This window comes from Acinetobacter rudis, assembly GCF_000829675.1.
Lineage (GTDB): Bacteria > Pseudomonadota > Gammaproteobacteria > Pseudomonadales > Moraxellaceae > Acinetobacter > Acinetobacter rudis.
In genome coordinates this window covers 1-57,671 of the sequence record NZ_BBRX01000034.1, presented here as the reverse complement: position 1 = coordinate 57,671, position 57,671 = coordinate 1, and the positions used below count along the sequence as shown (strand labels likewise).

57 protein-coding genes (1 of these 57 running past the window's edge) are annotated in these 57,671 nt (G+C 39.4%); 30 read left to right on the top strand and 27 right to left on the bottom strand.

Annotation, left to right across the window (positions count from 1 at the left end):
• The 4 genes from purL to Aru01_RS10360 all read left to right on the top strand — a co-directional run.
• On the top strand, positions 1 to 236 hold the final stretch of the coding sequence (gene purL, locus Aru01_RS10375; RefSeq protein ID WP_016655400.1) for a phosphoribosylformylglycinamidine synthase. Its footprint begins 3,601 nt before the window's first position; the window shows 236 of its 3,837 coding nt (coding positions 3,602–3,837); its start codon lies off the left edge, out of view; its stop codon occupies positions 234 to 236.
• 206 nt (positions 237 to 442) lie between these two features.
• Entirely contained in the window at positions 443 to 583 is a 141-nt protein-coding gene (locus Aru01_RS10370; RefSeq protein WP_016655401.1) for a hypothetical protein, read from the top strand.
• A 133-nt stretch (positions 584 to 716) separates the two neighbouring features.
• Positions 717 to 1,196 carry a hypothetical protein gene (locus tag Aru01_RS10365; protein ID WP_051145759.1) on the top strand — a complete coding sequence of 160 codons (480 nt, stop codon included), beginning with the start codon at positions 717 to 719 and terminating at the stop codon, positions 1,194 to 1,196.
• Between the two features lie 4 nt (positions 1,197 to 1,200).
• Positions 1,201 to 1,512 carry a YqfO family protein gene (locus tag Aru01_RS10360; protein ID WP_040331086.1) on the top strand — a complete coding sequence of 104 codons (312 nt, stop codon included), beginning with the start codon at positions 1,201 to 1,203 and terminating at the stop codon, positions 1,510 to 1,512.
• 61 nt (positions 1,513 to 1,573) lie between these two features.
• Here the strand turns inward: Aru01_RS10360 and Aru01_RS10355 are convergent, their stop codons facing one another.
• Positions 1,574 to 2,374, bottom strand: a complete 801-nt coding sequence (locus Aru01_RS10355; RefSeq protein WP_016655404.1) for an enoyl-CoA hydratase-related protein — start codon at positions 2,372 to 2,374, stop codon at positions 1,574 to 1,576.
• 101 nt (positions 2,375 to 2,475) lie between these two features.
• Here Aru01_RS10355 and Aru01_RS10350 point away from each other — a divergent pair, with 101 nt between their 5' ends.
• A complete protein-coding gene (locus Aru01_RS10350) occupies positions 2,476 to 3,060 on the top strand; it encodes a nicotinate-nicotinamide nucleotide adenylyltransferase (protein ID WP_016655405.1) in 585 nt (194 codons plus the stop codon).
• Between the two features lie 319 nt (positions 3,061 to 3,379).
• On the opposite strand, the gene Aru01_RS10345 is transcribed toward Aru01_RS10350, so the two are convergent.
• The 4 genes from Aru01_RS10345 to Aru01_RS10330 form a co-directional block, all read right to left on the bottom strand.
• Complete coding sequence (locus Aru01_RS10345) at positions 3,380 to 5,503, bottom strand: peptidase domain-containing ABC transporter (protein ID WP_016655406.1); 2,124 nt, start codon at positions 5,501 to 5,503, stop codon at positions 3,380 to 3,382.
• Between the two features lie 3 nt (positions 5,504 to 5,506).
• Complete coding sequence (locus tag Aru01_RS10340) at positions 5,507 to 6,772, bottom strand: HlyD family secretion protein (RefSeq protein WP_016655407.1); 1,266 nt, start codon at positions 6,770 to 6,772, stop codon at positions 5,507 to 5,509.
• Positions 6,773 to 6,831: 59 nt separating this feature from the next.
• Positions 6,832 to 7,056, bottom strand: a complete 225-nt coding sequence (locus tag Aru01_RS10335; RefSeq protein WP_016655408.1) for a hypothetical protein — start codon at positions 7,054 to 7,056, stop codon at positions 6,832 to 6,834.
• A 707-nt stretch (positions 7,057 to 7,763) separates the two neighbouring features.
• Positions 7,764 to 8,657, bottom strand: a complete 894-nt coding sequence (locus Aru01_RS10330) for a LysR family transcriptional regulator ArgP (RefSeq protein WP_016655409.1) — start codon at positions 8,655 to 8,657, stop codon at positions 7,764 to 7,766.
• 119 nt (positions 8,658 to 8,776) lie between these two features.
• Here Aru01_RS10330 and Aru01_RS10325 point away from each other — a divergent pair, with 119 nt between their 5' ends.
• Positions 8,777 to 9,385 (top strand): LysE/ArgO family amino acid transporter, encoded by a 609-nt coding sequence (locus tag Aru01_RS10325; RefSeq protein ID WP_016655410.1) that lies wholly within the window; start codon positions 8,777 to 8,779, stop codon positions 9,383 to 9,385.
• Positions 9,386 to 9,416: 31 nt separating this feature from the next.
• On the opposite strand, the gene Aru01_RS10320 is transcribed toward Aru01_RS10325, so the two are convergent.
• The 5 genes from Aru01_RS10320 to dapD form a co-directional block, all read right to left on the bottom strand.
• Positions 9,417 to 9,884, bottom strand: coding sequence for a peroxiredoxin (locus Aru01_RS10320; RefSeq protein WP_016655411.1), 468 nt, complete (start codon positions 9,882 to 9,884; stop codon positions 9,417 to 9,419).
• Positions 9,885 to 9,993: 109 nt separating this feature from the next.
• Complete coding sequence (locus Aru01_RS10315) at positions 9,994 to 10,398, bottom strand: hypothetical protein (RefSeq protein WP_016655412.1); 405 nt, start codon at positions 10,396 to 10,398, stop codon at positions 9,994 to 9,996.
• Between the two features lie 14 nt (positions 10,399 to 10,412).
• Positions 10,413 to 11,084, bottom strand: coding sequence for a 7-cyano-7-deazaguanine synthase QueC (gene queC / locus Aru01_RS10310; RefSeq protein ID WP_016655413.1), 672 nt, complete (start codon positions 11,082 to 11,084; stop codon positions 10,413 to 10,415).
• Between the two features lie 41 nt (positions 11,085 to 11,125).
• The gene (queE, locus tag Aru01_RS10305; RefSeq protein WP_040331128.1) at positions 11,126 to 11,836 is read right to left on the bottom strand and encodes a 7-carboxy-7-deazaguanine synthase QueE; all 711 of its coding nucleotides are present in this window, start codon (positions 11,834 to 11,836) and stop codon (positions 11,126 to 11,128) included.
• A gap of 76 nt (positions 11,837 to 11,912) precedes the next feature.
• A complete protein-coding gene (gene dapD / locus Aru01_RS10300; protein ID WP_016655415.1) occupies positions 11,913 to 12,734 on the bottom strand; it encodes a 2,3,4,5-tetrahydropyridine-2,6-dicarboxylate N-succinyltransferase in 822 nt (273 codons plus the stop codon).
• A gap of 315 nt (positions 12,735 to 13,049) precedes the next feature.
• Here dapD and carO point away from each other — a divergent pair, with 315 nt between their 5' ends.
• Entirely contained in the window at positions 13,050 to 13,793 is a 744-nt protein-coding gene (carO, locus tag Aru01_RS10295; RefSeq protein ID WP_016655416.1) for an ornithine uptake porin CarO, read from the top strand.
• A 92-nt stretch (positions 13,794 to 13,885) separates the two neighbouring features.
• Here the strand turns inward: carO and Aru01_RS10290 are convergent, their stop codons facing one another.
• The 6 genes from Aru01_RS10290 to Aru01_RS10265 all read right to left on the bottom strand — a co-directional run bounded on the left by Aru01_RS10290 (position 13,886) and on the right by Aru01_RS10265 (position 19,423).
• The gene (locus Aru01_RS10290; protein WP_016655417.1) at positions 13,886 to 14,815 is read right to left on the bottom strand and encodes a CysB family HTH-type transcriptional regulator; all 930 of its coding nucleotides are present in this window, start codon (positions 14,813 to 14,815) and stop codon (positions 13,886 to 13,888) included.
• Between the two features lie 49 nt (positions 14,816 to 14,864).
• Positions 14,865 to 15,929: a sulfate/molybdate ABC transporter ATP-binding protein gene (locus Aru01_RS10285; protein ID WP_016655418.1), complete on the bottom strand. Its 1,065-nt coding sequence runs from the start codon at positions 15,927 to 15,929 to the stop codon at positions 14,865 to 14,867.
• Between the two features lie 15 nt (positions 15,930 to 15,944).
• Positions 15,945 to 16,835, bottom strand: a complete 891-nt coding sequence (gene cysW, locus Aru01_RS10280) for a sulfate ABC transporter permease subunit CysW (protein ID WP_016655419.1) — start codon at positions 16,833 to 16,835, stop codon at positions 15,945 to 15,947.
• Positions 16,832 to 17,665, bottom strand: a complete 834-nt coding sequence (gene cysT / locus Aru01_RS10275) for a sulfate ABC transporter permease subunit CysT (protein WP_016655420.1) — start codon at positions 17,663 to 17,665, stop codon at positions 16,832 to 16,834. Before cysT ends, cysW begins: the two co-directional genes overlap by 4 nt.
• Positions 17,666 to 17,744: 79 nt before the next feature.
• On the bottom strand, positions 17,745 to 18,374 hold the full coding sequence (locus Aru01_RS10270; protein ID WP_016655421.1) for an RBBP9/YdeN family alpha/beta hydrolase: 630 nt from the start codon (positions 18,372 to 18,374) through the stop codon (positions 17,745 to 17,747).
• Positions 18,375 to 18,412: 38 nt separating this feature from the next.
• Positions 18,413 to 19,423, bottom strand: coding sequence for a sulfate ABC transporter substrate-binding protein (locus Aru01_RS10265; protein ID WP_016655422.1), 1,011 nt, complete (start codon positions 19,421 to 19,423; stop codon positions 18,413 to 18,415).
• Positions 19,424 to 19,581: 158 nt separating this feature from the next.
• Here Aru01_RS10265 and pabC point away from each other — a divergent pair, with 158 nt between their 5' ends.
• From pabC to Aru01_RS10235, 6 genes are all read left to right on the top strand, one after another.
• Positions 19,582 to 20,406, top strand: coding sequence for an aminodeoxychorismate lyase (gene pabC, locus Aru01_RS10260; RefSeq protein ID WP_016655423.1), 825 nt, complete (start codon positions 19,582 to 19,584; stop codon positions 20,404 to 20,406).
• Positions 20,399 to 21,466 carry an endolytic transglycosylase MltG gene (gene mltG, locus Aru01_RS10255; protein ID WP_016655424.1) on the top strand — a complete coding sequence of 356 codons (1,068 nt, stop codon included), beginning with the start codon at positions 20,399 to 20,401 and terminating at the stop codon, positions 21,464 to 21,466. The genes pabC and mltG overlap by 8 nt, the downstream gene beginning before the upstream one ends.
• Positions 21,466 to 22,074 carry a dTMP kinase gene (tmk, locus tag Aru01_RS10250; RefSeq protein WP_016655425.1) on the top strand — a complete coding sequence of 203 codons (609 nt, stop codon included), beginning with the start codon at positions 21,466 to 21,468 and terminating at the stop codon, positions 22,072 to 22,074. Before mltG ends, tmk begins: the two co-directional genes overlap by 1 nt.
• A gap of 120 nt (positions 22,075 to 22,194) precedes the next feature.
• A complete protein-coding gene (locus Aru01_RS10245) occupies positions 22,195 to 22,608 on the top strand; it encodes a PaaI family thioesterase (RefSeq protein ID WP_016655426.1) in 414 nt (137 codons plus the stop codon).
• 139 nt (positions 22,609 to 22,747) lie between these two features.
• On the top strand, positions 22,748 to 23,131 hold the full coding sequence (locus Aru01_RS10240; RefSeq protein WP_016655427.1) for a hypothetical protein: 384 nt from the start codon (positions 22,748 to 22,750) through the stop codon (positions 23,129 to 23,131).
• A 31-nt stretch (positions 23,132 to 23,162) separates the two neighbouring features.
• Positions 23,163 to 23,969, top strand: a complete 807-nt coding sequence (locus Aru01_RS10235; protein WP_016655428.1) for a helix-turn-helix domain-containing protein — start codon at positions 23,163 to 23,165, stop codon at positions 23,967 to 23,969.
• A gap of 74 nt (positions 23,970 to 24,043) precedes the next feature.
• Here Aru01_RS10235 and nadB read toward each other — a convergent pair whose 3' ends face one another.
• Entirely contained in the window at positions 24,044 to 25,699 is a 1,656-nt protein-coding gene (nadB, locus tag Aru01_RS10230) for an L-aspartate oxidase (protein WP_016655429.1), read from the bottom strand.
• Positions 25,700 to 26,146: 447 nt separating this feature from the next.
• On the opposite strand from nadB, the gene Aru01_RS10225 reads away from it, so the two are divergent.
• Together Aru01_RS10225 and Aru01_RS10220 are read left to right on the top strand one after the other, a co-directional pair.
• Positions 26,147 to 27,535 carry a Do family serine endopeptidase gene (locus tag Aru01_RS10225; protein WP_016655430.1) on the top strand — a complete coding sequence of 463 codons (1,389 nt, stop codon included), beginning with the start codon at positions 26,147 to 26,149 and terminating at the stop codon, positions 27,533 to 27,535.
• 252 nt (positions 27,536 to 27,787) lie between these two features.
• On the top strand, positions 27,788 to 28,798 hold the full coding sequence (locus Aru01_RS10220) for a L,D-transpeptidase family protein (protein ID WP_016655431.1): 1,011 nt from the start codon (positions 27,788 to 27,790) through the stop codon (positions 28,796 to 28,798).
• Positions 28,799 to 28,888: 90 nt separating this feature from the next.
• Here the strand turns inward: Aru01_RS10220 and argG are convergent, their stop codons facing one another.
• A complete protein-coding gene (gene argG, locus Aru01_RS10215; RefSeq protein ID WP_171068161.1) occupies positions 28,889 to 30,244 on the bottom strand; it encodes an argininosuccinate synthase in 1,356 nt (451 codons plus the stop codon).
• 244 nt (positions 30,245 to 30,488) lie between these two features.
• Between argG and Aru01_RS10210 the strand changes: the two genes are divergently transcribed.
• Together Aru01_RS10210 and epmA are read left to right on the top strand one after the other, a co-directional pair.
• Positions 30,489 to 31,559: a 4-phosphoerythronate dehydrogenase gene (locus Aru01_RS10210; protein ID WP_016655433.1), complete on the top strand. Its 1,071-nt coding sequence runs from the start codon at positions 30,489 to 30,491 to the stop codon at positions 31,557 to 31,559.
• On the top strand, positions 31,552 to 32,535 hold the full coding sequence (gene epmA / locus Aru01_RS10205; RefSeq protein WP_016655434.1) for an EF-P lysine aminoacylase EpmA: 984 nt from the start codon (positions 31,552 to 31,554) through the stop codon (positions 32,533 to 32,535). Before Aru01_RS10210 ends, epmA begins: the two co-directional genes overlap by 8 nt.
• A gap of 66 nt (positions 32,536 to 32,601) precedes the next feature.
• Here epmA and Aru01_RS10200 read toward each other — a convergent pair whose 3' ends face one another.
• Entirely contained in the window at positions 32,602 to 34,026 is a 1,425-nt protein-coding gene (locus Aru01_RS10200; protein WP_016655435.1) for a transporter permease, read from the bottom strand.
• Between the two features lie 111 nt (positions 34,027 to 34,137).
• Here Aru01_RS10200 and Aru01_RS10195 point away from each other — a divergent pair, with 111 nt between their 5' ends.
• Genes Aru01_RS10195 through Aru01_RS10185 form a run of 3 tightly spaced genes read left to right on the top strand, consistent with a single transcriptional unit; the run spans position 34,138 to position 36,703 of the window.
• Positions 34,138 to 35,007, top strand: coding sequence for a LysR family transcriptional regulator (locus Aru01_RS10195; protein WP_040331129.1), 870 nt, complete (start codon positions 34,138 to 34,140; stop codon positions 35,005 to 35,007).
• Between the two features lie 39 nt (positions 35,008 to 35,046).
• Positions 35,047 to 36,342, top strand: a complete 1,296-nt coding sequence (locus Aru01_RS10190; protein ID WP_081407231.1) for a D-amino acid dehydrogenase — start codon at positions 35,047 to 35,049, stop codon at positions 36,340 to 36,342.
• Between the two features lies 1 nt (position 36,343).
• Positions 36,344 to 36,703: a RidA family protein gene (locus Aru01_RS10185; RefSeq protein ID WP_016655438.1), complete on the top strand. Its 360-nt coding sequence runs from the start codon at positions 36,344 to 36,346 to the stop codon at positions 36,701 to 36,703.
• A 177-nt stretch (positions 36,704 to 36,880) separates the two neighbouring features.
• Here the strand turns inward: Aru01_RS10185 and Aru01_RS10180 are convergent, their stop codons facing one another.
• The 7 genes from Aru01_RS10180 to ahcY all read right to left on the bottom strand — a co-directional run bounded on the left by Aru01_RS10180 (position 36,881) and on the right by ahcY (position 48,494).
• Positions 36,881 to 38,380: a CapA family protein gene (locus tag Aru01_RS10180; RefSeq protein ID WP_016655439.1), complete on the bottom strand. Its 1,500-nt coding sequence runs from the start codon at positions 38,378 to 38,380 to the stop codon at positions 36,881 to 36,883.
• A 469-nt stretch (positions 38,381 to 38,849) separates the two neighbouring features.
• Positions 38,850 to 40,079, bottom strand: a complete 1,230-nt coding sequence (locus Aru01_RS10175) for a multifunctional CCA addition/repair protein (RefSeq protein WP_016655440.1) — start codon at positions 40,077 to 40,079, stop codon at positions 38,850 to 38,852.
• A gap of 101 nt (positions 40,080 to 40,180) precedes the next feature.
• The gene (locus Aru01_RS10170; RefSeq protein WP_016655441.1) at positions 40,181 to 42,451 is read right to left on the bottom strand and encodes an NADP-dependent malic enzyme; all 2,271 of its coding nucleotides are present in this window, start codon (positions 42,449 to 42,451) and stop codon (positions 40,181 to 40,183) included.
• A 108-nt stretch (positions 42,452 to 42,559) separates the two neighbouring features.
• A complete protein-coding gene (locus Aru01_RS10165) occupies positions 42,560 to 45,334 on the bottom strand; it encodes a sensor domain-containing protein (protein ID WP_016655442.1) in 2,775 nt (924 codons plus the stop codon).
• Positions 45,335 to 45,445: 111 nt separating this feature from the next.
• Positions 45,446 to 46,168 carry a 16S rRNA (uracil(1498)-N(3))-methyltransferase gene (locus Aru01_RS10160; protein ID WP_016655443.1) on the bottom strand — a complete coding sequence of 241 codons (723 nt, stop codon included), beginning with the start codon at positions 46,166 to 46,168 and terminating at the stop codon, positions 45,446 to 45,448.
• Positions 46,169 to 46,190: 22 nt separating this feature from the next.
• Positions 46,191 to 47,027 carry a methylenetetrahydrofolate reductase [NAD(P)H] gene (gene metF, locus Aru01_RS10155; RefSeq protein WP_016655444.1) on the bottom strand — a complete coding sequence of 279 codons (837 nt, stop codon included), beginning with the start codon at positions 47,025 to 47,027 and terminating at the stop codon, positions 46,191 to 46,193.
• 84 nt (positions 47,028 to 47,111) lie between these two features.
• A complete protein-coding gene (gene ahcY / locus Aru01_RS10150) occupies positions 47,112 to 48,494 on the bottom strand; it encodes an adenosylhomocysteinase (protein ID WP_016655445.1) in 1,383 nt (460 codons plus the stop codon).
• A gap of 327 nt (positions 48,495 to 48,821) precedes the next feature.
• Here ahcY and Aru01_RS10145 point away from each other — a divergent pair, with 327 nt between their 5' ends.
• The 10 genes from Aru01_RS10145 (at position 48,822) to Aru01_RS10100 (ending at position 57,319) form a co-directional block, all read left to right on the top strand.
• The gene (locus Aru01_RS10145; RefSeq protein WP_016655446.1) at positions 48,822 to 49,277 is read left to right on the top strand and encodes an acyl-CoA thioesterase; all 456 of its coding nucleotides are present in this window, start codon (positions 48,822 to 48,824) and stop codon (positions 49,275 to 49,277) included.
• A 19-nt stretch (positions 49,278 to 49,296) separates the two neighbouring features.
• Complete coding sequence (locus Aru01_RS10140; RefSeq protein WP_016655447.1) at positions 49,297 to 50,055, top strand: class I SAM-dependent methyltransferase; 759 nt, start codon at positions 49,297 to 49,299, stop codon at positions 50,053 to 50,055.
• A 282-nt stretch (positions 50,056 to 50,337) separates the two neighbouring features.
• Positions 50,338 to 52,158, top strand: a complete 1,821-nt coding sequence (gene lepA / locus Aru01_RS10135) for a translation elongation factor 4 (protein ID WP_016655448.1) — start codon at positions 50,338 to 50,340, stop codon at positions 52,156 to 52,158.
• Between the two features lie 13 nt (positions 52,159 to 52,171).
• Entirely contained in the window at positions 52,172 to 53,026 is an 855-nt protein-coding gene (gene lepB / locus Aru01_RS10130) for a signal peptidase I (protein WP_016655449.1), read from the top strand.
• Positions 53,027 to 53,221: 195 nt separating this feature from the next.
• On the top strand, positions 53,222 to 53,914 hold the full coding sequence (gene rnc, locus Aru01_RS10125) for a ribonuclease III (protein ID WP_040331131.1): 693 nt from the start codon (positions 53,222 to 53,224) through the stop codon (positions 53,912 to 53,914).
• Positions 53,915 to 53,919: 5 nt separating this feature from the next.
• Positions 53,920 to 54,948 (top strand): GTPase Era, encoded by a 1,029-nt coding sequence (era, locus tag Aru01_RS10120; RefSeq protein WP_016655451.1) that lies wholly within the window; start codon positions 53,920 to 53,922, stop codon positions 54,946 to 54,948.
• Between the two features lie 32 nt (positions 54,949 to 54,980).
• Complete coding sequence (locus Aru01_RS10115; protein ID WP_016655452.1) at positions 54,981 to 55,175, top strand: NF038104 family lipoprotein; 195 nt, start codon at positions 54,981 to 54,983, stop codon at positions 55,173 to 55,175.
• A 21-nt stretch (positions 55,176 to 55,196) separates the two neighbouring features.
• Complete coding sequence (gene recO, locus Aru01_RS10110; RefSeq protein ID WP_081407229.1) at positions 55,197 to 55,910, top strand: DNA repair protein RecO; 714 nt, start codon at positions 55,197 to 55,199, stop codon at positions 55,908 to 55,910.
• A 12-nt stretch (positions 55,911 to 55,922) separates the two neighbouring features.
• Entirely contained in the window at positions 55,923 to 56,648 is a 726-nt protein-coding gene (gene pdxJ / locus Aru01_RS10105; RefSeq protein WP_016655454.1) for a pyridoxine 5'-phosphate synthase, read from the top strand.
• Positions 56,649 to 56,662: 14 nt separating this feature from the next.
• Entirely contained in the window at positions 56,663 to 57,319 is a 657-nt protein-coding gene (locus Aru01_RS10100; RefSeq protein ID WP_016655455.1) for a MiaE family protein, read from the top strand.
• 88 nt (positions 57,320 to 57,407) lie between these two features.
• On the opposite strand, the gene Aru01_RS10095 is transcribed toward Aru01_RS10100, so the two are convergent.
• Positions 57,408 to 57,671 (bottom strand): GNAT family N-acetyltransferase (locus Aru01_RS10095; protein WP_042111313.1); only part of this gene is annotated, 264 nt, incomplete at its 5' end.

Below are 57,671 nucleotides of genomic sequence, written 5' to 3'. Positions count from 1 at the left end.
TAGTATTACGCTATGTCGATAGCCAAGGTAAAGCAACTGAGAAATATCCACTCAATCCGAATGGTTCTCCTGATGCGATTACAGGCCTAACGTCGTTAGATGGTCGTGCAACGATTATGATGCCACATCCAGAACGTACATTCCGTGCGGTTCAACATTCATGGAAACCTGAAGAGTGGACTGAAGATGGTGCATGGTTACGTATGTTCCGTAATGCTCGTAAGTTCGTAGGTTAATTGGTTTTAAATTAACTTCAGTGTTAAAAAAGCCACCTTCGGGTGGCTTTTTTATATGTATTAAAGTGATTAATTAAAAAATATTACTACTGAGTTATGCAAGGAGTAGGGACATAAAGTGAGTAACAATTTAAGAGCAAGAATAATTGCTTTAAGTGTACAAATAGCTTAAACATGGGAGATGAAGACATGGGGAGGCAAAGGATATGTTAAAACCAGTTGTTCTACATCATTTAAATTTAGCACCTAAACAGCAGCTACGCCAAAGAGGGTGGCGCTATTTTATTTTGGTGCTTACGATACAGTTTTTCTTTATTGTCTGGGCTGCCTATATGCAGGCAGTATAATTTTTATGATATTTTAACGTACAAACTTTAGTGCGATGTATGCTGTAGTGCGCTAAAGTTTGTCAATTCTAGCTTCGACCGATGAGATTTGAGCGGCTGGCATGACTCAATTTAAACTTTCTTGATCTGTATGATGAAACTTTGTCTATATAAACCGTTGTTGCTTCTTTTTAGCCTTACATTTTTAACGGCTTGTTATCCAATCTATAAAACCTTACAACCTGAGATCAATGTTACGGTGCAAGATGAGCATGGCAAATCGCTTGATCAAGTTCCGGTCATGCTTATACGTGAACCCAATGTGGGCATGGGCTATCGTTATAGTTTACTCAATACCGAGCAAGGTCAGGTACACTTTAAGCGACTTGCTGAATGGCGAGTTGAGTTTCTCATGATGCATGGCGCAGTAAATTATCGTTGGTATTTGTGTGTTGCAGAGCCTGGTTATGAAACTCAATCAGAAATTGTGGTTGATCAAAAAGATATCAAAATTGTGTTGAAAAAACCAAGCCAGAAGGCCAAGAAGATCAATCCAGATATGCCTGATATCTCGATCAGCAACTGTGATCAAAGGCCATTTTTCGAAATTACTCCAGCAAATGAAAAAGAATGACATCATGTTGAAACTTGTCTATTACGTACCAGATTCACATTTAGAGCAAACCAAGACTGCCATTTTTAACGCAGGGGCAGGGACAATCGATCAATATGAGCACTGTGCTTGGCAGGTATTAGGGACGGGACAGTTTAAACCGATGAAGGGTGCTGAGCCTTTTATTGGTATAGTTGGCGCACTTGAAAAAGTTCCAGAATGGCGGGTTGAGCTGATTGTTGCTGAATCTTGTGCAAAGCAAGTTTTAGCTGCATTAAAAGCCAGTCATCCTTATGAAGTTCCTGCTTATGATTTCAGTCAGCTGATTGAAATATAATTTGATGAAATCATTTAAAGTGTACCTTCTCCTTGATCAGGAGAAGGTAAGCATGGGGCGCTTAATTAAATTGACTAAAATCAGGTTTACGTTTTTGCATAAATGCCTGTACAGCTTCCTGCATTTCAGGAGATTTCACACGACGCATAAAGATTTCAGCTTCATCATCAATACATTGAATAATTTCAGCAAGATCTGACTTCATCAAGGCTTTACTTTGTTTGAGTGAGGCTAACGGTAAGGCGGCAAGATGCTGCGCTTGTTGTTGTGCATGCGTATAGACGTCTTTTTCAATACTGGTAATTAGACCAGCACTCAGGGCTTTTTCACTATTAAATTTTTGTGCAGTAAACATAAGTTCAGCTGCTTTTAAATAACCTGCTTGTTTGCTCAGTATGCGGCTTGCTGCGCCTTCAGGAGAGAGGCCAAGACTAACAAAAGGGATTTGGAATAATGCAGTTTCATCACTATAGACCATATCTGCATGCAACAAAATTGTTACACCAATTCCAATGGCTACACCACGTACTGCAATAATTAATGGCTTAGCAAAGCGAGCTGCGGATTTTAATAATACAAATGGGGGAGCATCACCTGCTTTTTCAGGTAGGGGCATTTGAATGAAGCGCATAAAATCTTGCATATCATTGCCAGCAGTGAAGTCAGCATCCGCACCTCTAAGCACAACAACACGAACTTCATTGCTTTGATCGGCTTGGTCTAAAGCTTGAGCAATGCTTAAATATAAATCACCGTATAATGCATTTTTTGCTTCTGGGCGTTGGATGGCTAGGGTCAGTATGCCATGTTCAAGACTTGCATTTAAATGTTGCTGTGGCTGTTGAATACAATGCAGTGTCATCGTGCTATCCTTGTTATATATTTAACTGTATTAATCAGACTATTATGGCGCAAATGGGTGACAAAATCGTAACTCATGCGTTCATATTCGATGAATGAATTATGATTGAACGATTTGATGACTTGGTCTACATCGGCCGCTTTCAACCTTTTCACTTGGCGCACATGCAGACAGTTCAAATTGCACTGCAACAAAGTGATCGCGTAATTTTAGCGTTAGGTTCAGCTCAAAATCAGCGCAATATCAAAAATCCGTTTACTGCGGTTGAACGGGAGCAAATGATTTTGTCTAATTTCTCTTTTGCTGATCAACAGCGTATTCGTTTCGTACCCATCGTTGATGTGTATAACGATGTTAAATGGGTAAACTTAGTCAAAGATCAGGTAAAACAGCTGGCTGATCCACAAGCTAATGTTGGGCTGATTGGACATTTTAAAGATGACTCATCTTATTATCTTGAGTTATTTCCCGAATGGACTTTACTTGAACTGGATAGTTTAAAAGATGCTATTTCAGCGACCCCATTGCGTGAAGCCTATTATCGGGGGGAAATATCTCAGTCCGAGTTTCCAGCAGGAACCATTGCTTTTTTAGAAAAATTTAAGCAAAACCCCATTTATCAACAATTACAGCAAAAATATGAAAATCATGATCGTAGTGATTTAAACCTGCTTAAGCTTGAGTAAATGTGTAAACTTATAATGAGTTTTTAGTGGTGTGTCGCGAATAGCGATAGATCATATATGAATTGATATCCCGTGCTGTATTTTGTTTTCGCTTGATTTAAGCGAAGATGCGGATACTGATGATTCTGCGTACATGTTGGTTCACTTTAGTTTGGTCTAAACTTGTTGTGCATTGCCGTGTTTGTTTCTTGGCACTTATGAAGTGAATAGAAAGCAAATATAAACTTTTTAAGCCTGCTTGCTCATTGATTTCTCATACCTATGGATGAGCTCTAAAGAATAAATGACGTTAGAAACATAAATCACATAATGGATACAACTAAGTCCGAATGATTTTGTCGCTGACCATACGTCCTTTATTTAAAACGATAATACGGTCAGCAGATGAAATCGTCTCTGGACGATGAGCGATAATGATTCGGGTTATTTTTATTAACTTAATCATATCATTAATCTCTTTTTCTTTAATGATATCTAAATGGCTTGTTGCTTCATCTAAAAATAGAATTTTAGGTTTTTTATATAATGCTCTTGCCAACAAGATTCTTTGTTTTTGGCCTCCAGACAAAATATTTCCCATATCACCCACCAGTGTTTGATATCCCATAGGCATTGCTATAATTTCATCATGTATCGAGGCCATTTTGGAACATTCTTCTACCCATTTTTGTTCAGCTTGATGATCAAAAAAACTGATATTATCTTGAATTGAACCTACGAATAAAACATCATCTTGAGCAACATAAGCAATAAAGTTTCTAAGCCGATTCATACCAAGATTTTTTATATTTTGCCCACCAATATTAACTTCGCCCTGATCTGGTACTAAGTTACCCATAAGTAAATTCATCAATGTGGTTTTACCACAACCACTGGGGCCAACGATGGCTACAGATTGTCCCTCAGGGATACTAAAGTTAATATGATCAATAATCCAAGGTTCATCTTCTGAATATCTATAGCTTAAGGATTTAACCTCAATTTCCGTTTTTTGATGTTCTGATGAATCTTCACTAAGCGAGTAATTATGAGTTTCTTCTTGATTGCTCAGGACGATATCTGCCAAACGTTCTCCATGCAGGCTGAGCATTCTTACTTCGACATATTTATCAATAAGTGAACTAACTCGACTACCGAATTGATTTTTATAAGCAATAAATGCCATTAATATACCAACAGTAAATTCACCTTCAATGACCAACGATGCTCCGAGCCATATGATAATAATGTTCTGTAAGCCAAATAGAAGTTTATTGAGGAACTCAAACATCATGTTGAGTTTTTGAGTTGTTAATCCTGCATTAATTTGATTTACAAGTAATGTTAACCATACTGCTTGACGATAATCCTGCTTTTCAAATTGTTTGATGGTTTTAATGCCACGCATTGTTTCCATGAAATATGTATTTTGTTTTGCAGCATGAACAATTTGATCTTCTGTCGCTCGTTTTAAAGGGGAATACCAGATCCAACGTATAACAGCATAAAGTAACATGCTTATTAAAGCGATCCATGCTAACTTAATGCTATATACAAACATTAAAGCTAAAGTAAAGACAGTCATTAAGCCATCAAGGATCGCTGTAATAAATGATGTTGTTAAGGTCTTTTGAATAGCATCAACAGAGCCAAATCTGGAAATGATATCGCCAAGATGGCGTTTTTGAAAAAAAAAGGTCGGTAAGCTAAGCAGATGATGAAACACATTTGCTTTCCATTGTACGTTCAGTGTGGTTGCCATATACATGACAATCCACGATTGTAATAAGCTAATGAGGCTACTCAAGATTACTAATAAACCAAAACCAATGGCCAAAGTGGTTAATAAGTTTAAATCAGCAGAAACAATAGCGTGGTCAATTACCCACTGCATAAAAAAAGGGCTAACTAAAGAAAATACTTCTAGAACCAAAGCAATAATCAGGATTTGCCCTAAGGAACTCCAAAGCCCTCTGACTTCACCAAGTAATCGAAAAAGTTGAATACGAGTTTTTTCTTTTTTAACTTCAAAATTAGAGTCTGGCCATACTTCTAAGGCAATACCTGTAAAATGTGATGATGCCTGATCAAAGGTAAATACTTTCTCTCCATAGGCGGGATCAATAATTGTGATCTTGTTAAAAAATACACTTTTTAAAACCACAAAATGATTTAAGTCCCAATGTAAAATACAGGGTAACCTTAGTCTATCTAATTCATTCAGCTCTAACTTTAATGGGCGGGTGCTAAGATGCAGTTTATTGGCTATTTTAATTAAGGCTGAGAGTATCGCTCCTTTTTGAGAGATAGGATATTTTTTCCTTAAAGTTAATAAATCTGAATCATAACCATAATAGCTGGCAATCATTGCAAGGCATGCTAAACCACATTCTGATGATTCTGTTTGTAACATTACAGGTATGTTTCGACCAAAACCCAACGATAAACGTTTAAGATAAGGCATAGCTTATAGTTTTCCTGTTATGCTAAATAAGGGTTCTAATACCCATTCATATAATTTTCGTTTTTCATGCATAATATCGCCTTCAAGAGTCATACCTACTTGTAAAGGCATATCTTTACCGTATGCTTTCATTATTTGTTTTTCAGGTTTTACTCTAACTAAATAAACAGGTTCATTATTAAATTGTTCTTGTGGTGAAATAACGCCTATCGTTTGTAAGTTTTGACTTGCCAGCGCCGTTTTAGCTACGGATAAAACCCGTGCTTTTGCATTACCAAATTTTTGGTAAGGATATGCTTGATAACGTAATAGAACTTGATCGCCTTCTTTAATAAATCCAATTGCTCGACTAGGCACATAAAGCTGTGCGATTAAAGGTACATTTTCTGGAAGAATCGTTAATAAAGGCTTAGATGAGTCAACAAACTGACCAACTTCTGCATTAATCGTGCTGATAACACCAGATGAGCTTGCTTGAATAGCAATGTGCTCTCTAGATTGCATTTCGATTAATTCCTGAGTGTTTTTGGATAACAATCGCTCTAGCTGTTCGATTTCATTATTTTGTTTATCTCCCAATCCAGATAAGTTGATTTTCTGTTCTGCCAATTGTTTTTCTAGTAATATTTTTTCACGTTGTAATGATTCATACTGAGATAATTGAGCTAAATGTTCTATTTTTTTTGATTCAAACTCCTCACGTGAAATTGCATTTTCATTGAGTATATTGCTATATCTTTGCTGGTTTTTTTGAGCTAAGTGAATACGTTCTTGTTGGTTAATCATTAAATTTTTTACTTTAGCTAGCGTTTCATTTAATGAGCTAATTTGATTAAGAATAGTCTTCTTTTGATCTAGATGAATATAGTGCATTCGGGTGATTTCATTTCTTATGGATTGTTCTTTCACTTTGGTTTGTAATACTAAAGCCGCAGCTATACTACCTTGTTCACCATAATTTTCTGTTGATATATTAAATAGGGTTTCTCCCTTTTTTACAGTTTTTCCTTCATAGACATTGTTAGTTAAAATAGTTCCCGATTGTATTGTATAAACTTGTATGAGACCTGTTTGCGGAATTAATTGGCCACGAACAGTACTTCGTTTGGTGTAACTTCCCCATATTGTAAAAGCAATAATAATCAGCGCAATACATAAGGCAAATAGGGTTAAAAGAGTGAAGCTAAATGGGCGAGTTAAAATAATATTTCCTGTCCATTTATACTGCTTAGAATCAAGAGCTTCTTTTCTAAATAAATTTGAGCTCATTTATTAAAAACCTTATAAAGAACCCCATAAGCCTTATAACTTATGGGGTTCAGTTTTTTTTAGAATAATCCACCAATTGTTTCTATGCCTTTGTTAATACTAAATTCAAAGCCTTTTTCAACTGCATTAGCAACTCCAGTTAATCCAGCGCCAAACCCTAATGAATCTGTCGCATTAAAAGAAAATTCTGGATGAAGCTCTAGGGTTATACCGCCTAAATCGATAACACTAGCACCTGCAGCACCTGATACTTTTTCAACTTCATTAATTGATAATTCGTACATTATTTATTTTTCCTGAGGTTGTTTTTTGCACAACCAATACTATTTTTTTTATAAATAAAATTCAACTCGTTTATTCAATAAAAATGTTTCAATAAATATAAATAAATATCGGGTTTAAATGAATATTCTTATCGGTTTTAAATAAACTTTAATTAAAATATAAAAGGTTATGTTTTTTCATTTTTTAATTCATATAATTACTGGATTAATCACATTATTTATATAGTGGTTTAATGAATTGTTTAAGCTTTAAGTGTCTGTAATATAAGTTTAAGTTTAAATTAGTTGTATGCGATATTAAGTTGAAATTTATACATTATTTTTAATGCTGAAAATGTATAAAATATTATTGGCTTTTTCTTTACTTATAGTTATATGTCAAAATTATGCAGAGAATATATTTTATATTTATATCTGTTTAAAGGGGAGGGTGTCTAAAATACCCACCAATCTGTATCCGCTGATTGGGTTTTAATTATCAGCTATAGAATAATCCTCTTTTAAAAAATCGGAGTAAGCTTTGATTTAATGATCATTCAGCACTGAATAATCACGTCAATCTTTCGACTAGATTTGCTTAAGAAACACAATACTACGTTCAATCTAAACTCAATTAGGATTGGTACTCAACTCATAGTGAAGCAGCTATTTCTTTATGTGTTATAAAAAAATTATCTATTTCTATATTGATGCTCTGTTGTGATGGGTTAAATGGCCAATGCTTTGGCAGCGTTAGGCACTAGCTGTTGCATTAATCGTTTAAGGGGGAGGCTCTGCTGATTCCAATGATGCCAATACAGTGGAACATCCATTGCGAATTCAGCAGAGAGTTCAACTAAGCCACCTTGTAGCAAATCATCTTGCATTTGAATAGATGGTACCAAACCATATCCGAGTCCTGCTTTGATCCAGTCTAAGAACGCATTGGATGACGGTATAAAGTGGTGTGGGTATTGTTTTAACTGGAGGCCGTAATGCTGAAAAAGCAATTCTTGATGCATAAGATCATCATGATTAAAAATTACAGCTGGGGCACTTAAAAAACTATTGCGATTGAGTTCATATTTAAAATATTTTTCAATGAAATTGGGGCTCGCAACTAAAAGATAACGCATTTTACCCAGCAATAACACTTGGCAACCAGCCATAGCTTTAGCAGAGGTTGAGATACAGGCATTTACAAGACCTGTTTCAAGGAGATGGTGTGTCTGTGTCTGATCTGCAAGGCGTAACTCAAGTACAATCCGTTCGTGTACAAGGCAATCTTGAACACTCGATAGCAACCAAGTTGCTAAGCTATCGGCATTAGTGCCAATACGAATTTTATAAAAATCTTGTGAATGGGTTTGGTGATTAAGGTCTTGTAGAAAACCTTGTTGTAATAATCGGCTATGTTGCAGGTGTTGTAAGAGCATTTGACCCGTTTGAGTCGTTCGGCAAGGGCGTTCGCGGATCACGAGTGCATGACCCAGATGTTTTTCGAGGGCTTGGACTCTAAGACTGACTGCGGCAGCAGTAATATTTAGTACTTGAGCAGCAGCTTCAAAACTTCCAGATTCTATTACAGCTAAAAATGCTTCGCTTTGTTTACTTTGCAGCATATCCTTTTCTTTAATATTAAGAAAATTTTAGTTTATCTTATATTTTCTTAATTTTATTTAATTTTTTTTACTTTTAATGATAATAGCCATTTCGTGAATAAACTCTGTGTTGCTTTGTCATGTTCTGGATTTTTTTAAAAGGTTTTTCAGTCAGTCTAGGTCTGATCGTTGCCATTGGTGCTCAAAATGCATTTGTGCTAAAGCAGGGGGTGAAACGTCAACACGTATTTTGGCTTTGTCTGGTTTGTGCTTTATCAGATTCAATTCTAATTGCTTTAGGTATTTATGGTTTTGCTACGATCATTACTTTATATCCCCAAGCACTTCGTTTTGCACAGTATTTTGGTGCTGCATTTTTATTGTGGTATGCATTCATACATTTACGTCAGGCATTGCAAACTCAGAAAATTCAACCTCTAGAGTTACAATCTACCCCAGCATTGACCCAGTCGATTCTGATCTGTTTGGGACTTACTTGGTTAAATCCGCATGTTTATCTAGATACAGTTGTGTTAATTGGTTCTATTTCAGCACAGTTTAGTCAAGGGAAATTATATTTCGCCTTGGGGGCAATGACAGCCTCATGGTTATTCTTTTTTAGTTTGGGCTACGCAGCGCGCTTAATGGCACCGTGGTTTCAAAGTGCAAAGGCTTGGCGGATTCTAGATGTGCTGATTGCGATAATTATGACGCTGATTGCAATTTCTTTACTACGTATACAGTTTTAAAAGATCAACAATCAGCGTGGGGCTTTAAGTGTTATCCATTACTTTGTAATGCTTTGAGATCTGCCAAAATTTGCTCTGCATGACCTGCTGCTTTGACTTTACGATAGCTTTTTACTAGCGTTGAGTGATGGAAGATGAAGCTTGAACGTTCAACTCCCATGACTTGTTTACCATACATATTTTTTTCTTTAATGACATCAAACAGATTGCAAAGATCTTGCTCTTTATCACTGATGAGATTAATCGTGAGTGATTGCTTTGCTGTAAAGTTCTGATGTGCTTTGACAGAATCACGAGAAACACCAATAACAGTACAATCAAGTGCATTGAATTGGTCTTTTAGGCTTGAAAAATCAGTTGCTTGGGTCGTGCAACCCGGAGTTGAATCTTTAGGATAAAAATAAATAATCAGCCAAGGTGTGGTGACTTGAGTTAAGTTGATTTCACCTGTGGTTGTTGGAAACACTTGATCTGGTAGTTGAATATTTTCTAATGACATTGTTTTGATCACCTTAAAATGAGCCACCTAAAAAAATGAGCCACAGGATTGTGGCTCATACTTCACTTAAACAACATGTTAAATAATATACATGAAGTTGTCAGTTGTATTATTTTGCTTGTGCAGCTTTCATTGCAGCTTCAGTTAGCGTTTGCAATTTAGTCGTTAACTGAGGACCGAAACAAGTTTTAAGCGCTTGGTTCTGTTGTTGAACAAAAGCTAAAGTAGATGGACTTTTCTTTTGGTTGATCGTACTTTGAATTTGCCATTTTTGTGCATTTGTCAATTTACCATCAGATTCAATCGCACAGCCACAGTATTTTGCAACTTCAGCAGCAGTCAATTTACCGCCTTTGCTGGTTTCTGTTTTACATACATTGATTAATGCAGATTTTACATCGGTGCTTTTATAGGCTTGTTGTAAATCAGCTTCCGCAGCAAAGGCAGTTGAAGCAACTCCTGCAGATACGGCAAATAAAGCTGAAGTTAGTACGCGAGTTGTTAAAATATTCATATAAATCTACCTAATTATTGGGGGATATAGCGTGTGGGATCCGTTACCCCTGCATCGATGAAACCCTGTTTTCTTAAACGGCAGCTATCACATTGTCCGCAAGCACGTCCTTGATTATCTGCCTGATAACAAGATACTGTCTGAGCGTAGTCTACGCCATGTTCTAGACCTAGGCCAATGATTGCTGCTTTGGATAAATGTAACAAAGGTGTTTCAATTTTCAAAGGTTTTCCTTCAACACCTGCTTTGGTTGCCAGTGCTGCCAGTTGTGCAAATGCCTCAATAAACTCAGGACGGCAATCCGGATAGCCTGAGTAATCTACCGCATTAATCCCAATGACAATGGCATCTGCTTGATACACTTCGGCTGCTGCAAGGGCATAGGAGAGGAAAATAGTATTGCGTGCAGGCACATAGGTAACAGGAATACCTTCTTGTTCTTGAACAGGAACATCAATTGAGTGATCAGTGAGTGCAGAACCCCCTAGCTGACCTAAATCGATGTTGATTACACGATGTTCAACACCTGCTGCTTTGGTAAGCGCTTTAGCTGCATCAAGTTCAGTATTTGAACGTTGACCATACATAAAGCTGATCGCAATACATTCATAGCGTGCCTGTGCCCAAGCTAAACAAGTAGTTGAGTCTAAGCCGCCAGATAACAAAACAATGGCACGAGGGCGCATGAGTATTCTCCACATGTTGCAAAAGTATAGAACGTTAAAGCTTAACGCCCCGTTTCATCATTCCAAAGTAATTTATGTAATTGTAATTGGAAACGAACGGGTAAATGGTCATCTAAAATCCACTGAGCCAAATCACGAGCAAGTTCAGGTAAGCGGATCGCACCTTTTTCAATGGCAAAGGCAGGTGAAAACCAGATGGTGCTTACTTTGTCTTGTAATTTGTATTGTTCAAGCTGTGTTTTAGCCCAAAGGTAATCTTCTCTGTTACAAATCACAAACTTAATTTGATCATGTTGGGTCAAATGCTCAAAATTACTGAGTAAGTTACGTTGCTGTTCACCTGAAGTCGGTGTTTTTAAATCAAGCACTTTAGAAACACGTTGATCAACCTTAGCCACATCTAAAGCACCACTGGTTTCCAAGGACACTTCACAGCCAAGATCAGCAAGACGAGTCATTAATGGGTGTACGTTAGGCTGCGCTAGAGGTTCACCACCGGTCACACAAATATACGGTGTTTTAAATGCCATCGTTGTTGAGATAATTTCATCGAGTGAACGACGCTCACCACCTTCAAATGAATATGTGGTATCGCAATATGTACAACGTAGTGGACATCCTGTTAAACGGATAAATACCGTTGGAAGTCCAGCTGCATTGGCTTCACCTTGCAAAGAGTAAAAAATCTCAGTAATGCGTAATCCCGCAGATGGATCGGAAACGGGGATTGCGGTTGAACGAAGCGTTTGCATAACACCTTTGACCATAGAGTAGAAAATAAAAAATCTCTACGATCTGCGACGATCGTAGAGACTTGTGAACAGAAGATTAGTCTTCGCGAAGTAGATCGTTCAAACTTGTTTTAGCACGAGTTTGTGCATCTACTTTTTTCACAATGATTGCTGCATATAAGCTGTATTTACCATCTTTAGACGGTAGGCTACCAGGTACTACAACAGAACCTGCAGGTACACGACCATAATGGATTTCGCCAGTTTCACGATCATAGATACGTGTTGATTGGCCAATGTATACGCCCATTGAAATTACAGCGCCTTCTTCAACGATAACGCCTTCAACGATTTCAGAACGAGCGCCGATAAAGCAGTTGTCTTCAATGATTGTCGGGTTTGCTTGTAAAGGCTCAAGTACACCACCAATACCAACACCACCTGATAAATGTACATTTTTACCGATTTGTGCACATGAACCAACAGTTGCCCAAGTGTCAACCATTGTACCTTCATCTACATAAGCGCCAATGTTGACATAAGATGGCATGAGTACAACATTTTTCGCTTGGAAGCTGCCTTTACGAGCAACAGCAGGTGGTACTACACGAACGCCAGCAGCTTTAAATTGTTCTTCAGTCCAGCCTGCAAATTTAGTGTCTACTTTATCATAGAAACCAAGCTGGCCAGCTTCGATTGGTTGGTTATCATTAAGTTTGAAAGAAAGCAAAACCGCTTTTTTCAACCATTGATGAACAACCCATTCACCATTAATTTTTTCGGCAACACGTAAGCTACCATTATCAAGACCATCGATTGCTTGTTCTACCGCTTGACGAATTTCAGCAGGGCAGTCCGTTGCTGAAAAATTTGCACGATTTTCAAAAGCTTGTTCAATGATTGTTGAAAGCTGCGACATAATCTTCCTTCCCAATAAAATTTCAAGGATTTTACACTATATTGTAGCATTGGGCGCTAAAATTTAGCCTACTCTAATGAAGTAATAAGGAAAAATCAGTATGGATTTAAAAACTAGAAAGTGTATAGTGAAGGTATCTTAAAAAATTGAGTGATATAAAACATAGATTTAAATTTAAATGTATCAAAAAATAACAAAAAAAATCAATTTTTTTATTAAATAGTAATTATTAGTCGTATATTATTTAGCAAGTTAAGAAAAACGCAATTACTACAAGATCAATCAATTAACCAAAGTTTCTTAAAGGAAATGTATATGAAGATTGTGAAATACACAGCAGCTGTTGCAGCATTAACCGTTTCAAGTTTAACCATGGCTGATTCAGGTGTGATTCAAAGCGGCAGCACTTTTGACAAGAATCAATTAATTCCATCTGGAGTACGTGCAGAAGTGGGTACTACGGGTTATGGTGGTGCAATACTCTGGAGTATCAATCCATATGTAGGTCTAGCTCTAGGTTACAATGGTGGTGATATCTCTTGGTCTGATGACTTAAAAGTCAATGGCTCTAAGTACGATATGGACATGGACAATAAAACAGCTTATTTAAATGCTGAAATTCGTCCATGGGGTGCGAGTGATAATACATTCGCAAACAGCTTCTATGTTGCGGCAGGTATTGGCTATATCGACAATGATTATGATCTAGACCGACGTGTAGGCTCAAGCCGTAACTTTAGCGTGAATGGTAAAGACTTCCAATCAACGGCTGATGGTGCTCACATTGCAGGTTCGATGAAATATGACAATGATATCGCGCCATATGTTGGCTTAGGTATCGCACCTAAATTTAATAAAAATTGGGGTGTTTTTGGTGAAGTTGGTGCTTATTATACTGGTAACCCAAAAGCTAGCCTACGTGTTGTTTCAGGTGGTGCTACTTCTAACGCTGGTTATAATCTTGAAGAGGAACTTGCTCACGAAGAACGTAAGATCCAAGACAAGAGCCGTTATGAGTGGATGCCTGTAGGTAAAGTTGGTGTTAACTTCTATTGGTAATCTAAAGTTGACAGTTGAAATATGGCTGTCATAAAAAAACGAGCTTCGGCTCGTTTTTTTATTATTAATAATAATTAAAAAATATAAGCTACTTATTCGTCAGGATAAGCCATTTTTTTCAATGATTGAATGTCTGCTTGAGGAATACATTGTGAGATAAACTCATAGCCATAACCTCGCAACAAATGCCCTTTACGTACAGCGATCCAAGTGGTATTGAGCCCAAAAAGTTCAGTTGGAATTTGCTTTAAGCGATGATCTCGTTCAAGGTCATAAGCAACATCATTGACAATGCCTATGCCCATACCCAGTTCAACATAAGTTTTGATGACATCCGCATCTAACGCAGCCATGACAATATTGGCTTGAAGATTGGCTTGCTCAAAAGATAAATCTATTTTTGAACGACCAGTAAAACCACCGTGATAGGTAATAATTGGATATTCAGCCAATTTCTCCAGAGTAATTTGTTCAGGCTCAAGCTGAGCAAGCGGATGGTCTTGCGGCAAAATAATAGAGTGTTTCCAATTATAAAATGGAATGCTGGCTAAATTATCTTCATTGGTCAGTGATTCAGTTGCAATACCAATATCGACTTCACCTAAGAGCAGTAATTCAGTGATTTCAACTGGACTCGCTTGTTGTAGAACCAAATGAACCTTAGGGAACAATTGCTTAAATGCATTGACAATCGGAGGCAACACATAACGTGCTTGAGTATGGGTTGTTGCAATTGTTAATGTGCCTTCATCGACTTTATTGAAGTTGTCTGCAAGACGTTTAATGTTGTCTGCATCGATGAGCATGCGTTCCACGATGCTGAGTAGGGCTTGACCAGGCTCAGTTAGGCCCAATAAACGTTTGCCTTTACGTACAAAAAGTTGTACGCCTAATTCGTCTTCAAGGTCTTTGATATGCTTACTCACGCCTGATTGAGAGGTGTAGAGTGCCGCTGACGCTTCAGTTAGGTTAAAGTTCTGTCTAACTGTTTCTCGGATGATTCTAAGTTGTTGAAAATTCATTGTAGTAATACCTTAAATATGATCAATCCATGAAGCTGTTTGAGATCTGCTAAGCATGATCATGTGCAAATAAATGGAGGTTAACAGGACGGACCCAAACAGATTGATTTGGTCTAAATTGATGCAATTTAGCCTCTTCAGCACTGAGTTCGATTTCAATTAATCGACCATTTTGATCCTGTAGTTCAGCCATAATTTTTCCAGCAATCCAAACTTCACGGGTAAATGTAGCCTGTAATGTATTTTCAACAGGTTGTGAGAAAATCTGTAGTTCATCTGGTCGAGCAAAGGCGATGACTTTACCCGTTGGCCCATGTTGTAAATTTGGCAAATGCAAACGGTCGTCATTGACTTGGATAATACCATTGTCATGGTGTTGTGCATCGAATCGGTTCGCCTGACCTAAAAAGTCAAAAACAAAGGGAGTTTTGGGCTGTTCATAAACTTCACGTGGTGAACCAATTTGCTCAACATTACCTTTATTCATAATAATAATTTGATCAGCAACCTCAAGTGCTTCTTCTTGATCGTGTGTCACAAAAATCGAGGTGATATGTAACTCATCATGTAGAGTACGTAGCCAGCGACGTAATTCTTTACGTACTTTAGCATCAAGTGCACCAAAAGGTTCATCAAGAAGTAAAACACGTGGTTCTACAGCCAAAGCGCGGGCTAGGGCAATACGTTGACGTTGGCCTCCAGACAATTGAGCAGGATAGCGATCAGCTAAGAAACCCAGTTGTACCAATTCGAGTAAACGATCAACACGCTTTTTAATCTCAGCCTCAGATGGGCGTGTTGCACGAGGACGAACACGTAGACCAAATGCAATATTGTCAAAAACAGTCATATGACGAAATAGTGCATAGTGTTGAAATACGAAACCAACTTGACGTTCACGCACATGAACATTAGTGGCATCTTGCCCCTCTAAAATGACTTGTCCCTGATCGGCAGCTTCTAGACCTGCGATAATACGTAGCAGGGTAGTCTTACCACAGCCAGAAGGTCCGAGTAGTGCAACCAATTGGCCTTCTGGAAAATCTAAAGAAATATTATTCAGCGCGTGGAATGCACCAAAACTTTTGTCGATGTTTTTAACTTGAATACTCATGATGACATTCCTGTTTTATACGCTTGAATCTTGTTGATGTTGAACTTGTTTTTCTTGACGAATTTCGACCCATGTTTTGATGATGAGGGTGATAATTGCCAAGAAGGCCAGTAAGGACGACACTGCAAATGCGGCGCTGAAAGTATATTCGTTATATAGAATTTCAACGTGTAAAGGTAGAGTGTTAGTTTCACCGCGAATATGCCCTGAAACTACAGATACAGCACCAAACTCACCCATTGCGCGCGCATTACACAAAATCACACCATAGATCAGACCCCATTTAATATTGGGGAGAGTGACTTTCCAAAAGGTTTGCCAACCAGAAGCACCAAGAACAATAGCAGCTTCCTCTTCTTCTGTACCTTGTGCTTCCATAAGTGGAATTAACTCACGTGCAACAAAAGGAACAGTAATAAAAATTGTGGCAATTACAATTGCAGGTGTGGCATATAAAATTTTGATATCGTGATCAAGTAACCATTCACCCATCCAACCTTGCGTACCGAAAATCAGCACCAACATCAGGCCTGCGATAACAGGGGATACGGAGAAAGGCATATCAATAATCGTGGTTAAAATAGATTTACCACGGAAGTCAAACTTAGCAACAGCCCAAGCCGCAGCGACACCAAACACAACGTTCAGAGGTACTGCAATTGCCGCTGTAATTAAAGTTAGTTTTACAGCAGATAATGTATCAGGATGAACCAAAGCTTGGAAATAAACCCCCAACCCTTGTTTAAATGCTTCAACAAAGACCAAAATCAAAGGCAGGATTAAGCAACTAAGGAAAAATATTGCAGCGATGCTGATCAGTGTCCAACGCACCCATGTTGGTTCACGGGTTGCATCACGAGATTGCAACTTTTCTGCCAGAGCATTACTAGAGGCATTGAAACTCATCGTGCTGTTCTCCCTGTACGGCGACTTGCCCAAGCTTGTAAGATATTAATCAAGAACAAAATAGCGAAAGAAATGACGAGCATCATCACAGCAATGGTTGTTGCGCCTGCAAAATCATATTCTTCTAAACGAGAAATAATCATGAGCGGTGCAATCTCTGTTTTGAAAGGCTGGTTACCTGCAATAAAGATTACGGAACCATATTCACCTACTCCACGAGCAAAGGCCAAGGCAAAACCTGTCAATAGAGCAGGCAACAAAATGGGTAATATGATCTTAGTCACGATCTGTAGTCTGCTAGCACCTAAAGCTGAAGCGGCTTCTTCAAGTTCAGTTTCCAAATCACTAAGTACCGGTTGTACGGTACGCACTACAAAAGGAATCCCGATAAAAATCAAGGCTAGGGTAATACCAATAGGACTATATGCGACTTGAATTCCAAGTGGCTCTAAATATTGGCCGATCCAGCCAGTTGGGGCATACAGCGCAGTGAGGGCAATACCTGCAACTGCTGTTGGCAGTGCAAATGGTAAATCGATCAAGGCATCAACAACTCGCTTACCTGGAAAGTTATAGCGTACTAAGCACCAAGCTAAAAGCAAACCAAAGACCACATTGATCAGTGCTGCAATTAATGCCGCGCCAAAACTGAGCTGTAGTGAGTTTAAAATACGTTTAGAGGTAATAATATCCCACAAACCGGACCAACCAATGCCCATCGATTTAATAAAAACCGCAGCTAGGGGAATCAGTACAATAAAAGACAGATAAGCTAGGGTAAAGCCTAGTGAAAGACCAAAACCTGGCAGCACTCGGGAACGCTGCGACATGACGACACCTCAAAATGAGAAATGCTTATTGAATCCAATAAGCCTTTAAAAATTACTTAGTTAAAACGAATCTAGTGCACTAGATTGAAAATTTCAGTCGATGTATCCAATCCTCTGCATGAACTGCAAGCCCATGTTGTTTGGCCAAAAGTAGATGGTCAAAAATTTCAGGAAAATAACCAAAACCTGAAGCAACATTGATATGCCCAACTTGTCCTAGGTTACGGCTAGGAACTTGCCAAACTTGACTCAGTTGTTGCGCGATATCAAAAGACAACCATGGATCATTTTCACTCATAATCATTTCAGTAGGTACTTTAGGCTGCAACTGCAAAAAGTAATCACGGTAGTTGTCTTCAGTTTCTGTTGCTTGTGATGCTGAGTCTATCGGTTGGGCAAAGCCTGTAGCACAAAAACGTGCTGGGTTTGCTGGTGCAACCAAGATTAATTTTTTAACTTTATTACAAAGCTCTGGATACTGATCCAGTGTAGCGAGACTGGTTAGACAACCAAAACTGTGTGCAACAATTTGAACATTGTCTGGTGCTTGTAAAAGCGCTTCTGCCATATTGGCAACCCACATAGAGAGCACAGGATGATCCCAATCTTGTTGTACACGTGAAGTGGACTTCAATTGACGTTCAAGCCAAGACTGCCAGTGGTCGATATTACTGCCACCTACACCTGGAACAATAAGCGTATGAATCATGTCGATGCCTCTATATTGCGTTGATCACAACAGGTTGCTTAATTCTTAATGGTATTTTGTTTGATAATTTGGTCGAAAATACCATTATTATCAAAGTGAAGTTTTTGCACTTTTGCCCAGCCGCCAAACTCTTGGTCAATCGTTACAAGTTTCAATGGTTTAAATACTTGTGCGTATTTTTGTAGGACTGCGGCATTGCGTGGGCGATAAAAGTTTTTCGCTGCAATTTCCTGACCCAGTGGAGAGTAGAGGAAATTTAAGTAGCCTTGTGCGACATAACGATTACCATGTTTTTCAGCATTTTTTTCAACAATTGCTACAGGTGGTTCAGCTAAAATCGAGAGTGAAGGGGTAACGATTTTAAACTTACCAGGCTGTTCACGTACAGCTAAGTATGCTTCGTTTTCCCACGCCAACAGTACATCACCTATACCACGCTCCGCAAAAGTCGTTGTTGCACCTCGAGCACCTGAATCAAGTACTTTGGTTTGTTTATAAATCTGAGCAACAAAGTTTTGTGCTTTAGCATCACTACCATAGGTATGTTTAGCCCATGCCCATGCAGCCAAGTAGTTCCAGCGCGCACCACCTGAAGTTTTCGGGTTTGGAGTGATGATTGCAACACCTGGTTTTACTAGGTCACCCCAGTCCTTAATATTTTTAGGGTTATCTTTACGGACTAAAAATACGATGGTTGACGTATACGGGGTAGAGTTGTGTGGAAATTTTTGTTGCCAGTCTTTAGGCAGTAGATTGGTTTTTTCAGCCAATGCATCAATATCAGCGGCCAATGCCAAGGTGACCACATCTGCTTGTAAGCCATCAATAACAGCACGAGCTTGTTTACTTGAACCGCCATGGGATTGTTTAAAGTTAATCACCTGACCTGTCCTTTTTTTCCAATACGCTGCATATTCTTTATTAATGTCTTCATAAAATTCACGTGTTGGATCATATGAAACATTCAGAAAATCTTTAGCCCAGAGTTGGCCACTTGCTGCTGTGACGAGTACAGCAATAAGTCCAAGTTTTAATTTTGAAAAACTCATATAATTGTTCCTATTTTTGCTGAGCTAAATAACGATGAATGCAGGATAGCTTGTGATGTTATTCGTAAAAAATAATAAAAAACGAATTTAATATTACGAAAAGAGATATTGTTTTAAATTTTTTGTTTTTGAAATTATGGATATAGAGGTTTTGGACAATGCAGGTGTGTTTTAAAAATGCTGTTCAGGTGGAATCAGTGGATTTGCTTGATCGTGCTTTTCATTATGGTGATGGTTGTTTTAGTACCGTTGCTGTGATCAATGATACTGTTTTACTCGCTCAGCGCCATATGGATCGGCTAAAGAGTGCTGCGGAGCGTTTAAGTTTACAGTTAGATTTTGACTTGATTGAACAAAGTCTAAAGCAATTACGTCAAAGTTCTGGCGTGTTAAACGGCAGTTTAAAAATGCTCATCAGTCGTGGTGCAGGACAACGTGGCTATAGTTTTCCCGATCATCAAGCTGATTTTTATTTGTTTTATTATCCAAGCTCACGACGTGATTTCTCACTTGAATATATAGACAGTGGTGTATTACAAGCACAAATGGGTCTGAGAACTCAGCAATTGGTCGGTGTGAAAAGTTTAAATTGCTTAGAACAGGTCTTATTTAAGCATGAAGCAGATCAAAAGCAGTGGTCTGAAGCTTTAGTGACAGATTTAAAGCAGCACGTTGTTGAAGGAGTGAGCAGTAATTGTTTTCTTTATATCAATGATGTTTGGGTCTGCCCTTTATTGAGCGATAATGGCGTGCATGGTGTAATGCGTGCGGAAATATTGCAGAGAATGCAGCAACATCAGTTACACTACCAATTACGTCATGTCGAAGTTGCAGAAATTGAACAGATACAAAGTCTATTCTTCTGTAATGCTTTGACCCCAATGAAAATCGTGCAAAAATTTCAGCAACGTGATTTAACGGTTCAACCCTGTGTTGAACTATTTCATACTTTGCAACTTAACCAGTTAGATAGCTATGCCTAAAACAAAGTCCAAATCCCAAACTCAGAAAAAAAATGGTTTTTTTGCCCAAAATCGGGTGGTTAAGTTATTCGTTATTTTCCTCGTCATCGTTAGTCTTTGTCTGACATTTGTATTGCAACAGAGTTTATTTAAAGATTATCCAGTTCAAGGCAAAAAACAGAAACTATCAATTAATACTGGGGAAACCTATAGTCGTTTTATCGATCAGTTGGCTGCTGATCACAAAGTGAAATTTCCTACTGTACTTAAGATTTATCGCAAATTTTTTATTCAAGATACACTTAAAGCCGGCATCTATGAAGTTAAAGCAGGAATGAGTGTCCGTCAGGTTCTCGATATGATTGCCAATGCTGAAAATGCGCAGATGAATCGTATTTTAGTGATTGAAGGGACTACCGCAAAACAACTTCTTTTAGCATTACATAAAGATCCTTTGGTCGATAAAAAGTTAGGTCAGCAGCCTGCTGAGATTATTAAGGCACTCAATATTCCTTATAATCATTTGGAAGGATTATTTGCACCAGACACTTATTTTTTTGATAAGGGTATGACAGATCAGCAAATTTTAACTGATCTCTACCAACGTCAGATGAAGATTCTAGATGCTGCATGGGAAAAACGTGACGCAAATTTACCTTATAAAAATAAATATGAAGCTCTGATTATGGCATCGATCATTGAGAAAGAGACCAGTGTCGAGAAGGAGTTACGTCAGGTCTCAGGGGTATTCGTACGTCGTTTAAAATTAGGCATGCGCCTGCAAACAGATCCTACAGTGATCTATGGCATGGGGGATGCGTATAAAGGCAACATTACCCGTCAAGCCTTACGCACACCTACAGCTTATAATACATATACTATCAATGGCTTACCGCCAACCCCAATTGCTTTGCCAAGTAAAAAGGCGATTGAAGCTGCAATGCATCCAGATAATTCTGATGCAGTTTACTTTGTTGCAACAGGCAATGGCGGGCATAAATTTAGTCGTAGTTTGGAAGAGCACAATCGTGCAGTTCAAGCATATCGTGCTGTTATTGCAGAAAAAAATAAGGAGTCCTAATGTTTATCAGTTTTGAAGGTACCGAGGGCGTGGGTAAATCAACATTGATTGCCAAGCTCAATGAATATCTCATCGGACAGAACAAAACTGTGCTTTTGACCCGTGAACCAGGGGGAACAGCAGTAGCAGAGCAGATTCGTCACTTATTGCTTAGTACTGAACATAGTGAAGCGATTTGTCATGATACTGAGTTATTACTCATGTATGCAGGACGTGCACAGCACTTAGAAAATAAAGTATTACCTGCATTGGCTGCCGGTCAAATTGTGTTGTGTGACCGTTTTACCGATGCAAGTTTTGCATATCAGTGTGCTGGTCGAGGTTTGAGTCATGAAAAACTAGCACTCTTAAATCAAAACTTTGTTCCACGCATGCCTGAATTGACCTTTTGGCTCGATGCACCTATTGAAACAGGTATGGCACGCGCACGTGCTCGTGGCGCTTTGGATCGTTTTGAGCAAGAAAAAACAGAATTTTTTAGCCGAGTACGTGCTGGATATGCCCAGTTACATCAGCAACATTCAGAGCGTATTAAACGTTTAGATGCAACTCAGTCCGCGGATGATGTGTTTGCACAAGCTTTGGCATATCTGCAAGCAGCACTCTAAATTTTCAGCAGTGTTGATCAGTTAAAATATAACATCTGAAAATACACTGCTTTAACACTTTCTTTTTGTTGCTAATTTAACTATGTTGGACAGTACGAAATAACATTGCAAAGGATCGTGATGAAAGTACAGCAACAAGAAATCGAAGCATTTTTACAGCAGGAATTTCCACAGAGTTTAGAGAAATGCAGTATTGAGCATGTTGGAGAATATACTGCAACATTACGCTGCCATGTCGATGATCAAGATTTACGGCCAGGTGGCACTGTTTCAGGACCAACCATGATGATGCTGGCAGATATTGCTTTATATGTTGCAATCTTGGCAGAAATTGGTTTGGTGGCGCTTACAGTGACGACCAACTTAAATATTAATTTTCTGCGTAAACCTATAGGTGGTCAGGATATTCGGGCTTTGTGTAAACTTATTAAAGTGGGCCGTACACTCGCAGTAGGCGAAGTCTGGATCTATTCTGTGGGTTCGGACGATGCTGTGGCACATGTAGTGGGGACTTATGCAATTCCACAACATTGATCTGCCGATGGCCTTGATTTAGACCAACAATAAAAATGTGTAAAATTGGCTGGATTACACTATTTTTTGGCTGAAAGCTCAGATGTGGTAACTTATTCTATGGGTAAAATAATAATCATTCCTATTTGGAGAAATTATTATGTTTATTCAAGATACAGAAAACTTTCCTGTGGTTAAGATTAGTTATCAAAGTACAGATGCAATCAGTGTAGAAGAAAATATTGCTCGCTTTGAAGCATTGCTTGATCGAGAGCAACCCTTTGTATTGGTGGGAGAAGGTCCAACACCAGAACAGCAGGGGAGTCATGAAGAGCGTAAATTTGTTGCGGCTTGGGTTAAACAAAAGCGTAGTGATCTCGCTGAATTTGTCAAAGCGCTGGTACATATTGAAGCAGATGAACAAAGTCGTTTGATTATGCAAAAATTTGCCAATAATTACGTGAAGTTTGCAGGATATCCTATGTTTGTTGTGACCAGTCAGCAACAAGCGCAGCAGGTGATTCGTTCTGTTTTAAAGTATTGATCTGAGATGAAACTTTAGGATGCAACAGAGCATGCAACATTTTTATGCTGATACATTGGATCGCTCCATTGTCATTTTAAAGATGCAAGAGCGAGTTCCTGACTGGGAACTTGCCATGCATCACCATTTAAAAAATCAATTTGTTGTTTGTTTATCTGGCTTAGTGACTTTACAGACCGAACAGGGAATTTGGATTTTGCCACCAAATAACGCATTGTGGGTACCTGCGATGACGGAGCATCAGGTGAAAAGCTATGGTTTTTCATCTGGTTATGTATTGTTTATCGACCCAAAACTAGATATCAAAATTCCTGACCATTTTCAAATGTATCATACCCATGATTTTCTCAAGGCTTTACTTACCCGTACTGCAAGCATTGCGCATAATTATGAGTCGGAGCAAGAACAACGCTTAATGCATTGTTTGCTCGACGAGATTTTAGCCGCACCTAAACAATTTTTTTATTTAGCAATGCCACAACAACCACGCTTGAAAAAGATCTCAGATACTTTGTTGAGTACACCCGAGCTGAATCATAACTTGTCAGAATGGGCTGCAGTGTGTTGTATGAGTGAGCGTACAATGACACGTGCATTTCAGCGTGAAACAGGGATGAGTATTAATCAATGGCGGAAAAAGTTACATGTGATCATTGCATTACAATGGTTGAGTGAAGGAGAGAGTGTACAACGCATTGCACATCGTCTGGCTTATGATAGTGATACTAGTTTTATTGTGATGTTTAAAAAGTTTATGCAGATGTCACCCAAGAAATATTTAAAGCATCATCAAGATTTGAGTTCAACAGCTATACAACTTGAAGCTGAGTCAGCTTAAGATCAGTGAGTTAAGCATGTATGCTCACGATCACAAAGAGCATGTGTTGTGATCGAGAGCTGTTGGTTATATGTTTATACGCTAAGGGCAGTCGTCAAGGTCGGATTAACCACCTGTAACTGTACCTGAGTGTCTAAGGGACTCAGTACGGTTTTATACAATTGCTCAGATAGTTCAGGATAATCAAGCGTGTAATGTAGACCGCGAGACTCCTTACGGTGCATAGCACAGCGTACAATCATTTCTGAAACAAGTACGAGATTACGCAGCTCAATCAGGTTTTTACTCACATGATAGTCTTGATAATATTCGTTAATCTCAGATTTGAGCATTTCAATGCGGTGTAAAGCACGTTCTAGACGTTTGTTGGTACGTACAATACCGACATAGTTCCACATCGTGGCACGTAGTTCATCCCAATTTTGTAGAATGACCACGTCTTCATCTGCATCTTTAACTTGTGATGTATCCCACGCAGGGATATATGGATATTGAAAGTCAGCAGTAAACTGTTGTTGTATATGTTCAGCTGCACTCATGCCATAAACAAAACATTCAAGTAAAGAGTTACTGGCCATACGATTTGAGCCATGTAGTCCAGTATACGAAGTTTCACCAATCGCATAAAGCCCAGCAAGGTCTGTTTGACTATGCTCATCAACCATTACACCACCACAGGTATAGTGCGCAGCAGGGACAACAGGAATCATATCTTGAGTAATATCAATACCAAGTTCCAGTAAGCGGGCATACAGTGTTGGAAAATGCTCTTTAATGAATGTTTCAGACTTATGGGTGATATCTAGCCAGACGTGGCGAATCCCTAATCTTTTGATTTCAAAGTCTATGGCGCGAGCAACGATATCACGAGGTGCCAATTCAGCACGTTCATCAAAACGCAGCATAAAGCGTTCACCATTAGGTAATCGTAAGTATGCACCTTCACCCCGCATGGCTTCTGTAATTAGGAAAGAGCGTGCTTGAGGATGATATAAACAGGTTGGATGGAACTGGTTGAATTCCATATTGGCTACACGACAACCTGCACGATAGGCCATGGCAATACCATCACCAGTCGCGATATCAGGATTTGAGGTATATAAGTAGGCTTTCATTGCACCACCGCAGGCCAATGCGGTAAATGGGGCAAGGAAGGTGTGCACACAGTCATGATCGATATCGAGGGCATAAAGACCAAGTGCACGATCTGTTTGGTCGGTATGGCCAAGTTTATGCTGGGTAATCATATCGATCGCAACAAAGTTCTCGAAGATATGAATATTGGACTGCTGACGGGCACGTTCAACCAAGGTGGTCGAAATCGCCTTACCTGTGGCATCTGCTGCATGAATAATACGACGTTGTGAATGGCCGCCTTCACGTGTGAGATGTAATTGCTGATTTTGATCTAAGGTAAAACTAACCCCATGTTGCAATAGAAAATCAACAGAAGCTTGCCCACCATTTACTGTTTGAGCAACAGCATCTAATTCACATAATTGTACGCCGGCAATCATGGTGTCATCTATATGTTGTTGAATCGAATCAGCCTGATCAAGCACCGCAGCAACGCCACCTTGGGCATAGTAGGTACTAGCATCATGTAAATCTGATTTTGCGAGTACAGCAATTTTTAAATGATTTGCCAATGAAAGTGCAAGACTTAAACCTGCACCACCACTACCGACAATGATCACATCATACTGATGTGTGGTCCCTTGTTTAGACATGTCATCCTACAACGTTTTAATCGTCCAGTTATGACACTCCTTTTTGCTCAAAAATACAAGCCTTGAATATAAATTAAAGAGCGCATTCTTGCTCTTTTAAGGCGAAGTGAGCACTGGTTTAACAACCTAGATTTCTTTACGTTTTTTAAGTGTACTGTGCTTTGCTGCTAAATAGATTGCTTAACATACGTCAAAGGTGTTCCAGCACAGCAAGCTACGCAGTAGTAACCAAGCATTGAAAGGGAACTGTGCAATCTAAGTTGCATCAATGAAACTCGATGGCTTTAGCACCGAGTAGTTTATGATTAAAATGAAAGTTGTATAATCTAAAGAATATTAACTAAGATATTGTTTTACAAAAATATAGAAACATTTTTTAACGCAATATTCAAAACGAATATGATACAACCATTTTTATCCACTTAATTACTAGAGAGTTCAAGCTTAATGAAAGGTCGCTATCTACAACAAGGCATGTTTGCAGCAGTATTTGCTGTAGCTGCACAGAGCCAAGCAGCTACTGCCGTTGATTTTTCCAATTTAGTTGAACAAGTCAGTCCCGCAGTTGTAAGTGTCAATGTCGTGAAAAAAATGACACAGGAAGAGTTATTACAACAGCAAGTGCCTGAAATTTTGAAGCGATTCTTTGGTAATCAAGTCATTATTCCACAGCAACGTATGCCGCAAGAAAAAACTGCCTATGGCAGTGCTTTCTTTATCAGCAAAGATGGTTATCTACTGACCAACCACCATGTTGTTGAAGATGCGTCCAAAGTCACAATTGTTCTCAATGATCGCCGTGAAATTGATGCAAAAGTAGTCGGAAGTGATGCACGTACCGATGTTGCTTTATTGAAAGTAGAGGGAACAAGTTATCCAACATTAACTCCAGGTAATGTTGATCAACTCAAAGTTGGACAACCTGTGCTTGCTATCGGTTCACCTTTTGGATTTGATTATTCCGCTTCAGCGGGGATTGTCAGTGCTAAGTCACGAAATATGCAGGGTGAAAACTCAGTTCCTTTTATCCAAACTGATGCTGCACTCAACCCAGGTAACTCAGGTGGGCCGCTCTTTAATCAGTCAGGTCAGGTGATTGGTGTCAACTCACGAATCTTTAGTGGCACAGGCGGTTATATGGGCCTATCATTCTCTATCCCTATTGATGTTGCAATGGATATTGCTGATCAATTAAAGAAAAATGGTAAAGTGACACGTTCTTATCTAGGCGTAGCCATGCAAGATGTTGACCGTAACTTAGCAGAAGCTTATAAGTTGCCAAAACCAGAAGGCGCATTGGTAACTCAGGTTGCACCAAACTCTCCAGCAGAAAAGGCCGGTTTAAAAGCAGGTGATGTAATTTTAAAATACAATGGTTCGGCGATTTCGCGGACTTCAGAATTGCTTAACTACCTAAACCGTACTTCACCAAATCAAAGTATTCAACTTGAAATCTTACGTGATGATAAAATGCGTCAGATTCAAGCAATCCTATCGACCTCACCAGACGATACACCCGCTAAAGAGAGTGCAAATACAAGTACTGCTGCAAAAAAAGGTCCAGTCATAGGGGTTGCGATTCGCAGTCTAAGTGAAGCTGAAGTGAAACAATTGGGCCTTAAGGGTGGTGTGTTGATTCAAGACGTAAATCGTGGCGGTTTGGCATCACAATCAAAAATGTTACCTGGTGATGTTGTGACGAAGATTAATAACAAGGCTGTATTAAATGCCAATGATTTCATTGAAGCTGTAGCTGAACTGAAAAACAATACTGTCGCACGTGTTGCAATTATTCGCGCGGGTCAACCTGCAATTTTGGGTCTACGTATCCAATAATCGTTACCTTTAGCGTGAATGATAAAATTTAATTGAGCTGTATAAGTGATAGGAAAGTCCCGTTGATGGGACTTTTTTATATCTTGTGAGTCAGATTATGTCGCACTTATAAAAATAAAGTGTTAATTGATCTACAAAAATAAAATAATATTAGTAAAATGAACAAGCGTTAATGATTTTGAATCATTTTGAAACAAAAGTGATTGTTGCTTATCTATTTTAAAAATTAAAGATTTTAGCTGTGAGTTTATTATGGGGTCAAATCAAGTTAAATTCGTTTTCTTCATCAGTTTGTGCCTTTTTCAGGTACCTGCTTTTGCCAATAAGGCGACAGCTTCAGCAAACGCAGCAGCACCTGCACAAGGAAGTTGGGGAATCGAACAAATTAATTCAGCTGTATGGTCAAGCCCAGGGAAAGGACGATTCCCAGTTTATGCACGGGCACAGGTCATGCTAAATAATTTACATGCTTCACCTGGTGCAATTGATGGTAAAAGTGGCCATAACTTTCTCAAAGCCATATCTGCATATCAGCAGATGAATGGTTTGCCTGTCACAGGACAATTGACCCAACAAACATGGCAACATCTTGAGATCCGTCAACAGAAACCGGCATATCAACATTATTTAATCACTGCAGAGGACTTAAAAGGTCCATATGTTAAAGCTATTCCACGTAACTACGCTGAACAGGCAAAAATGTCTGGTTTACACTATACGCGTGTGAGTGAAATGTTGAGTGAGAAGTTTCATGTTGATGAAGAGTTCTTGAAGGTATTAAATCCACAAGCGAAATATAATAAAGTCGGTGAGCGTATTTTAGTACCTAATGTACGCAATGAATTACCCACTGATATTAGTCTGATTGTTGCGCATAAGGGCGCACGCCAACTCTATTTGTTTGATGCAAATAACAAGATGGTGGGGGCATTTCCTGCTTCGATTGGTGCTACAAATACCCCTTCACCTAAGGGCACTCTGACGATTGTAAAAGTTGCACCTAATCCAGTTTATGGTTATTCCCCAAAGAACTTTGTTCAAGGTGGTAATACCAAACCTTTATCCTTACCACCAGGTCCGAATGGTCCTGTAGGAAATATCTGGATTGCACTGAGTAAACCGACATTTGGAATTCATGGTACACCGAACCCATCCTTGATCTCAAAATCGACCTCTCATGGTTGTGTACGATTAACCAATTGGGATGCCAATGATCTTGGGCGTAAAGTGCAAAATGGTGTTGTGGTCAAGTTTATTGACTAAGATGTCAAAAATATGAGAAAAAAATAACCGCTTTTAAAAGCGGTTATTTTTTAACGTTACTCACTGAACTCAGTCAGGAGAACATGGGAATTATTTTTTAGTTTCAAGCTGTGGTACTGCTGAACCTTGACCAAGTGATAATAGGCCAGTATTGGTATACAAGCTTAATTTTGCACGTGTGTCTGTAATATCAAGGTTACGCATAGTTAACTGACCAATGCGATCCATTGGGCTAAACATTGAGTCGCCTTTTTCCATTGTTAAGCGTTCAGCTTCATAGGTCAGGTTAGGAGATTCAGTGTTCATAATGGTGTAGTCATTACCACGACGTAGCTCAAGTGTAACGTCACCAGTAATTGCTTTAGCGACCCAACGCTGTGCAGTTTCACGTAGCATAAGCGCTTGAGAATCGAACCAACGACCTTGGTACAGTAGACGACCCAAACGTAGACCGTTGATACGGTACTGCTCAATCGTATCTTCGTTGTGAATACCTGTAACCAAACGCTCATAAGCAATATGAAGTAAAGCCATACCCGGAGCTTCATAGATCCCGCGTGATTTCGCTTCAATGATACGGTTTTCAATTTGGTCAGACATACCCAAACCATGACGACCACCGATACGGTTTGCTTCAAGGATCAATTCAACAGGATCTTCAATACGTACACCGTTTAAAGCAACAGGCATACCTTCTTCAAAGCTTACAGTAACGAGTTCAGGGGTAACTTTAACGTCTTCTTTCCAGAACGCAACGCCCATGATTGGTTCAACAATTTTAATGCCAGCATCAAGATACTCAAGATCTTTTGCTTCGTGTGTTGCACCTAACATGTTTGAATCTGTTGAATAAGCTTTTTCTTTTGACATTTTATAGTCAAAGCCGTTGTCGATTAAGAATTGCGACATTTCGGCACGGCCACCTAACTCATCAATAAAGTTTTGATCGAGCCAAGGCTTATAGATTTTTAAATTTGGGTTAGTTAATAGGCCATAACGGTAGAAACGTTCAATGTCATTACCTTTATACGTCGAGCCATCGCCCCAGATGTTGACATCGTCTTCTTTCATTGCAGTAACAAGCATAGTACCTGTTACAGCACGACCTAGTGGAGTCGTGTTGAAATAAGGAACGCCACCAGTACTAATGTGAAATGCACCACACTGAATCGCAGCAATACCTTCAAGCGCAAGTTGTAAGCGGCAATCAATTAATCGCGCTTTAACAGCACCATATTGCTCCGCTTTCTTTGGAATTGCGTCATAGTCTTCTTCATCTGGCTGGCCAAGGTTTGCAGTATATGCATACGGCTCAGCGCCTTTTTGTTTCATCCACAGCAAAGCTGCTGAAGTATCTAGGCCACCAGAAAAGGCAATTCCTACTTTTTTACCTACTGGTACATGCTGCAAGATGGTTGCATTGTCAGTCATTATGATTCCTATCAGAACAGTTTGGGCAGCGCCAATTATGCGATGCTTAACAAGTTTTAGTCGAGGGAGATTGTATCACTATTCATCAATCTTGTTTCTCAAAAAACGGCTTTTCTATGCAAAATATAAAATGTAGTGAGAGAGCTACTGAATTATTGGATGAATAAGCGACTTGTATGGGCTACAGACTGTATTTTCGCATGTAGTCAGGCTATCACTGACAGCGTATTATAGGATGACTTGAATTTAGAGATGGGTTATGAAGATCGTTGCTGATGAAAATTTGGCGTTGACCGATTATTTCTTTGCCGATATGGGAGAAATTCGCCATGTTGCTGGTCGTCATTTACAACACCAAGATGTCCAAGATGCTGAAGTGCTTTTGGTTCGTTCGGTGACCAAAGTCAATGCAGCCTTAATTGATCAGACTGCACTTAAGTTTGTTGGTAGTGCAACTATTGGCACGGACCATCTTGATCAAGCTGCTTTAGCACAGCAACACATCGTATGGTCCAATGCAGCGGGGTGTAATGCACAAGCGGTAGCAGAATATGTTGTAACAGCGATATTGCATTTAGAGCCGTGCTTATTGGAACAAAGCAAACCATTTTGTCTTGGCATCGTGGGGCTTGGAAATGTCGGAAAACGCTTAGCTTATCTGGCTAAAATACTGGGATGGCAAGTGTTAGCACATGACCCATATGTGGTTGACCCAGAAGTTGAACAAGTCGACTTAAATGTCTTGTTGCAGCAAGCCGATGCGGTATCTTTACATGTACCTTTAACTCACGAACAAGATCATGCAACCTATCATTTGATTAATGCCGAGCGTTTAGCCTTAATGCCAAGTCACAGTATTTTAATCAATGCAGCACGTGGGGCAGTGGTTGAAGAAGCAGCTCTTATTGAGGATATTGCGCACTGTGGACGCCGTGTTGTTTTAGATGTTTTTGAACATGAGCCCGTTATTTCTGCAGAACTATTACAGCGACTTAGCCTCGCTACCCCACATATTGCAGGTTATAGCCTAGAAGGTAAAGCCCGTGGTACTCAGATGATTTATGATGCATATTGCAAGGCATTTGATTTACCACACGATAAAGATTTTACCAGTCAGTTGCCCGATGCTGAGCAATATTTTAAAGATCAAGATATATATAGTGTGCTGAAACAGCGTATAAATTCGATTTATAACATTGCGCAAGATGATGCTGAATTACGTGCATGTTTAAACCAAGGTGTCGTAGATCAGGCTGCATTTGATCGCTTACGTAAACAATATCCTCTTCGACGAGAATGGGCTGCTCATGGAGGGCCTAGTCATGACTAAGCAAGAATTAGACTATCAACCGAGTTGTGACTTATCCGCATTGCAAGCGCGCGCGCAGTTATATCGTCAATTACGTGAATTTTTTCAACAGCGTGATGTGCTTGAGGTTGAAACACCTGTGGTATCGCAAGCAGCTGTGACGGATGTGCACTTGGCTTCGGTGGCTGTCGATCGTCATATTAATGGTCAATTACAACGTCAGTATCTACAGACCTCACCAGAGTTCCCAATGAAACGTTTGTTGGCGAGTGGCAGTGGGCCAATTTATCAGATTTGCAAAGTTTTTCGTGATGACGAACATGGTCGCAAACACAACAGCGAATTTACCATGCTGGAATGGTATCGCCCTAACATGAGTCTACAAGCGCTGATGCATGAGGTAAGTGATCTACTGAATGTCGTGTTAGCAAAGCGCTTTGGTGAACTCAGACCTGTTATTTTGAGTTATAAGCATGCATTTATGCAGCGTTTAGATTTAAACCCCTTACAGGCTAGCCTAGCCGAATTAAAACAGAGTGCACGGCGTGTAGGGCTTGATCTGGATTTGGGTGATGACCGGTTGGCTTATATTGATTTGTTATTTTCACATATGGTCGAACCAAGCTTAGGTTTTGATACCCCTGTATTTTTAACCGATTTTCCACCTGAGATGGCTTCACTTGCCAAAGTTAAACAGGATGAAGATGGGGAGCTTGTTGCAGCACGTTTTGAGCTTTATATTGAAGGATTAGAACTTGCCAATGCTTATGATGAGTTGATTGATGCTGATGTTTTATTGCAGCGCTTTGAGCAAGATAATGCTGAGCGTTTGCAACGTGGGTTGATTGAAATGCCGATCGATCATTATTTATTGGCAGCACTTCCACATATGAGTGAGTGTAGCGGAATCGCCTTAGGTATAGACCGTTTACTGATGGTGATTCAAGACAAAATGCAGCTTGCTGATGTCATTAGTTTCCCCGCAGAAATTGCTTAATTAAATCCTGACTAAGCCTCTACTTAAACAAGGAGAGGCTTAAACGCAGAATGAGGTATTTGGGCTTTAAGTCAGCAGATGGAAGAGCACGGCAAATAAGCCAATGTTGGCTGTCACAATCGCCCAGCCGCCATACAACATATATTTCAGCTGACTAGAGCGAGCTAAGCCCATTTGACCAAACATGTCGGATGAGGGGAACGGTCCGAACCAATCCACTTGAGAGCTTGCAAGCAGTACGGCTGTAATCGCTGTAGGCGGTACACCATGTGCGACTAATATGGGGCCAAAAATCTTATTGGTGAAAGTCATTTGTGCAACTGCAGCACCAGGGATATGCCCAACGATGTTGAACAGGAAAATACCGAAGCAAAGCATAGCAGGGGTCAGACCTGTTAAATATGGTGTGACATTATCGAGCAATGTTTGGTAGGCATTGAGTTTCTCAACCAATACCAATATTGGATTGTATAACCAATATAAGAGAAACATCCAAACCAGTTTGCCACAGCCTGCATAGAGTGCTTCAAGAATTTGTTTAGGTGATAATCCTGCGACAAGGCCTGTTAATAATGCCACGGTTAACATGACAATAATTGCAAAACTAAAGCCAGCCTTAATGATGACGCCAATAACAGCCATGACGATAATAGTTGCTAAGAATACAATCGCAGCACGCTTGCTTGATTTTAGTTTTGCAGGGTCTTCTTCATCTTTTTGATTTAGAAATTCTTCATTGTATTGATATTTACCCGCAGTCCACTTTTGAATATAACCAGACATAATCCAGCCTGCTGCAAGTGTAACAACACTCATCGGTAAGGCAGAGGTTAAGAGAAACTGAGGATAACTCAGTCCACCTAGCTCTAAAATAGTCACTGTGCTCGGTGTAAATGGACCAATGAATAAACCAATTGATCCAGATGTCATGAGGAGTAGTGCAACTGTTGGTGGTGTTAGTCCAACCGCAGCAGCAATGGGAATAATCACCGCGACAATAATCGCATTACCTCCCGCCATGGTTCCTAATGAACCACAAATCACGATAGATGAAATAATAATCCCTAGTTTTACACGAGTCTGACTCGACAAACCTACTCTATTGACAATGAATTTGACCAGTTCACGGGCAGCACCTGTACGATAGGCGACTTCACCTACACCAGCCCCCAGCATAATAATAAGCCCCACAGTCGCAATAAATGAACCTGTGGATTTAGCCAAAATAGTGCTCAGTTCAATTACGCCAGTTGAGGTCATAATGACACTGATTAAAATTGCAATGATTACAGATAAAACAATATCCAAACCAATAACCGTTAATATTGCCAAGGCAAAAATAGGCAATAGACCAATCACACCAACATCTTCAACAGCGAGATTTCTTGCATAAAATGCAAGGATAAAACTGATGATAATGACGACAAAAAGAGCAATATTTTTTTTAGTCCATAATGTAGGCGCAAAAGGAGGAGCATGTTGAAGTGACATAGATCTTTCCTTGATAGTCATAAGTAAACCACTGCAAATGTACAAGGATTTATTGACATTAAGTAATGAATTTTAATAGAGTCTATATAACCTTTAGTTATGTTTAAGATTATGAACCTTCGTCACTTAGAAGTTTTTTATACAGTAATGTTATTTGGATCTTTAACCGAAGCAGCAGCATCACTGTGTATTTCACAGCCCGCAGCAAGCAAATTACTTAAACATGCTGAACAGCGTTTGGGGTTTGCATTATTTAAACGGGTTAAAGGAAAATTACAGCCCACACATGAGGCTTATATTCTATTTCAGGAAGTGAAACCCATTTATGAGAAAATAAATAAACTCAGTAAGTTGACACATAATTTAGCGCATAATCCGCAAGGTCGGATTACCTTGGGATGTTTGCCAAGTCTAGGTTTAAGTTTAATTCCTAAACTCACGGCTCAGTTTTTAAAAAAACATCCTGGAGTCTTTGTAAATATTGGAACTGATCATACTGAGGCATTAGAGCAAAAGTTATTACAGCGTGAGATTGATCTGGCTGTAACCTTTCAACCACAAGCACAGCAAGGCATTATTGCAACGCCTATCTTAGAAATACCTTTAGTTTATATTGACTCTGAAAAGACAACAGGAAGTCAGGATATTCACAGCATCGATGAACAGCGTTGGATTCAACCAGATGCTGAATCTTTGATGAAAGTCGTTAAGGCTTATCGTGTTTTCAACCATAGTATTGTTAATGTGCAAACTTATTATATGGCCAGTGAATTGGTGAGACAGGGCTTGGGTTGCAGTATTACGGATATTTATACTGCGGCGTATTCATTGCCGAAAGAGATGATTCATCCGATTACTCCAAACTTATCGACCACCATTTATGTGCTCAGAAATGCCACTGTAAGTACGACTAAAGCGACAGAAGATTTTATTGAGCTGATTAAAAAGGAGATTGGTCTGATTACACCAGTAGTTAACTAAAGGTTATGGATTGCTGCTAAAAACTCATTTGTTAAATTGATGTACTTCTTTTCTAATAGAACTCGGTTTAGGGAAAAAGTAGCTACAAATATCATGAGTAAGCATGTCGCTGTTATTGGTGGTGGAGTCATTGGTTTAAGTACTGCTTATGCATTGATTCAAGCGGGTCATAAAGTCACGTTAATTGAGGCAAATGACAAAGTCGCTTGTGAAACAAGCTATGCCAATGGTGGGCAATTGAGTTATCGTTATGTTGCACCTTTAGCTGATGCTGGTGTTCCATTTCAAGCATTGCAGTGGTTAGGTAAAGCAGATTCGCCTTTAAATTTCAGTCTAAGATTTTCTCCTTTTCAATGGTCATGGTTAATACAATTTTTATTGGCATGTAATCGCAAAGACAATATTTTAAATGGTCAGCATATTCTACGACTTTCATTATTTAGTCAGCAAACGATGTCACAATGGCGCGAACAATTAGATGATTTTTGTTGGGTCAAATCTGGAAAAATGGTGATCCATCGTGATGAAAAAATATTTAAAAAAGCATGCTCAACGATTGATGAGACTGTACAACAAGTTTTAACCGTTCAAGAGCTTATAAAAATAGAACCATCATTAAGCGCAATTGCTGCTGAATTGGTTGGCGCAATTTATACGCCTGATGATGAAACTGCGGACTGTTATTTGTTTTGTTTGGCTCTATATAATAAGTTACTCGAGCATTCAAATTTTAACTGTTTATATCAACATAAAGTTGAAGAGTTTTTACTAAAAAATGAACGTGTTTATGCCTTAAAAACCAACCATGAAACGATTCAAGCAGATGAGTTTGTTGTTGCTGCAGGGAATGGTAGTCGAGGGCTTTTAGATTCGATCGGAATCTCTGTACCTGTTTATCCACTTAAAGGTTATAGTTTAACTCTGCCTTTTCCAACACAAGCCAATACTGTACCTCAAATGAGTGTCACGGATTATGCTAATAAAATCGTTTATGCAAAGCTTGGTGATCAGTTACGGATAGCGGCCATGGTGGATATTGGCTATGAGCATGTTGATATTCGTGACAGTCGTGTAAAAGCTTTAAAAGAAACAGTTCAAAAAACCTTTCCGCACTTGAGTGGTATTGATACAGCAGTTGCATGGAGTGGTTCACGTCCCTCTACACCGAAAGGTCCTCCCTTGTTAGGGCGTGCAAAATATCAAAATCTTTGGCTGAATATCGGGCAGGGTAGTTTAGGTTTTACCCTGGCAGCAGGTAGTGCAATGCTCATTACTCAACTGATTTCACAAATACCCTTATCCATTACTTTAGATGGCTTATCTCTGGAGAAATAATATGAACAATGATATTCAATATTTTCAACAATCAGCACGACTATCAGGATGTGTTGTGCATGCTGGGCTTGCGTACCTATCTGGACAAGTCCCAAGCAATTTAGATGGGGATATGAAGCAACAAACTCTGGAGGTATTGGCAAAAATTGATGCCTTACTTGAACAGGTAGGAAGTGATAAAAGTCGTATTTTAACTGCTCAGATTTGGATTAAGAATATTGCTGAAGACTTTAACGTATTTAATGAGTGCTGGGAGGCTTGGCTACCACAAGGTTATGCACCTGCTCGTGCAGCTTTACAGGCAGATCTTGCTCGTCCACAAGTACTCGTTGAAGTGATGTTAACCGCAGCGCTAAAGTAATAATCTATCGTTTTTTGTATATGAACGTTTAAAGTGATCTTTATTTGGATCATGAGATGGATTGTTTTAAACATACTCATGGTGCTGATTAATTTAATTTTAATATTCTTCGATTTTTTAAATTAGTGTAAAAATAATTAGGGATAAATCTATCCCTAATTATGGTTTATAGGTATTTTATTTAAAAAGATCTTTGATTAACTCTAAAGCACTGTCTCGTATATCACTGCGATCATCTTGGAAAATTAATCCCACTTTTCTTGGCTTATTTCTGATATTGAGGCTGATAATATCAATGTCTGTATTAAATTCATTTGATGCATTTTGAAGATATTCTAGAATTTTATCTGCAGTTTCAGCATCTGCGACTCTTGGAATTCCACGCCACTCCTTAGTCCCATTGACTTCCTCAAAAAATAATTCAATCGGGATCAGTAAAATAAAAGATAAGATGTTTTTATTGCCTATTCTATTGAAAATAGAAATAGCAATTACACTTTTGAAATTTAGATCAGAAGGGAAAACCATTAATCTTTTCCATTCCAAAAAGTCCTCAACTGAGGTTTGATAAGGATCTAAATCGATTCTTTCAGAAGAGGGAAGATGGTTATTTAGAACACGCCATAAATATCGCTCCCACTCATCCCAGGTTAAAAATTGCTGAGTATTGTCGGTAAAGAAAAAATTCCCAAGAGAATAAAAAATAGGTTTGCCTTTATAGATTTCAATACCTCTGAGTCGATGAGGACCATGTCCAAAAATGAGATCAACGCCTTCATCTATTACCTCACGACAAAACTCTTGAATATCATTATCGACATTGGTGGTGTTGTTATATAAACCGTGGTGATGTTGGGCAGCGATTACAAAATCACTATTTGCCCGTGCTTCTTGAATCCCTTCTTTGATTTCTTCCACATCAATTTGGTCTAATTTATTTTCTATGACGATCTGATCAGGAGATAAACCGTAATCTAACTCTACAACGCTATTGGCTATATTAATGAGCTTATAGCCATTGATTTCTAATTCCCCTATAGAAGGACTAACACCTGTTGCCGCAGCAACTTGTTTAACTAAATTATATGCATTGCTTCCCACACGAATATAGGTATGGCGGTGCAATGAACTTACACCGGGGCGTGCTTCAACACTAAATAATGAATTAGAAGCAGTTGAGTCTGCAGTGATTTCCGTAGTCCAAGAGATGAGGGAGTAATCAATATCATTTTCAGAATAATAACAAGGTTCTCTGGATGCTAAACGACTATCACCCGTCCCAGCATGGACAAATCCCTCTTCTTCTAGGTAGGCATTTGTCATATACATCCCTTCACGTCCCCAATCAGTTGCATGATTATTCGCGCGTGATAGCATTTTTAATCCTAAGCTAGTGAGTCCTTCTACGGCAGAAGGCTCAGTTGCTAACCAACCAAAGCCAGAAAGTGCATCGGGGTAGCTCTCAAAATCGTCTGGGTCAATTATAGTGCCCTCATAATTGCCAACGACTAACAAGTGTTTAAGTATGTTTATCAGCTCTAGACATTCTGGATGGGATTCCATCTTTTCAATAAAATCTACTGTTAATATAATGTCACCGACAGTTGCTATTGTAATGACATCACTCACTATACTATTGGTGATGTTGCGGTCGTTATTTTCTTTTAGATCGTTCATAAAAAACCACCTTATATTTAACCGTTGTTAAGAAAATAAAAATACACAGAGGTTTTGTTTTTTGTATTTTTATTAAAATAAATAATGGTTGATTTATGTTCGGAAGTAAAATTTTATTTATATTTTCATATTTATTTTAATTTTTTTAGAAAATAATTGAGCTAAATATTTTCTATTGATGAGTTATTTTAAAAAATGATGTTTGATGAAGAGTAGTTAAATTATTAATAAAGCCCTTTTCTTAGATTACATGCTATTTTTCATATTTTTATATCTAAATATACATATTCAAAGATTAGAAGGAGAATAAAGTAACTTTTGTTAAAAGGTTAAAATAGCAAAAGGTATTATCTAATTCAAATCAAAAAAAGATTAAATTAAGAAATTTGAACGGATAAAATAAAGGTAACAAATGATGTCTAAACATTCCCCTCTTATTGATTGAGCCTAAGTTTAAGAGGGGAGTCAGTTAATTTAAATGGTAACCTTGCTTAAACGTAGCAATTGCTTCAATACGTTTGTTGATAAGGTATTCACCTATTTCTGAGCCTTGCAACTCTTTGGGCAAGTCTTGTACTTTGACATTACGTACTGCTTGCATTGCCTCAAGTAAAAAGTCAGCTTGCGGATAGTCACGATCTTCTAGCCCCAAGCGTCCTTTCGCATCACATTTACAGGCTTGGGCAAATGCTTTAACCCGTTCAGGACGGCGCATGACATCTAAACGCTGTAGCAGACGCCAGATCGTGCCGGGTTTAAGCTGTAACAGTTGATGGCATTTAAGGTGTTCTTTACATACCACTTGAGCTAGTAGTCGAATATGTGTCGGAACTTTTAAACGTTCACAGAGCTCAGTAACTGGTGCTAAACCACGTTCTTCGTGCATGATATGACGAGGTAATTGTTCTTTAGGCGTAAGCGCTTTACCTAAGTCATGGACTAAGACAGCAAAGCGTACTTCAAGCGAATAGTCGGCTTGACATGCTTGTTGTAGTGCCATCAGGGTATGAATGCCGCAGTCAATCTCAGGATGATACTCGGGGCGCTGTGGTATGCCAAACAAAGCATCTAATTGTGGAAAGAGCACCTTAAGTGCCTGACATTGACGAAGTGTTTCAAAGTAGATATCGGCATGAGGTTCCATCAGTGCACGTGAAGTCTCTTTCCAGATACGCTCAGGTGTTAAACAATTCAGTTCACCAGATTCTGCCAACTGGCGCATGAGTTCCAGCGTTTCTTCTGCAACACGAAAGCCATAGGTATGATAACGTGCTGCAAAACGTGCTACGCGTAATACACGCAGCGGATCTTCAGCAAAAGCAGGAGAGACATGGCGTAATATTTTCTTGTTTAAATCGTCCTGACCATGATAGGGATCATAGACCTGACCATGTTCATCCATGGCCATAGCATTGATGGTAAGATCTCTTCGAATCAAATCTTGTTCTAAGCTTACATCTACATCAGTATAAAACTCAAAGCCGTGATAACCCTGACCTGACTTGCGCTCAGTACGAGCAAGTGCGTATTCTTCTTTACTGATTGGATGTAAAAAAACTGGAAAATCTTTACCCACAGGTTGATACCCTTGGGCAAGGAGCTGCTCAGGGGTTGCGCCAACGACGACATAATCTTTTTCTTGATAGGGATGCCCGAGTAATTGATCTCGAACTGCACCGCCTACTAAATAAACTTGCATGAAAAAACCTCTATACTTCAAGCAATCATGCTACAGAATAGAGGTTTTCACAAGAGAGCAAACGCAATGCTTTACTGCAAATACGTTTGCGATCTTAATTTTTAAGCTTGTGCTTGTTGGATTTCAGCAACAGTGAGTGCTGTCATATTTACTACACGACGTGTTGTTGCTGTCGGAGTTAAAATATGTACAGGTTTAGCTGCACCTAACAAGATTGGGCCTACAGTGACATTATTGCCCGAAGTCGACTTGAGCAAGTTAAATGAAATGTTTGCTGCATCAAGGTTTGGCATAATCAACAAGTTTGCTGAACCTTTGAAACGTGAGTTCGGGAAAGCAAAATGACGAATATTTTCATCCAATGCTGCATCACCGTGCATCTCACCTTCAACCTCAAGCTCAGGAGCAATTTGACTCAAGATCTCATAGACCTTACGCATTTTTTGTGCACTAGGATCATTTTGATCTGAACCAAAACTTGAGTGAGAGAGTAAAGCAATACGTGGTGTGATACCAAAGCGACGTACTTCTTCAGCAGCCAAAATAGTCATTTCTGCCAACTGTTCTGCAGTTGGGTTTGTGTTGACATAAGTGTCTGCAATAAAGAGGTTACGGTCTTCAAGCATCAATGCATTGAGCGTAAAGAAGTTATTCATACCTTCTTTTAGGCCAATGATATTTTTGACAAACTCAAGATGAATATCATAACTTGAATATGTACCGCAAAGCATACCATCAGCTTTACCAAACTTAACCAGCATTGCTGCGATTAAAGTTGAGCGGCGACGTGATTCACGTTGTGCGTATTCTACAGTTACACCTTTGCGCTGCATGATTTGATGATAATCGTTCCAGAACTCTTCATATAAAGGGTTCTTTTCTTGATCGACAATCTCAATGTTTTCACCATGTTGTAAACGTAAACCCAATTTTTTGATATTGGCTTCGATCACAGCAGTACGACCGACCAAGATCGGGAAGGCAATACCTTCATCGACTGCAATTTGTGCACCACGAAGTACACGTTGATCTTCACCTTCAGCATAGGCAATACGTTTTGGCGCAGTTTTCGCTTGTGCAAAGATTGGCTTCATCATGAAAGCAGAGTTATAAACAAACTCTGACAAACGTTGACGGTAAGCTGAAAAATCTTGGATTGGGCGAGTTGCTACACCAGAATCCATAGCTGCTTGTGCAACTGCAGGCGCGATTTCTAAAATCAAACGCTGATCAAGTGGGCGTGGAATGAGGTAGTCACGACCAAATGATGCTGATTTTTCACCATATGTTGCAGCATCTGCTTCAATATGTGCCATACGTGCAATTGCATGAACACAAGCAATTTTCATTTCTTCATTAATGGTGGTTGCACCAACGTCAAGCGCACCACGGAAGATATATGGGAAACACAAAGCATTGTTTACTTGGTTTGGATAGTCTGAGCGACCAGTTGCCATGATGACGTCAGGGCGGACTTCATGTGCATGTTCAGGTAGGATTTCTGGATCTGGGTTGGCCAGAGCAAAAATAATCGGGTCAGAGGCCATTTCTTTAACCATTTCTTTGGTAAGAATGCCTGCCGCAGATAGACCGAGGAACATGTCAGCACCTGCCATCACTTCGTGCAATTGTGTTGCAGTGATGTCTTGCATATAACGTTTCTTAGACTCATCTAAGCCATCACGTTGTGTCGTGATCAAGCCGCGTGAGTCAGCAACGGTAATATTCTCTTTTTTTGCACCAAGTGCACAGAGTAGGTCTAAACATGAGAGTGCTGCTGCACCTGCACCTGAAGCGATAATTTTAATCTCTTCAATTTTTTTGCCGTTCAGTTGTAAGGCATTAAGCAGTGCAGAGCCAACGATAATCGAGGTTCCATGTTGATCATCATGGAATACCGGAATGTTCATACGTTCACGTAGTTTACGCTCGATATAAAAACATTCTGGTGCTTTGATATCTTCTAAGTTGATCCCACCAAAAGTAGGTTCAAGCGCAGCAACGATATCGACAATTTTGTCTGGATCATTTTCTGCGATTTCGATATCAAAAACATCGACACCAGCAAATTTTTTAAATAAAACACCTTTACCTTCCATCACAGGTTTAGATGCTAGAGGCCCAATATTACCTAATCCTAAAACCGCAGTACCATTACTGACCACAGCAACCAAGTTGCCACGTGCAGTGTAGAGTGCAGCCTTAGAAGGGTCTTTTTCAATTTCAAGACACGGTGCTGCAACTCCAGGTGAGTAGGCGAGTGCCAAATCACGTTGGTTAACTAGTTGTTTACTTGGAGTAACACTAATTTTTCCTGGAGTTGGAAACTCATGGTAATACAAAGCTTGCTGTTTTAAAGATTGTTCGTCCATTTGAATCTCGATCGTAAATAAAAGCCTAATCGGCTGAAAGTTTTGGCGAATCTAAACCGAACATAACACGTGCATCATCATAGCAATATGACAGTGCAAATTCTCGGCTCACTGAGACAATGAGTGAGACACCAAAGAATGCTTATACTGACTCAAGTACGCGGTAGTTTCAAGCGCTGTCAAGGGTTTAGAGAAATAGAATCCTTGTAGCACGTCACAATTATGTTGTTGTAAATACTGTAACTGTATGTCGTTTTCTACACCCTCTGCAATTAAGCTCATGCCCATGGCTTTACCCATGGCAATAATTGCATTGACAATTGCTTCTTCTTTTTGATCTCCGATCCGAGAAATAAAGGCTCGATCAATTTTAAGCTTATCAATTGGGTACTGACTAAGGTAGGCGAGTGAGGAGTAGCCCATACCAAAATCATCTAGTGAAATCGAAATATTGCGTTCTTTAATTTTAGAGAGGAAATCGATGACATGAGCGCTATTTTCTAAAAGAGAGGATTCAATCAGCTCAAGTTCAAGTTGATTGCCTTTCACTTGATACATTGCCATTGCGGTATCGAGGTCGAGCAGTAATTGACCACGCAGAATTTGTTGGGCAACAATATTGACCGATACACGAATATCATCAAACCCAAGTTCACGCCATACTTTAAGTTGTTTACAGCTTTCAAAAATAACGAATTGGCCAATTTCGGTGATTAAACTGGTTTCTTCAGCCAAAGGAATGAAAATATTGGGGGAGATTAGTCCGTATTTAGGGTGTTGCCAACGAATTAAGGCTTCGAAACTAATAATTTTTAATGTGGTACTGCAAATTTGAGGTTGATAATAGACGGTGAGTTGTTGTTTTTTTAATGCTTGCTGTAGATCACCTCTTAGGATGATTTTATCGTTTAAGTGTTCGTAAGACTGTTCATTAAATATGTGATAGGTATTACCGCCCAACTGTTTGGCTTTGAGTAGGGCCGCTTCTGCTTTGCGCAATAAGACATCGACTTGTGCACCTTGTTCAGGATGAATCGCAATACCTATAGAAATGGAAATACATTTCTCTTGTTCATTGATAAAAAACGGTTCTTGGAAGGCTGCTAAAATTCCTTGAGCCAAATTGTTAATATTAATATTTGAATCAGAGGTTTGTATTGCAACGACAAAGTCATCGTTGTTGAGATACGCTGTCAGCAGGGCATTATTACAATATTGGCTGAGACGCTCTGCAAATTTTTTGAGTAGCTCATCACCTGCAGGGTTAAAGTATAAATCATTGAAAAGACGAAAACGGTCTATGTTAAGGCGAAACAATGCAAACCTACAGGGCGGTTCTTGATTGATTAATTTGTTCAGACGGTAATGAAAATAGAAGCGGTTGGGTAGATCAGTCAGTAGATCATATTGCTCTAGATAAGAAACACGTTGCTCATGTTGTTTGCGTTCAGTTAAATCAATTGCATTACCGACATAGGTGGCTGCTGGCTCTTCTATGTTGTTTAATCGGTTGATTTTTATGCCGATACTCTGTTTATCACCTGTCATATACTGTTCTTGTAATTCAATACGATACTCACCAAAAAGAGATAACTGTTTTAAAATTTCGTCATGCTGTGTTTGTAGCAAGTCTTTTTGGGTAAATCGAGTGGAGAAGAATGGTTGGCCTAAAAGCTGACAGCGCTTAAGTCCCGTGAGTTTTTCGTAGTAATTATTTACGCTAATATAGCGAAGATTCTGGTCTAAAACAAAAAGACCTTCTGTAACTTGGTTAAAAAGGTTTGCTGCTAATCGCAATTGCTCATAAGCATCTTTTTCTTCGTTGATACCTTTGAAAATACCAATCATTTGTAGTGGTTTGTGGTTAATGGGATCACGCGCTGTAATTTTACCGACATCATGAATCCAGAACCAACGATCATTTTTTTTGACACGATATTGTAATTCAAATAAATCTATTTGACCACGCAAGTATTTACGCATTTGCTTGCAATAAAGGGGTAAATCTTTGGGGTGGATAATGAACTGGGCTTGTCCATTTACATATCGAAGATTGAGGTTGAACTGATCATTACTAATGGTGACTTGGCGTGTATTAATATCCCAGAGCCAAGTGTTTACACCTGCGTTTTGTTGAGTAAAGTTAAGATCGGTACGGTAACGCATTAAATGGTTGTTCATTTCTTCAAGTTCAGTTCGATGCTGCTGAACAATTTGCCTGAGTTGTTTAATTTTTTTTGATTGCTGTTGTTTTTCTTTTATCAAATCATGGTTTACATAGCGCCAGCGCATGCGTATATGTGTGTAAGATACGACCAAAATGGCTAAGAGCAAGCAAACTAACCATAGGCCAATCAAGATATTTAGGTGAAAAGAGATGTGCTGTAAAAAGAGTAAATGCAGTGATAAAAAAGTAAAAATTGAAGGAATAAAGATAAAAAAGAAATAGTGTGGGCGTTGGTTAAAGGCAAGCAGCGCAGAGATATAGACAATACTCAATGGCAACATTAGCCAGATAAATACATCCATATAGCCAATGGCTGAAAGGGCAAGAAAATTGAACATCACCATATAATTAATGATGGCTAAACTGAGTCCGATGCCTAAACTGATCAGTTTACAGCTTAGATCAAGTTGTTTAATGGGTAATGAGATTAAAAAGCGTCGATTTAAATAAAATGCTAAAAATAAACCACCTTCAATCAACAGGAGTATGGTGGTTAAAGAAATAGATAAGTTTTTAGATTCAAATGGATAGAGCAATAGATAGATAATGTTAATCACAGCACTGCCCGCAATAAAATATTGCATTTTGTGGGCCGCACCATGGATCAAGTTAAGATCCACATGATGCGAGAGTCGCTGTTTATGCATATCCATCATACTAATGAGATCCATCGCACATGTTGTTCAGAAAAACTTGGTTTTGCGAAATCAAACTACTGTTTATTAATGTGAAAAGCAATGGTTTTTTTGATGGAATTCACGAAAAGTTTAAATATCGTTTTGTAGTTTATAGATGATAATAGAGAGTGCGACAATCGGTGCTGTCTCTGTGCGTAATACGCGATCGCCTATACACCAATTTTTAAAACCGTGTTGTTGTGCTGTGTTTATTTCTGCATCACTGAGACCGCCCTCAGGACCGATAAGTAGAGCGATATCATGCTTCATCTCTGCCAAAGCATTTGTTTTTTCAGTATCTGGTGCTAAAACCAGTTTAGTCGCAGGTAAGTCAGTTGTAAGCCATTGTTCTAAACTGAGTGGGGCTAAGATTTGAGGAACTATATTCATGCCACATTGTTCACAAGCAGCAGTTGCAATAGCTTGCCAGTGATCTATTTTCTTTTGGTCGCGGTCGTATTTTAAACGCATTTCACAGCGTTCCGAAGTGAGCAACTGAATTTGACTAACTCCTAATTCAGTGGCTTTTTGCACCATATAATCCATACGGTCGCCTTTACTCATGACTTGACCAATCAGGATGGTTGCTGCTGGAGTGCGATTATCTGGGTTAAATCGATCAACACTGACACTTGCTGACTTTTTGTTTACTTCGATAAGTGTGACGAAGTACTCGCCACCTTGTCCATTGAATAAGGTGGCAGTTTCGCCAACTTGTGCACGTAACACCTTAACCCAATGATGAAACACCTGATCTGTGAGTTGTAAATCTACACCAAGTTCAAGTTCTGCATCGATAAAAAAACGGGACATATAAGGTACTCTGTGCAAACGTTTAAGCGAGATTAAGATCTTTCACCAGTTGGCGAGTTGGATCAGTTTGATTCATTGTATAAAAATGCAGTGCTGGTGCACCATCTGCAAGCAGACGCTCACATAAGTTCAACACCACTTCGTGTCCAAATGCTTTGATGCTTTGAGTATCATCGCCATAAGCTTGTAGTTGCTTACGAATCCAACGTGGGACTTCAGCACCTGTACCATCCGCAAATCGGATTAAGTTGCTGGCATTGGTGATTGGCATAATGCCTGGTGCAACAGGAATATCTACACCTGCTTTTTGCACACGATCCATGAAGTAAAAATATGCATCTGGATTAAAGAAAAATTGAGTAATACCTGCGTTAGCACCGGCACTGACCTTTTCAACAAAGTGTTGAATATCTGTATCAAAGCTGGCAGCTTGAGGGTGCATTTCTGGGTAGGCAGCAACTTCAATCTGGAAGTGATCTCCAGAATGTTCACGAATGAAACGCACTAAGTCTTGTGCATAAGGAAGCTCACCGAGTCCTACTTGACCAGAGGGGAGGTCGCCACGCAGTGCGACAATGCGGTTGATACCTTTTGATTTATAAAGGTCTAGCAACTCTGCAATACGTTGTTTGTTATCACCAATACAAGATAGGTGTGGTGCAACGGGTGTACCTTTTTCATAGAAATCATAAATGGCCGCAAGTGTACGTTCACGTGTTGAACCCCCTGCACCATAAGTGATTGAGAAAAACTCAGGATTTAGCTGTTGTAGTTCTTGATGTACTGTACGAAGTTTTTCCGCGCCTACATCAGTTTTTGTTGGAAAAAATTCAAACGAAATAGGGACATGTTTGCTCATGTTGCAATCCTTATTATTGTTGAGCCCAGTTCTTACTGTAGTGGCCATCACTATTGTGATGGCCACCTTAAGTCAGGGCTTAACTTAGTATTTATAAGTTTCTGATTTGAACGGACCTTCAACAGCAACACCTAGATAATCCGCTTGAACTTGAGTTAACTGAGTTAGGACGCCGCCAAAACCTGCAACCATTGCCGCAGCAACTTCTTCATCAAGTTTCTTCGGTAAAATTTCTACGCGAATACGTGCTGCTTTTTCTTCGCTTGGTAGATCAGCAAATTTTTCAGCAAACAAGTGCATTTGACCTAAAACTTGGTTTGCAAATGAACCATCCATCACGCGTGAAGGGTGACCTGTAGCATTACCGAGATTAACCAAACGGCCTTCTGATAATAGGACTAAATAATCTTGCTCATCTTCACTGCGGTAAACTTGGTGAACTTGAGGTTTAACTTCAACCCACTTATAACCACGCAAGTAGTTCGTATCAATTTCAGTATCGAAATGCCCGATGTTAGACACTACTGCGCCTGCTTTCAAAGAATCAAGCATTGCAGCATCACATACGTGATAGTTACCAGTTGTAGTCACGATCAAGTCAGTATTTTGCAATAGGTCATGATTGATATCGGCTTTGTTGCCTGTTTGTACGCCATTTTTATATGGAGAAACAACTTCATAGCCGTCCATGCAAGCTTGCATTGCACAAATTGGATCGACCTCTGTTACACGTACAATCATGCCTTCTTGACGTAAAGATTGTGCAGAACCTTTACCTACATCACCATAACCAATAACAAGAGCGCGGCGACCAGAAAGTAACATGTCAGTTGCACGTTTGATTGCATCATTTAAAGAGTGACGGCAACCATATTTGTTGTCATTTTTAGATTTAGTCACAGCATCATTGACGTTGATTGCAGGAACTTTCAGTGTGCCATCTTTCCACATTTCTAACAGACGTTGTACGCCTGTAGTGGTTTCTTCTGTTACACCATGAATGTGGTTAAGTAAATCAGCATATTTATCGTGAACTAATGATGTTAAGTCACCACCATCATCCAAAATCATGTTGGCATCCCAAGGCGTGCCATTTACATTGATTTGTTGTTCTAGACACCACATATATTCTTCTTCTGTTTCACCTTTCCAAGCAAATACAGGAATACCACGAGCGGCAATAGCAGCAGCAGCGTGATCTTGAGTCGAGAAAATATTACATGAAGTCCAACGTACTTCAGCACCGAGTTCAACAAGTGTCTCGATCAAAACTGCTGTTTGAATTGTCATATGAATACAACCCAAAATCTTAGCACCAGCAAGTGGTTTTGCAGCTGAGTAGCGACGACGTAGACCCATCAACGCTGGCATTTCTGCTTCAGCAAGTTTGATTTCTTTACGGCCAAAGTCTGCAAGAGCGATATCGGCAACTTTATAATCGGTAAATGTAGCGTTTCCCGCGTTCATCAGGATCTCCTAATTTCTAGTTTGGTGTTGATCATTCTGTTCGCGGATGCCGTTGTTGACTGAAGATGAATACTACAGTCGATCGTCGAGCCTGGCAGCAGCATGAAAAGAGGCCATTCATCCTTTTATAGGGGTGAAAAGCACATGCAGCGTTGCAGCATCCCTCGACTAGCGCACTATTCTACTTGGAAATTCATTGACAGCCAATGCTATTTGCTTTGTGCTTATTGATATTTCTGCTATAAAGTTCGAAATTGCTGCTTAGAACAGTGGTGTTGTTAAATGCGTTAGGATATTCAGCACGTTATAACAGTAAAAGGAAAAATTGTGACCAGTACTTTTGATTTGCTTTATTCGGTTCAAGATAAAGACGTCGATGCTTTGGGACATGTCAATAATGTTGTGTATGTACAGTGGATGCAAGACGTGGCCACTGCACATGTCGATGCACTTGGGCTGGGTTTAAAGCAATATTTAGAATTAAAACATGCCATGGTGGCTGTTGAACATCAGGTGCAATATCGCAAGGCTGCCTTATTGGGGGAGCAGTTGGTATTGCGTACATGGCTGAGTGATCTCAATGGCTTATATTCAACACGGCAATACGTATTTTATCGCCCCTCTGATCAAAGTATTATTTTTACCGGTCAAACAAAATGGGCCTGTGTTGAAATTGCAACAGGTCGACCAAAGCGTTTATCACCAAGTTTTACTCAAGCCTATCAGCCGTTAAAGGATGATACACAAACTTTGGATTTTTCTGCTTTTCATGAGGTGCAATAGGCATCGGGATGTAAGTTTTATGTTGAGTTATCAATCATTGTCCGCAGAAGTTTATCAGCTAGATAAAGCTGTAGGCGTGAGTTTTGGTGATGTTGAATATTATGCTCAGCGTCTGCAGGGGGTTCAGGGGAAAATTATTGAACCTGCGGTAGGAACGGGACGTATTTTAATACCATTACTAGAGCAAGGTTTTGATATTGAGGGTTTTGATCCCTCTGAGGCTATGCTGGATATTTGTCGTCAAAATCTCACTGCGCATGCCCAATCCACAGCGCGTGTATTTGCAGCAGAACTAGAGAACTGGTCTGATTCGTCAAAATATGCTGCGATTATTTTACCAACGGGCTCTTTTTTGTTGCTCGATGATGAGTCTATGGCAATCAAAGCCTTAGAAAATTGCTACTCTGCTTTAGAACAGGGTGGTCGATTGATCTTTGATGTGTTTTTTCAACATAACTTTAAAGTTGGGGAGCACCGCGTACGAACTTTTCAAACAGCTTCAAATGAGATGATTAGTCTAAATATCACGGCTTCTGAAATTGATTATGTTGATCAAGTTACGACATCGCATCACCGTTATGATAAATGGGATGCACAAGGTCAGTGTATTCAGAGTGAATTTGAAGTGTTTAAACTCAAGTGGTTTGGGCTTTCGGAGTTAAAACGTATTTTACAACAGATTGGATTTAGTCAAATTACGATTTCATCCGATTATCAGTATTTAAAAGCTGCACATAATCAAAGTGAGATTATCAGTTTTGAGGCATTTAAAGTTTAAATGTAGTTTTGATCATTGGATTGTCGGTTTGACCTCAAGATTTTGATTTTTTGAGTTGTACTTGGGCTATACCATGCTTTTGATTCGCTTTGAGTGAAGACGGTCGAGGGGATTTGCATGGATAAAAAGTTAATTTTTGTAGAATCGTACTATTTTTAAAAGCTCTATGTATTTTTAAGCATTGACTGCTTATACTGTGCAACATCTTCGAACATTCAACTTTCATATCATTTGTACTGCATTTTTCGGTACATGATTGAGTACTTATTTTTAGAGTGGTATATGGCAGTAGCTAAAAAATCCGTTAATATCAATAATATACGAAATTTTTCGATTATTGCTCATATCGATCATGGTAAGTCGACTCTCGCAGATCGCTTTATTCAAACCTGTGGTGGTTTGCAAGCACGTGAAATGCAAGCACAAGTTTTAGACTCCATGGAACTTGAGCGTGAGCGTGGGATTACCATTAAAGCGACTTCGGTTACTTTGTATTACACCCATCCTAACGGTGAAGAATATCAGCTCAATTTTATTGATACCCCAGGACACGTGGACTTTTCATATGAAGTGTCACGTTCTTTAGCTGCCTGTGAAGGTGCATTATTGGTGGTAGATGCAGCACAAGGTGTTGAAGCTCAGTCTGTAGCAAACTGTTATACCGCAATTGAGCAGGGCTTAGAAGTTTTACCGATTCTGAATAAAATTGATTTACCACAGGCAGAGCCTGAGCGTGTAATTCATGAAATTGAAGAAATTATTGGTATTGAAGCAACGCATGCACCAACATGTTCAGCTAAAACAGGTTTAGGCATTGAAAATGTTTTAGAAACCTTGGTGGATGTGATCCCAGCACCAGTGGGTGAGCGTGATGCACCATTACAAGCTTTGATCGTGGATTCTTGGTTTGATAACTACTTAGGTGTTGTATCTTTAGTACGTATTAAACAAGGTCGCGTGCGTAAGGGCGATAAAATGTTGGTTAAATCAACAGGCCAAACGCACATTATTACTTCTGTGGGTATTTTTAATCCGAAACATACAGAAACTGGCATGCTTGAAGCTGGTGAAGTTGGTTTCGTTATTGCAGGGATTAAAGATATTTTTGGTGCGCCAGTGGGCGATACCATTACCTTGTCAACTACACCAGAAGTAGCAACATTACCTGGTTTTAAAAAGGTTAAACCACAGGTATATGCGGGCCTATTCCCAATTGATGCCAGTGATTTTGAACCTTTCCGTGAAGCGTTACATAAGCTACAAATTAATGACTCAGCATTATTCTTTGAACCAGAAAGTTCAGATGCTTTAGGTTTTGGTTTCCGCTGTGGCTTCTTGGGCATGTTACACATGGAAATCGTACAAGAACGTCTTGAACGTGAGTATGATTTAGACCTAATTACTTCAGCACCCACTGTAATTTATGAAGCAGTAATGAAGTCAGGTCAGACTATTTATATCGATAGTCCATCAAAAATGCCTGATGGTTCTACAGTTGAAGACTTACGTGAACCGATTGCTGAATGTCATATCTTGGTACCTCAAGAGTACTTGGGTAACGTGATGACACTGTGTATTGAACGCCGTGGTATTCAAAAGGACATGAAATTCTTGGGTAATCAAGTTTCACTTAATTTTGAAATCCCAATGGCTGAAGTCGTGATGGATTTCTTTGATCGCTTAAAATCATGTTCGCGTGGTTTTGCATCACTTGACTATAACTTTGTTCGTTTTGAAAGTTCTTCTTTAGTGAAAGTAGATGTACTGATCAATGGTGATAAAGTTGATGCCTTGGCAATGATTTGTCACCGCAACGATGCTCGCCACCGTGGTATTGCTTTAGTGGAAAAAATGAAAGATTTGATTCCACGTCAAATGTTTGATGTTGCAATTCAGGCGGCTATTGGCGCGCAAATTATTGCTCGTTCAACCGTAAAGGCAATGCGTAAAAACGTTTTGGCCAAGTGTTATGGTGGTGACGTCTCACGTAAGAAGAAATTGTTATCTAAACAAAAAGAAGGTAAAAAACGCATGAAGCAAGTGGGTAGTGTTGAAATCCCACAAGAAGCGTTTTTAGCTGTTTTACAAGTTGATAAAAAATAAGAGAGCATAGCCCATGGATTTTGATTTTAATTTGATCCTCGTTCCAGTCACATTGGTATTCTTTGCCGTGTGGTTGCTGGATAAATTGGTACTTAAACAACGTAAGACCAAAGGCAGAGGCAATGAAAACTTCATCGTCACATGGGCATATGATTTCTGGCCTGTATTGGCTGTAGTTTTGGTATTGCGTTCGTTTTTATTTGAGCCATTCAATATTCCTTCAGACTCTATGGTGCCCACGTTAGAAACGGGTGATTTTATCTTGGTGAATAAGTATCAGTACGGTGTACGATTACCATTGACCAATACTAAAATTTTTGATGTCGGCTCACCGCAGCGTGGAGAGGTTTTTGTCTTCCGTTACCCTGTTGATCCTAAAGTCAGCTTTATTAAACGGGTTGTCGGATTACCAGGCGATCGTATTGTCTATGATCAAGGCAAACTCTTTATTAATGATGTCTTGGTTCAAGAGAAGGCAATCGATTTTAGTCGTGATAAAGATCGTTTTGAGCGTACCAATGTCAAATATACCCTTGAACAGTTGGGTCAACACACACATTTAACTCGCCATTTAGAGGGTGATGATCCATTGCTGAATGCATTTAATTATGCACAAGCGAAGGAACAAGCCCCGTTTGTGACTAAGGTCAATGATCGCTTTGAGAAAAGTAATGGACAAAGTTGGGAAGTTACTGTTCCTAAAGGACATTATTTCGCAATGGGTGATAACCGTGACCAAAGTTCAGACAGTCGTTTCTGGGGCTTTGTTCCTGAGGAAAACCTAATTGGTCATGCGGTTTATGTGTGGATGCATAAAGAGCCTGGTTTCAATTTTCCACAGTTTAGCCGTAATGGTGCAATTAAATAATCTGAAATAGGTCATCCTATATCGGGTTGAGTGATATTGGTTACGTCTTGAGATGAAACTAATATCGAAATGGCCATCCTACTTATAAACAGCTTTGGTTGTTTATATTGCCTAGGATGGTTTTAATTTTTATAGATGCTTGTAGTTATTGAAACACTACAATCCATCCATTTAGTCAAATATTTGAGAAGAGTTTTGAGCAAAGCACAGTTGAAATTAAGTGATCCGCGTCTAGTTAGCCGAATCGGGTATCAATTTAAACAACCTGAGCTTCTGCAACTTGCGTTGACCCATCGCTCTGTTAGTCATCGATATAATTATGAACGCTTAGAATTTTTAGGTGATTCGTTATTAGGCATGATTATTGCCAATTATTTATATCAGACCTACCCCAATGAAAATGAGGGGCGACTGACACGAATGCGTGCGACATTAGTGCGCCAAGAAGCTTTGGGTAAAATCGCAAATGATTTAAAACTGAGTCAAAGTTTAATCCTGAGCACCGGTGAATTAAAATCTGGTGGTCATCATCGTGAATCAATATTAGCCGATACTGTAGAGGCCATTATTGGCGCGATATATATCGACTGTGCGGATTTAAATGTATTAGAACGTATAGTGTTGCGTTGGTATGTACCGTATTTAGGAAATATTGAGCCAACTGATCAACTCAAAGATCCGAAGTCACGCTTGCAAGAGTATTTACAGGCAAGAAAAAAAGCATTACCGATATATGATGTAATTGATATTCAAGGTGATGCACCGAACCAGCATTTCAAAGTAGAATGTACGGTAAGCGGTTTGCCAACATTGCAAGGTGAAGGCTCAAGTCGTCGATTTGCAGAACAAGCCGTAGCGGCAGAAATTTTAAAGTTATTGGAGCAATAAGCGTTATGTCCACAGAAAATGATCAAAACCAAACTGATCTTGATCCAGCTGCTGAACATTCAAACCTGATCGATCAGTTTTTTAATGCCCAAGAAAATGTCATTCCTGCCGATTACAAAAGTGGTTTTGTTGCAATTGTCGGGCGCCCTAACGTAGGTAAATCAACATTGATGAACCATCTGTTGGGACAAAAGTTGTCTATTACTTCACGTAAGCCTCAAACAACACGACATAAAATCGTGGGTATTGATAGCCGTGAAAAATCACAGGCAGTTTTTGTTGATACTCCTGGGATGCATAAAAAAGAAGTGCGCGCCATCAATAAAATGATGAACCGTGCAGCACATTCAGCATTACGCGATGTCAATTTGGTTTTATTTGTGATCGATGGTCATAAATGGACTCAAAATGATGAGCTTGTTTTGGAAAAGCTGCAAAATGCACAAATGCCAGTAGTACTGGTGATCAATAAGATCGATACACTTGAAGATAAAAAACAGTTACTTCCTTTGATTCAAGAGCGTACTAAGCTGATGAATTTTGCCGAGATTGTACCTGTATCTGCACTGCGTAATTCGAACTTAGAGCATTTGCGTGAAGCGATTGAAAAATACTTACCATTCCAACCACCATTATATTCTTTAGATCAATTAACCGATCGCTCTGAGCGTTTCTTGGCGAGTGAAATCATTCGCGAGAAAATCATGCGTCAATTGGGTGAAGAGTTACCTTATGATCTCACAGTGCAAATCGAGTCTTATAAGATCGAAGAACCTGTAGTTAATGAGAAAACTGGCCGTCTTAAACCTGCATGTACTTATATTGATGCAACTATTTTTGTCGAGCGATCTGGTCAAAAGGCTATTGTGATTGGTGAAAAAGGTGCTAAATTGAAGCGCATCGGGATGGATGCCCGCGTGGATATGGAAAAAATGTTTGAACAGAAGGTCATGCTCACGCTTTGGGTGAAAGTTAAATGTGGTTGGTCTGATGATGAGCGTGCGCTCAAAAGTTTAGGCTATAGCGATATCTAACATATTTAAGAATAAGGGCTGTGAGTAACATCATGAAGATTAAAGTGTTTACATTATTATTTGTTATGATGTTGCTTCAAGGCTGTATTCATAAAATTGTCACCGTACCCGTTAAAGTGGCTTATAAAACCACTAAAGGTGTTGTGAAAGGGACTGCGGCTGTAGTAGGCGCAGTCATTCCCGATGGGGATGATGACGATGAAAAGGCACAAAAAAAATCAAAATGATTAGACAAAAACAGTGTTGCACTGATGCGTAATGAAGTGTTGCATGGTTACTTGATTCATCATCGTAAGTACCGCGATCGGAGTCATATTGTTCATCTGTTTAGTCAAGAATATGGTCGTATTGATGGAATTTTAAGGCAGATGCCTGCTCCGCAATATCAACCTCTATGTTTGCAGGCCACTGGAAAATCTGCGTTAAAAAACTTTTCTAAGCTAGAAATCGTTAGTCAGCCTGTATTTTTTTATGGTGATGCCTTTTTTGCAGGATTTTATCTTAATGAAATTTTGCTGCGCTTGTGCCCAATTGAAGAGCCCATGCCGCAAACATTCCAACAGTATCATCTCACTATTGCCGCTTTACAACAGCTCAGCCAACAAGCTGAGCAGGGTGTTTTTCTAAAACAAGTCTTACGGCAGTTTGAATATGTGCTGCTTGAAGAATTAGGCTATGCGCTGAGCTTTGATGTGGATGCTAAGCAGCTACCAATTTTAGCTGAGCGACGTTATGAGTTGCATCTAAATGATGGTTTTGTTGTAGTATCACACACCTCAAGCGCGAGCGTGACAGGTGAACAGATTTTAACGATGACGGATTATGTGATGGGGCAAGATTTTAATCCAGCACAGTTGCAGCTATTGACGAAGTTATATCGTCAATTGATTGCTGCATTACTGGGTGATCGTCCACTCAAAAGTCGTCAGTTGTGGATTCAAAATATTCAATCTAAAAGTTAGTTGGGGAATGCTATGCCTGCAATTCTTGGTGTTAATATCGATCATGTCGCTACACTTCGTCAAGCACGTGGTACGACCTATCCTGATCCAGTAAAAGCTGCGCTGATTTGTGAACAAGCTGGTGCGCAAGGTATCACATTACATTTACGTGAAGATCGCCGTCATATCCAAGATGATGATGTGCGTCGTATGCGCCCATTGTTAAAAACGCGTATGAACCTTGAAATTGCTGTAACAGATGAAATGGTGGCTTTTGCGCAAGAAATTCGCCCTCAACATGTTTGCTTTGTACCCGAAAAGCGCCAAGAGCTAACCACAGAAGGGGGCTTAGATGTGGTTGGTAATCTTGAACACGTTAAGGCTGCAACTCAAAGCTTAGTGGCCATAGGCTGTGATGTATCACTATTTATTGATGCTGATTTTGCACAGATTGATGCTGCTGTTGCCTGTGGGGCGCCTACGATTGAATTGCATACTGGTGCTTATGCTGATGCAGAAACAGAAGCTGAACAGCAAAAAGAATTGCAACGTATTATCGATGGTGCAGCTTATGCTGCAAAACTTGGTTTGGTTGTTAATGCTGGGCATGGTTTAAATCTAGAAAATGTTAAACCGATTGCAGCCATCGCTGAAATTTATGAGTTAAATATTGGACATTCAATTATTGCAGAAAGCGTATTTGTTGGACTCAGTCAAGCTGTACAAGAGATGAATGCAGCAATACAAGCAGCAGGTTGAGATAAGGCAATCGCATGAATTATGATGAGTTAATGCAGCCTGTACTGGCATTTTTAGGCTGTAAAACCCCGCAGGCTTGGCTTGATGAAGCTGTCAATAATTTGCCTTTGTTGATGCAAGATCATGCCAACTGCGAGAAAAAAGCAGCGGGCACTGCCATGAACTTAATGTTTCGCTATAGTTTTTTTAACGATTTACAGGTGAAGCTGGCACAGTTAGTTCGTGAGGAAATGCTGCATTATGAGCAGGTCCTTGAGTTTATGAATAAGCGTGGCCAAGAGTGGCAGGCATTAAGTGCAGGACGCTATGCTGGTGGTTTGCGTAAAGAAGTACGGACCTATGAACCTGAAGCATTGATTGATATTTTAATCATTGGTGCTTTTGTAGAGGCACGCTCTTGTGAGCGATTTTATGCTTTAGCCCCTTTGGTTGATGAAGAGTTAGGGCGGTATTATCGTTACCTACTCAAGTCTGAATCACGTCATTATGAGGACTACTTGGCTCTTGCTTTAGATGTGGCGAAGAGTAACCAACTCAAAGACCCAGAAGAAGATATTCAGAATCGTATTGATCATATTCGTGAGGTTGAACAGCAGTTAATTGAAAGCCCTGATCCGGTCTTTCGTTTTCATAGCGGTGTACCAAAGCTTAAACAGGCTAAAGCAAGTTAATCTTTGCTGGTCTAGTTTTTCATCATATTAAGCCCTGATCAAAAGATCGGGGCTTTTTGATCTGGTTGGATAAGTCATATGAATCTGATCAAATAGTTTTGCTGAGTGGGATTGCATAAGTGACTGCATCATATTTAGGCTTTTGAATCTGTTCATAAACAGTGCCACCTAAGGATTCTGCAATACGTCGACTCGCAGTATTTTCAACGGCGACAGGGTAAATAAAGTGTTTAATATTAAAATGAATGGAAGCCCATTCGACAAGGGCCTTTATCGCTGAACGGCCAAACCCAGACCCATGGCGATCTTCTCTAATCCATATGCCAAGTTCAGGTGTCTCAGATTGTACTTG

Excerpts from the sequence above, each read along its gene's own strand:
- Aru01_RS10370 (WP_016655401.1), top strand. The coding sequence starts at position 443 with ATGTTAAAACCAGTTGTTCTACATCATTTAAATTTAGCACCTAAACAG.
- Aru01_RS10365 (WP_051145759.1), top strand. The coding sequence starts at position 717 with ATGAAACTTTGTCTATATAAACCGTTGTTGCTTCTTTTTAGCCTTACA.
- Aru01_RS10360 (WP_040331086.1), top strand. The coding sequence starts at position 1,201 with ATGTTGAAACTTGTCTATTACGTACCAGATTCACATTTAGAGCAAACC.
- Aru01_RS10355 (WP_016655404.1), bottom strand. The coding sequence starts at position 2,374 with ATGACACTGCATTGTATTCAACAGCCACAGCAACATTTAAATGCAAGT.
- Aru01_RS10350 (WP_016655405.1), top strand. The coding sequence starts at position 2,476 with ATGATTGAACGATTTGATGACTTGGTCTACATCGGCCGCTTTCAACCT.
- Aru01_RS10345 (WP_016655406.1), bottom strand. The coding sequence starts at position 5,503 with ATGCCTTATCTTAAACGTTTATCGTTGGGTTTTGGTCGAAACATACCT.
- Aru01_RS10340 (WP_016655407.1), bottom strand. The coding sequence starts at position 6,772 with ATGAGCTCAAATTTATTTAGAAAAGAAGCTCTTGATTCTAAGCAGTAT.
- Aru01_RS10335 (WP_016655408.1), bottom strand. The coding sequence starts at position 7,056 with ATGTACGAATTATCAATTAATGAAGTTGAAAAAGTATCAGGTGCTGCA.
- Aru01_RS10330 (WP_016655409.1), bottom strand. The coding sequence starts at position 8,657 with ATGCTGCAAAGTAAACAAAGCGAAGCATTTTTAGCTGTAATAGAATCT.
- Aru01_RS10325 (WP_016655410.1), top strand. The coding sequence starts at position 8,777 with ATGTTCTGGATTTTTTTAAAAGGTTTTTCAGTCAGTCTAGGTCTGATC.
- Aru01_RS10320 (WP_016655411.1), bottom strand. The coding sequence starts at position 9,884 with ATGTCATTAGAAAATATTCAACTACCAGATCAAGTGTTTCCAACAACC.
- Aru01_RS10315 (WP_016655412.1), bottom strand. The coding sequence starts at position 10,398 with ATGAATATTTTAACAACTCGCGTACTAACTTCAGCTTTATTTGCCGTA.
- queC (WP_016655413.1), bottom strand. The coding sequence starts at position 11,084 with ATGCGCCCTCGTGCCATTGTTTTGTTATCTGGCGGCTTAGACTCAACT.
- queE (WP_040331128.1), bottom strand. The coding sequence starts at position 11,836 with ATGCAAACGCTTCGTTCAACCGCAATCCCCGTTTCCGATCCATCTGCG.
- dapD (WP_016655415.1), bottom strand. The coding sequence starts at position 12,734 with ATGTCGCAGCTTTCAACAATCATTGAACAAGCTTTTGAAAATCGTGCA.
- carO (WP_016655416.1), top strand. The coding sequence starts at position 13,050 with ATGAAGATTGTGAAATACACAGCAGCTGTTGCAGCATTAACCGTTTCA.
- Aru01_RS10290 (WP_016655417.1), bottom strand. The coding sequence starts at position 14,815 with ATGAATTTTCAACAACTTAGAATCATCCGAGAAACAGTTAGACAGAAC.
- Aru01_RS10285 (WP_016655418.1), bottom strand. The coding sequence starts at position 15,929 with ATGAGTATTCAAGTTAAAAACATCGACAAAAGTTTTGGTGCATTCCAC.
- cysW (WP_016655419.1), bottom strand. The coding sequence starts at position 16,835 with ATGAGTTTCAATGCCTCTAGTAATGCTCTGGCAGAAAAGTTGCAATCT.
- cysT (WP_016655420.1), bottom strand. The coding sequence starts at position 17,665 with ATGTCGCAGCGTTCCCGAGTGCTGCCAGGTTTTGGTCTTTCACTAGGC.
- Aru01_RS10270 (WP_016655421.1), bottom strand. The coding sequence starts at position 18,374 with ATGATTCATACGCTTATTGTTCCAGGTGTAGGTGGCAGTAATATCGAC.
- Aru01_RS10265 (WP_016655422.1), bottom strand. The coding sequence starts at position 19,423 with ATGAGTTTTTCAAAATTAAAACTTGGACTTATTGCTGTACTCGTCACA.
- pabC (WP_016655423.1), top strand. The coding sequence starts at position 19,582 with ATGCAGGTGTGTTTTAAAAATGCTGTTCAGGTGGAATCAGTGGATTTG.
- mltG (WP_016655424.1), top strand. The coding sequence starts at position 20,399 with ATGCCTAAAACAAAGTCCAAATCCCAAACTCAGAAAAAAAATGGTTTT.
- tmk (WP_016655425.1), top strand. The coding sequence starts at position 21,466 with ATGTTTATCAGTTTTGAAGGTACCGAGGGCGTGGGTAAATCAACATTG.
- Aru01_RS10245 (WP_016655426.1), top strand. The coding sequence starts at position 22,195 with ATGAAAGTACAGCAACAAGAAATCGAAGCATTTTTACAGCAGGAATTT.
- Aru01_RS10240 (WP_016655427.1), top strand. The coding sequence starts at position 22,748 with ATGTTTATTCAAGATACAGAAAACTTTCCTGTGGTTAAGATTAGTTAT.
- Aru01_RS10235 (WP_016655428.1), top strand. The coding sequence starts at position 23,163 with ATGCAACATTTTTATGCTGATACATTGGATCGCTCCATTGTCATTTTA.
- nadB (WP_016655429.1), bottom strand. The coding sequence starts at position 25,699 with ATGTCTAAACAAGGGACCACACATCAGTATGATGTGATCATTGTCGGT.
- Aru01_RS10225 (WP_016655430.1), top strand. The coding sequence starts at position 26,147 with ATGAAAGGTCGCTATCTACAACAAGGCATGTTTGCAGCAGTATTTGCT.
- Aru01_RS10220 (WP_016655431.1), top strand. The coding sequence starts at position 27,788 with ATGGGGTCAAATCAAGTTAAATTCGTTTTCTTCATCAGTTTGTGCCTT.
- Aru01_RS10210 (WP_016655433.1), top strand. The coding sequence starts at position 30,489 with ATGAAGATCGTTGCTGATGAAAATTTGGCGTTGACCGATTATTTCTTT.
- epmA (WP_016655434.1), top strand. The coding sequence starts at position 31,552 with ATGACTAAGCAAGAATTAGACTATCAACCGAGTTGTGACTTATCCGCA.
- Aru01_RS10200 (WP_016655435.1), bottom strand. The coding sequence starts at position 34,026 with ATGTCACTTCAACATGCTCCTCCTTTTGCGCCTACATTATGGACTAAA.
- Aru01_RS10195 (WP_040331129.1), top strand. The coding sequence starts at position 34,138 with ATGAACCTTCGTCACTTAGAAGTTTTTTATACAGTAATGTTATTTGGA.
- Aru01_RS10190 (WP_081407231.1), top strand. The coding sequence starts at position 35,047 with ATGTACTTCTTTTCTAATAGAACTCGGTTTAGGGAAAAAGTAGCTACA.
- Aru01_RS10185 (WP_016655438.1), top strand. The coding sequence starts at position 36,344 with ATGAACAATGATATTCAATATTTTCAACAATCAGCACGACTATCAGGA.
- Aru01_RS10180 (WP_016655439.1), bottom strand. The coding sequence starts at position 38,380 with ATGAACGATCTAAAAGAAAATAACGACCGCAACATCACCAATAGTATA.
- Aru01_RS10175 (WP_016655440.1), bottom strand. The coding sequence starts at position 40,079 with ATGCAAGTTTATTTAGTAGGCGGTGCAGTTCGAGATCAATTACTCGGG.
- Aru01_RS10170 (WP_016655441.1), bottom strand. The coding sequence starts at position 42,451 with ATGGACGAACAATCTTTAAAACAGCAAGCTTTGTATTACCATGAGTTT.
- Aru01_RS10165 (WP_016655442.1), bottom strand. The coding sequence starts at position 45,334 with ATGATGGATATGCATAAACAGCGACTCTCGCATCATGTGGATCTTAAC.
- Aru01_RS10160 (WP_016655443.1), bottom strand. The coding sequence starts at position 46,168 with ATGTCCCGTTTTTTTATCGATGCAGAACTTGAACTTGGTGTAGATTTA.
- metF (WP_016655444.1), bottom strand. The coding sequence starts at position 47,027 with ATGAGCAAACATGTCCCTATTTCGTTTGAATTTTTTCCAACAAAAACT.
- ahcY (WP_016655445.1), bottom strand. The coding sequence starts at position 48,494 with ATGAACGCGGGAAACGCTACATTTACCGATTATAAAGTTGCCGATATC.
- Aru01_RS10140 (WP_016655447.1), top strand. The coding sequence starts at position 49,297 with ATGTTGAGTTATCAATCATTGTCCGCAGAAGTTTATCAGCTAGATAAA.
- lepA (WP_016655448.1), top strand. The coding sequence starts at position 50,338 with ATGGCAGTAGCTAAAAAATCCGTTAATATCAATAATATACGAAATTTT.
- lepB (WP_016655449.1), top strand. The coding sequence starts at position 52,172 with ATGGATTTTGATTTTAATTTGATCCTCGTTCCAGTCACATTGGTATTC.
- era (WP_016655451.1), top strand. The coding sequence starts at position 53,920 with ATGTCCACAGAAAATGATCAAAACCAAACTGATCTTGATCCAGCTGCT.
- Aru01_RS10115 (WP_016655452.1), top strand. The coding sequence starts at position 54,981 with ATGAAGATTAAAGTGTTTACATTATTATTTGTTATGATGTTGCTTCAA.
- pdxJ (WP_016655454.1), top strand. The coding sequence starts at position 55,923 with ATGCCTGCAATTCTTGGTGTTAATATCGATCATGTCGCTACACTTCGT.
- Aru01_RS10100 (WP_016655455.1), top strand. The coding sequence starts at position 56,663 with ATGAATTATGATGAGTTAATGCAGCCTGTACTGGCATTTTTAGGCTGT.